General features: G+C 40.5%; 41 protein-coding genes and 1 tRNA gene (1 of these 42 running past the window's edge). 16 read left to right on the top strand and 26 right to left on the bottom strand.

What is annotated here, in order from left to right:
• From HWV58_RS22860 to HWV58_RS22800, 13 genes are all read right to left on the bottom strand, one after another.
• A protein-coding gene (locus HWV58_RS22860; RefSeq protein ID WP_175636327.1) for a glycoside hydrolase family 35 protein crosses the window boundary here: on the bottom strand, nt 1-1,322 show its 5' portion. It extends 520 nt beyond the left edge of the window; only the first 1,322 of its 1,842 coding nucleotides appear in the window; its start codon is at nt 1,320-1,322; the stop codon falls past the left edge of the window.
• A 110-nt stretch (nt 1,323-1,432) separates the two neighbouring features.
• Nucleotides 1,433-2,551, bottom strand: coding sequence for a glycoside hydrolase family 43 protein (locus tag HWV58_RS22855; protein WP_175636326.1), 1,119 nt, complete (start codon nt 2,549-2,551; stop codon nt 1,433-1,435).
• Nucleotides 2,552-2,645: 94 nt separating this feature from the next.
• A complete protein-coding gene (locus HWV58_RS22850; protein WP_175636325.1) occupies nt 2,646-3,893 on the bottom strand; it encodes a DUF2264 domain-containing protein in 1,248 nt (415 codons plus the stop codon).
• A gap of 12 nt (nt 3,894-3,905) precedes the next feature.
• Nucleotides 3,906-5,039, bottom strand: coding sequence for a glycoside hydrolase family 88/105 protein (locus HWV58_RS22845; protein ID WP_175636324.1), 1,134 nt, complete (start codon nt 5,037-5,039; stop codon nt 3,906-3,908).
• The gene (locus HWV58_RS22840; protein ID WP_175636323.1) at nt 5,039-7,207 is read right to left on the bottom strand and encodes a family 43 glycosylhydrolase; all 2,169 of its coding nucleotides are present in this window, start codon (nt 7,205-7,207) and stop codon (nt 5,039-5,041) included. Before HWV58_RS22840 ends, HWV58_RS22845 begins: the two co-directional genes overlap by 1 nt.
• A gap of 16 nt (nt 7,208-7,223) precedes the next feature.
• Nucleotides 7,224-8,465 (bottom strand): BNR repeat-containing protein, encoded by a 1,242-nt coding sequence (locus tag HWV58_RS22835; protein WP_235972804.1) that lies wholly within the window; start codon nt 8,463-8,465, stop codon nt 7,224-7,226.
• Nucleotides 8,466-8,687: 222 nt separating this feature from the next.
• Complete coding sequence (locus HWV58_RS22830) at nt 8,688-12,734, bottom strand: two-component regulator propeller domain-containing protein (RefSeq protein ID WP_175636321.1); 4,047 nt, start codon at nt 12,732-12,734, stop codon at nt 8,688-8,690.
• A 130-nt stretch (nt 12,735-12,864) separates the two neighbouring features.
• Complete coding sequence (locus tag HWV58_RS22825) at nt 12,865-14,517, bottom strand: arylsulfatase (RefSeq protein WP_175636320.1); 1,653 nt, start codon at nt 14,515-14,517, stop codon at nt 12,865-12,867.
• Nucleotides 14,518-14,687: 170 nt separating this feature from the next.
• A tRNA-Cys gene (locus tag HWV58_RS22820) sits at nt 14,688-14,758 on the bottom strand.
• A gap of 145 nt (nt 14,759-14,903) precedes the next feature.
• The gene (locus tag HWV58_RS22815) at nt 14,904-16,757 is read right to left on the bottom strand and encodes a tetratricopeptide repeat-containing sensor histidine kinase (RefSeq protein WP_175636319.1); all 1,854 of its coding nucleotides are present in this window, start codon (nt 16,755-16,757) and stop codon (nt 14,904-14,906) included.
• 111 nt (nt 16,758-16,868) lie between these two features.
• Nucleotides 16,869-17,150, bottom strand: coding sequence for a SelT/SelW/SelH family protein (locus tag HWV58_RS22810; RefSeq protein WP_175636318.1), 282 nt, complete (start codon nt 17,148-17,150; stop codon nt 16,869-16,871).
• Nucleotides 17,151-18,524: 1,374 nt separating this feature from the next.
• Nucleotides 18,525-19,628: a PepSY-associated TM helix domain-containing protein gene (locus HWV58_RS22805; protein ID WP_175636317.1), complete on the bottom strand. Its 1,104-nt coding sequence runs from the start codon at nt 19,626-19,628 to the stop codon at nt 18,525-18,527.
• Between the two features lie 3 nt (nt 19,629-19,631).
• Nucleotides 19,632-21,983 (bottom strand): TonB-dependent receptor, encoded by a 2,352-nt coding sequence (locus HWV58_RS22800; RefSeq protein ID WP_175636316.1) that lies wholly within the window; start codon nt 21,981-21,983, stop codon nt 19,632-19,634.
• 131 nt (nt 21,984-22,114) lie between these two features.
• Between HWV58_RS22800 and HWV58_RS22795 the strand changes: the two genes are divergently transcribed.
• From HWV58_RS22795 to HWV58_RS22780, 4 genes are all read left to right on the top strand, one after another.
• Nucleotides 22,115-22,906, top strand: a complete 792-nt coding sequence (locus HWV58_RS22795) for an SDR family NAD(P)-dependent oxidoreductase (protein WP_235972803.1) — start codon at nt 22,115-22,117, stop codon at nt 22,904-22,906.
• A gap of 604 nt (nt 22,907-23,510) precedes the next feature.
• Complete coding sequence (locus tag HWV58_RS22790; RefSeq protein WP_175636315.1) at nt 23,511-24,317, top strand: phytanoyl-CoA dioxygenase family protein; 807 nt, start codon at nt 23,511-23,513, stop codon at nt 24,315-24,317.
• Nucleotides 24,318-24,473: 156 nt separating this feature from the next.
• On the top strand, nt 24,474-25,169 hold the full coding sequence (locus HWV58_RS22785; protein WP_175636314.1) for a CDP-alcohol phosphatidyltransferase family protein: 696 nt from the start codon (nt 24,474-24,476) through the stop codon (nt 25,167-25,169).
• Nucleotides 25,166-25,609: a GtrA family protein gene (locus tag HWV58_RS22780; protein WP_175636313.1), complete on the top strand. Its 444-nt coding sequence runs from the start codon at nt 25,166-25,168 to the stop codon at nt 25,607-25,609. Before HWV58_RS22785 ends, HWV58_RS22780 begins: the two co-directional genes overlap by 4 nt.
• 178 nt (nt 25,610-25,787) lie before the next feature.
• Here the strand turns inward: HWV58_RS22780 and HWV58_RS22775 are convergent, their stop codons facing one another.
• From HWV58_RS22775 to HWV58_RS22765, 3 genes are all read right to left on the bottom strand, one after another.
• The gene (locus HWV58_RS22775; RefSeq protein ID WP_175636312.1) at nt 25,788-26,876 is read right to left on the bottom strand and encodes a phosphotransferase enzyme family protein; all 1,089 of its coding nucleotides are present in this window, start codon (nt 26,874-26,876) and stop codon (nt 25,788-25,790) included.
• A gap of 114 nt (nt 26,877-26,990) precedes the next feature.
• On the bottom strand, nt 26,991-28,340 hold the full coding sequence (locus tag HWV58_RS22770) for a Gfo/Idh/MocA family protein (protein WP_175636311.1): 1,350 nt from the start codon (nt 28,338-28,340) through the stop codon (nt 26,991-26,993).
• A gap of 134 nt (nt 28,341-28,474) precedes the next feature.
• Nucleotides 28,475-30,790, bottom strand: coding sequence for a beta-galactosidase (locus tag HWV58_RS22765; protein ID WP_175636310.1), 2,316 nt, complete (start codon nt 30,788-30,790; stop codon nt 28,475-28,477).
• A gap of 237 nt (nt 30,791-31,027) precedes the next feature.
• Between HWV58_RS22765 and HWV58_RS22760 the strand changes: the two genes are divergently transcribed.
• From HWV58_RS22760 to HWV58_RS22745, 4 genes are all read left to right on the top strand, one after another.
• Nucleotides 31,028-31,888, top strand: coding sequence for a chromate resistance protein ChrB domain-containing protein (locus HWV58_RS22760; protein WP_175636309.1), 861 nt, complete (start codon nt 31,028-31,030; stop codon nt 31,886-31,888).
• A 60-nt stretch (nt 31,889-31,948) separates the two neighbouring features.
• A complete protein-coding gene (locus HWV58_RS22755) occupies nt 31,949-33,130 on the top strand; it encodes a chromate transporter (protein ID WP_175636308.1) in 1,182 nt (393 codons plus the stop codon).
• Nucleotides 33,131-33,137: 7 nt separating this feature from the next.
• A complete protein-coding gene (locus HWV58_RS22750; RefSeq protein WP_235972802.1) occupies nt 33,138-33,671 on the top strand; it encodes a hypothetical protein in 534 nt (177 codons plus the stop codon).
• 350 nt (nt 33,672-34,021) lie between these two features.
• The gene (locus HWV58_RS22745) at nt 34,022-34,723 is read left to right on the top strand and encodes a hypothetical protein (RefSeq protein ID WP_175636307.1); all 702 of its coding nucleotides are present in this window, start codon (nt 34,022-34,024) and stop codon (nt 34,721-34,723) included.
• A 304-nt stretch (nt 34,724-35,027) separates the two neighbouring features.
• On the opposite strand, the gene HWV58_RS22740 is transcribed toward HWV58_RS22745, so the two are convergent.
• The 7 genes from HWV58_RS22740 to HWV58_RS22710 all read right to left on the bottom strand — a co-directional run bounded on the left by HWV58_RS22740 (nt 35,028) and on the right by HWV58_RS22710 (nt 44,165).
• Nucleotides 35,028-38,057, bottom strand: coding sequence for an efflux RND transporter permease subunit (locus tag HWV58_RS22740; RefSeq protein WP_175636306.1), 3,030 nt, complete (start codon nt 38,055-38,057; stop codon nt 35,028-35,030).
• Between the two features lie 2 nt (nt 38,058-38,059).
• Nucleotides 38,060-38,986 carry an efflux RND transporter periplasmic adaptor subunit gene (locus HWV58_RS22735; RefSeq protein ID WP_175636305.1) on the bottom strand — a complete coding sequence of 309 codons (927 nt, stop codon included), beginning with the start codon at nt 38,984-38,986 and terminating at the stop codon, nt 38,060-38,062.
• A 2-nt stretch (nt 38,987-38,988) separates the two neighbouring features.
• Entirely contained in the window at nt 38,989-40,236 is a 1,248-nt protein-coding gene (locus tag HWV58_RS22730; RefSeq protein WP_175636304.1) for a TolC family protein, read from the bottom strand.
• 142 nt (nt 40,237-40,378) lie between these two features.
• Entirely contained in the window at nt 40,379-41,170 is a 792-nt protein-coding gene (locus tag HWV58_RS22725; RefSeq protein WP_175636303.1) for a phosphatase PAP2 family protein, read from the bottom strand.
• A 5-nt stretch (nt 41,171-41,175) separates the two neighbouring features.
• The gene (locus HWV58_RS22720) at nt 41,176-41,580 is read right to left on the bottom strand and encodes a hypothetical protein (RefSeq protein WP_175636302.1); all 405 of its coding nucleotides are present in this window, start codon (nt 41,578-41,580) and stop codon (nt 41,176-41,178) included.
• A gap of 660 nt (nt 41,581-42,240) precedes the next feature.
• Nucleotides 42,241-43,491 carry a sensor histidine kinase gene (locus HWV58_RS22715; protein ID WP_175636301.1) on the bottom strand — a complete coding sequence of 417 codons (1,251 nt, stop codon included), beginning with the start codon at nt 43,489-43,491 and terminating at the stop codon, nt 42,241-42,243.
• A complete protein-coding gene (locus tag HWV58_RS22710; protein WP_175636300.1) occupies nt 43,488-44,165 on the bottom strand; it encodes a response regulator transcription factor in 678 nt (225 codons plus the stop codon). Before HWV58_RS22710 ends, HWV58_RS22715 begins: the two co-directional genes overlap by 4 nt.
• 208 nt (nt 44,166-44,373) lie before the next feature.
• On the opposite strand from HWV58_RS22710, the gene HWV58_RS22705 reads away from it, so the two are divergent.
• The 4 genes from HWV58_RS22705 to HWV58_RS22690 all read left to right on the top strand — a co-directional run bounded on the left by HWV58_RS22705 (nt 44,374) and on the right by HWV58_RS22690 (nt 50,129).
• The gene (locus HWV58_RS22705) at nt 44,374-46,797 is read left to right on the top strand and encodes an outer membrane beta-barrel family protein (protein WP_175636299.1); all 2,424 of its coding nucleotides are present in this window, start codon (nt 44,374-44,376) and stop codon (nt 46,795-46,797) included.
• A gap of 118 nt (nt 46,798-46,915) precedes the next feature.
• Entirely contained in the window at nt 46,916-47,626 is a 711-nt protein-coding gene (locus HWV58_RS22700; protein ID WP_175636298.1) for a hypothetical protein, read from the top strand.
• A gap of 171 nt (nt 47,627-47,797) precedes the next feature.
• Entirely contained in the window at nt 47,798-49,741 is a 1,944-nt protein-coding gene (locus HWV58_RS22695; protein ID WP_175636297.1) for an LTA synthase family protein, read from the top strand.
• Between the two features lie 22 nt (nt 49,742-49,763).
• Nucleotides 49,764-50,129, top strand: a complete 366-nt coding sequence (locus HWV58_RS22690; RefSeq protein ID WP_175636296.1) for a helix-turn-helix domain-containing protein — start codon at nt 49,764-49,766, stop codon at nt 50,127-50,129.
• A 65-nt stretch (nt 50,130-50,194) separates the two neighbouring features.
• On the opposite strand, the gene HWV58_RS22685 is transcribed toward HWV58_RS22690, so the two are convergent.
• Nucleotides 50,195-50,689, bottom strand: a complete 495-nt coding sequence (locus tag HWV58_RS22685) for an SRPBCC family protein (protein ID WP_175636295.1) — start codon at nt 50,687-50,689, stop codon at nt 50,195-50,197.
• A gap of 159 nt (nt 50,690-50,848) precedes the next feature.
• Here HWV58_RS22685 and HWV58_RS22680 point away from each other — a divergent pair, with 159 nt between their 5' ends.
• Nucleotides 50,849-51,829, top strand: a complete 981-nt coding sequence (locus HWV58_RS22680) for a GlxA family transcriptional regulator (protein WP_175636294.1) — start codon at nt 50,849-50,851, stop codon at nt 51,827-51,829.
• Here HWV58_RS22680 and HWV58_RS22675 read toward each other — a convergent pair.
• Entirely contained in the window at nt 51,826-53,001 is a 1,176-nt protein-coding gene (locus HWV58_RS22675; protein WP_175636293.1) for a glycoside hydrolase family 27 protein, read from the bottom strand. The genes HWV58_RS22680 and HWV58_RS22675 overlap by 4 nt on opposite strands.
• Before the next feature lie 147 nt (nt 53,002-53,148).
• On the opposite strand from HWV58_RS22675, the gene HWV58_RS22670 reads away from it, so the two are divergent.
• From HWV58_RS22670 to HWV58_RS22660, 3 genes are all read left to right on the top strand, one after another.
• The gene (locus HWV58_RS22670) at nt 53,149-54,537 is read left to right on the top strand and encodes a sulfatase (RefSeq protein ID WP_175636292.1); all 1,389 of its coding nucleotides are present in this window, start codon (nt 53,149-53,151) and stop codon (nt 54,535-54,537) included.
• Nucleotides 54,538-54,675: 138 nt separating this feature from the next.
• On the top strand, nt 54,676-55,122 hold the full coding sequence (locus HWV58_RS22665) for a VOC family protein (RefSeq protein WP_175636291.1): 447 nt from the start codon (nt 54,676-54,678) through the stop codon (nt 55,120-55,122).
• Between the two features lie 13 nt (nt 55,123-55,135).
• A complete protein-coding gene (locus HWV58_RS22660) occupies nt 55,136-55,612 on the top strand; it encodes a hypothetical protein (protein ID WP_175636290.1) in 477 nt (158 codons plus the stop codon).
• A 175-nt stretch (nt 55,613-55,787) separates the two neighbouring features.
• On the opposite strand, the gene HWV58_RS22655 is transcribed toward HWV58_RS22660, so the two are convergent.
• Entirely contained in the window at nt 55,788-56,912 is a 1,125-nt protein-coding gene (locus HWV58_RS22655) for a YncE family protein (protein WP_175636289.1), read from the bottom strand.
• Between the last annotated feature and the right edge of the window lie 759 nt (nt 56,913-57,671).

Below are 57,671 nucleotides of genomic sequence, written 5' to 3'. Positions count from 1 at the left end.
CGATCTAAAACCCCTGCCCTTTTCTGGTTAACAAACACAATGGCATAATCGCGTAATTGTTTCATCTCCAGTGCTCCTTTGCGTCCACCCTGAATGGTAGTACGATAAAGCACATAACCGTAATCTTGTTTCAGGTCTTCGAAAGTTAAGGGATTAACATTTTTAACCGCAGCTGGTAAGGCATCAAATAAAGCTACTGTTCCGCTTAATTTAAATGGTGCAATGGCCATAGCGGGTTTTGCTGCTGGCACTGCGGGTAAAGTCTGGCCTTTTGGCAAATGTTTCTCGATTACGCTTCTAAACTGCATAAACTTCTCCGTAGCGTTTCCTGCTTCGTTTAAAGGAGCATCGTAATCGTAGCTGCTGGTTTGAGGTTCGTAAGGCGAAATGTCTTTATAATTGGCTCCGTTCATGAAGTCACGTGTGGTGCCACCATGAAACATGTACATGTTAATGGATATGCCTGCCGCCAAAACCGAATCGAGCTTTTTGGTATATTGTGCTGCCGGTACCGTGTGGTGTGCTGTTCCCCACCAATCGAACCATGCCGGATACCATTCTGCAATAAAATAAGGCCCTTTTCCATCGTGGTTTTCATTTACCAGCTTTCTAATTTTTTCGGGATTGTCGATACCGTTTACTGCAGGCAATAAACCAGCTAAATGTCCGTCTTTTACATCTGGTGCAGGATCGCAGGTGTAGAGCAGACCATCAAACCCAGCATCTATAAACATTTTACGGTTGATATCCAGGTAATTTTTATCGGCTGCGTACGAACCGTATTCGTTTTCTACCTGAACCATAATGATATTACCTCCATGGTTAATCTGCAATGGAGCCAACTGCTTTCCTACTTGCTGGATATATTTCCGATACTCTTCCAGGTATTGTTTTTCGGTACTTCTTACCACCAGGCCTTTTTCGTTCTGCAACCAGTATGGATAGCCGCCAAATTCCCATTCGGCACATACGTAAGGGCTTGGCCTTAAAATTACCCAAAGTCCCTCCTGCTGCGCAATTTTTACAAATTCGGCGATGTTGTTGTTACCGCTAAAATCGAATTTATCTTTCTGCGGCTCGTGCAGGTTCCAGAATACATAGGTTCCGATGGTATTTAAGCCCATGGCTTTAGCCATTTTCATCCGTTCGCGCCAGGCTTCTTTGGGTACGCGGGGATAATGGAGTTCGCCTGATATAATCTGAAAGGGTTTTCCATCCAGCAAAAAGTCTGATTCGCCTAGTTTAAAGGTATGTTTTGCCTGCTGCGCCGAAGCAGAGAGGGAAAAACATATCGCCACCAGCCATAGTAATTTCTTTTTCATCTTGTACATTTTGTTTTTAAGTAATCGGATTTTTTGGGCATAAAAATCCCCTTTTGCGCATTTTCGCGCAATTCATCATCTGGATTCTATATTAAAAAATCGGTTTTTTGCTACTTTTTAAACACGCTCAAATCCCACTGATCGAGCCAGTTTATTGTGATTTTATCGTTTTCAAATCGAATTGGTAACCATAAATAACGGCCATCTATCGCATTTTTAGGTTCCCATTTATCGGCCATAAATATGAATTCGCCTTTTTTACCCGGTACAGGCAACACATGTGTGCTTTGACCTCCATAGGTAAGTTTAGCACCCTCGCCCTGGCATGGATTACCCATGTAGGTCCACGGCCCCCAGATTGAACTGGCTTTAAACCACCTTGCCGGGTTTGGTGCCCAGCCGGTACAGCCCGACCCAACCATGTAGTACACGCCATTTTTCTTAAACAAAGCAGGCGCTTCGGTTTGCTGACCTACGTAAATACGGATAAACTTGCCGGTATGGCCTAAATAATCGGGGGTTAATTCGGCTAAATGCAGCGTAAAGTTTTCTTCAGATGAGAAGATGTGATAAGCTTTTCCATCATCATCTACAAAAACAGTCATATCGCGGGCCATTTGTCCACCTGGTAAATCCCTGCAGAAAAAACCATCGCTTTTATTGGCAGGTGTTTCGCAGTTTACCTTATCTTTATCTGCAGTTCCTTCGGCATAGAAAGGCATCTTGCCCGGATTTGGGCGATAGCTTTTGATAAAAGTATATGGACCTGTAGGACGATCGGCCACAGCTACTCCTGATCTGGCCGCTGCGTAACCTTTACCCAAAAGCTCGAGGTGAAACCACATCACAAACTTTTTGGTTTTCTTATTGTACACTACTTTTGGTCTCTCCAAAATACAACCTTTGGCAATATCACTGGTTAAATCGTCGGAAACCGGTAGCGCAATACCTTCGTCTTTCCAGTTGTATAAATCTTTTGAAGAATAACAGTGCACACCTACCTGCGCGGTATTCCCTTTTTCTCCTTCAATTTTATGTTCTCCAAACCAGTAATAAACACCTTTATGTTCTACAATACCGCCACCGTGTGCGTTAATGTGCACGCCTTTATCGTCTTTCCAGATTTTACCCGGAGTAAAGGAAGTGTTGGTTTGCTGTGCCCAAACATAACTGTTCAGCATTAAGCCGAAAGCCATAAATCCGGCTATAAAATTGATTTTCTTACTCATAATTTTCACCAATATTTTTTTTAACGTTATAAAGACGGTAATTTACTTAACATCTGTTTGACTTCAATAGGTATCTACCAAATAATTTATTCACTTATTTTAAACTTGCGCTATGGTCGTTTTCGAAGTCCTCGCCACTCCATATTTTTTGCGCACTCCATTTGACGGCAGGTCCCGACCAAAACGGGTCGGTTTCGGGCAATCCCAGGGGCAAAAAGATATTGGATGCGATATAAGGGCTCCCCTGGTTGTTGTAAAAATCGCCCAGGTTAGGCTGATCGCCATAAAGACCAATGGTTAACCAGCCATTTTTATAGGTTGTAGGACTTTCTAAAGTTTTTTTGATTACCGCGGTTAAAGCGCAACGTACCTGCGCCGGACTTAATTGTTTAGGCAATACCTTTCTCCAGGCCATATCGGCCAAATGGTGAAATGCTGCACCACGGTAAACGATAGAGCGCCCGGTAGCAGGATAAGTACCATCTGCATTAATTAAACGCTCCTGAATAATGGCGTAACGTTCGTTGCGCTTTTTAATTTTTTCGAACATTTCTTTGTAAGCATTCGTTTTTGCACCAATAATATCAACCAGAGCGGCTAAATATGGATGAATTACATAGCTGTTGTAATAATCGAAGGCAAAAGAGGTACCATCTGTGTACATGCCATCGCCGGTGTACCATTGCTCCATTTGTTGCAGGGCATAATCTACACGCATGGGATCCCAACTGTAGCCAAATTTAGCTAAAAAGGCTTCGTTCATAGCCGAAAACAGCAACCAGTTAGAAAAAACAGGTTTAAAACGTCTGGTAGTGACGATGGATTTCATCATTAGCTCCTGGTTTTTCTTATCCAAGTTTTCCCATAACCATGGCGCACGTACCAGTGCAAAAGCTACATAAGAAGCATCAACCAGTTGCTGGCCGCCAATATCGAAATTCATGAAATCTTTAGCGTTCGAATCTAAAGCGTTTTTTAAACCCTGGATAGCCCATTCGCGGTATTGTTTACGGAGAGCCACTTCTGCAGCCGAACCTCCTTCCAATTGTAACCAGGGAGCAATACCACTCAAAGCTCGACCTAAAACCTCTACGTATTGTACTTTAATGCGATGCTCTTTGTTGTCAATGTGTACCGATGTAACTTTAGGCATGGCAATACGCAGGCTATCTTTAGCCAGATTGTACAGCACCGGACGCACCATTTTGTCCATTTGCTGCAACCAGAACTGCCTATCGGTTAATACTTCGGCTTTCGTATTTTTGGCTTTCTTTTGTGCCATAACCGGGGCAGCAAGTACGATAAGAAATGTAAAGGTTAATGCTATATTTCTGAATTTCATTGCTAATAAAACTTATTTGTGGTTTGATAAATAACGGTACATTTCGCAACCGGCCAATAAAAATGCCCCTACTCCAAAGTTGGCTGTAGAATTGACACCCACTACCTGCCCCGGAATGGCCTTTTCGCCAATGGGCTGTACATAGCCCAGCTTGCCGTCTTGTTGTAAAGCTGTTTTAGTAAGATAATCCCAGCCTTTTTTCACAGCCGGCATATAGGTCTTCTCTTTTAAATATCCATTGTTAATTCCCCAAAGCAAACCATAGGTAAAAAATGCGGTTCCACTGGTTTCAGGCCCCGGTGCATGGCTTGCATCGAGAATACTGCGGGTCCAATAACCGTCAGCCTGCTGGCTTTTGATAATGGCTTTGGCCATGTTTGTGTATTTCGTTAGATATTCGGCACGGTGCGGATCGTTAGCAGGCAGGTCTTTCAACACCTTGGCCAAACCGGCAAACACCCACCCATCGCCCCTGGCCCAGAAATCTTTTTTACCGTTTACACTTTTATGTTGCGGATAAACATATTTGGCATCGCGGTAGTAGAGTTTCTCCTCTTTATCGTACATAATGTTGTTGGCGTACATAAAATACTCGTAAAGCTTATCCGAATATTGCTTGTTGCCCGTAAGCTTGTATAACTTGGTCATTACCGGCATAACCATGTAAAGTCCGTCGGCCCACCACCAGTAGTCGTTATTGGGCGTGCTCATTTCGTAGTCCATTACTTCTTTGGCACGGGCTACTTTATGGGCTTCGGGTTTAATGTGGTACAAATCAATGTAGGTTTGGAAACAAATCTGCCAATCGCCAAAAAGCACATATTCATCTGTTTCGCCGTACTTATATTTCCATTTGGTTTTATCAGTCGATTTTGCGCCCATCCATTGGTTGTATTCTGCCCAATCTTCCGAATATTTCAAATAATTATTATCCTGAGTAAGTGCATAAAGTTCCATGTTGCCGGTATGGTAGGCTGCATGATCCCAAAAAGCGCGTACCTGTGGTTTATTGTTGGTTTGCCAGTACTGGTTGGCGAGGTTAATTTTAGCCAGCACATCTGCTTTGGTTTGTGCATAAGCACTTATCGAAAATAAGACGAGGCAAAGGGCAACAAAAATTGATCTGTATAATTTAAACGGGTTCATTATTTTACTGGTTTTATTCCTTTTAAAGTTGGTTCTACGGCTTTAATTGTTCCGTCGGTATTGAATTCCATTTTATCGATGCAAACCTCGCGGTTGTAACCGGCGGCATCGCCCATGGTAATTCCTTTTGGCCTGTTAAAACGGTGGTAAACCATGTACCACTCATCTTTACCCGGCACCTTGATTACGCTGTTGTGCCCGGTGCCGTAAATTCCTTTTTCGGGCCTTTTGGATAGGATCAGGTTATCGGTTGGGATAATCATTTTGCCTGTTAAAGAATCGGCATAGCCGTAACGCACACGGTAATTTTCGCTTCGGGTATCATCTTCCGACCACAGAAAATAATATTTCCCCTTGCGGTAAAATATCTCGGTTCCTTCTCGAAAACTGCTGTTTGGCGTAATTACCCTGATGGAAGTGGTATCTACAGAAACCATATCGTCGTTTAGTGGTGCTACAGCCATGTGGCCGTTACCCCAAAACAAATAACTTTTTCCGGTCTTTGGGTCGGTAAAAACATCAGGATCAATCTCTTGTCCGCCACGTGTACCTGCAGGTCTTTTCGAAATTAAAGCCTTTCCACTGTCTTTAAATGGTCCGGCGGGATCATCGGCTACCGCTACCCCTATTTTTTGTGCCGCCGTAAAATAATAGAAGTATTTATAGCTTCCATTTATCTTTTTCTCGGTAATGGTGGGTGCCCAGGCATTCTTTTTGGCCCATGAAACATCTTTTTCCAGATCGAGTATCACTCCTTCATCTTTCCAGTTCACTAAATCGGCTGATGAAAAAGTTTTAAAATAAGTGCCACTCCAGCCGGTAAAACCATCACTGGTAGGGTATAAATAGTATTTTTTGTTTTTATTGGAATAGATGATTTCCGGATCGGCATAATACCCGTTCAAAACCGGGTTGTGATCTGCTGATACACTAACCGCATAGGTTTCAGGAGCCTTATTTCCTACTTTAACCGTGTATTTCACAGCCCCTTTGCTAAAATCAGGACTACCCGCAGGCGAAATTGTAACCCCAAAAGCATTTGAAAACTGTGGATTGAAAGCCTTTAAACCAGTACCTGGCTGAACAGGTAAATAAACGGTTTTGGCAACCGAATCAACCACGATGTTATTTTGTTTAACAGCTTTGTTTCCGGCATGCTGTAATACGGCCGAAGCATTGTACCATTGCGTTAGCAGGCGATTGGCTTCTGATTGTGTAATGGGCAAAACCGTACCATGGCGGGGATGAAAGTCCATGCTGATATCCTGATCAACCACCTTAAAATGCTCCAGATCAGTACTTTTGGTAAACTGATAGCGGCCTTTCATATACACATCATACATCAAAATATATGCATCGCCCTGATTGAGTTTAAACACTCCGGCACCCTCAACCGCATCGGTAGTTTGCTGTAAATAGTTATCCTGAAGCTTATAACCTTCGGTTAACTGATCGGAAACTGCCTTTTTAATACCATTACCATTTCCTTCGGTTTTAAAGAAAAGATTGTACTTGCCTTTATCGTAAATAATGTCACCATCAATGCAAGAGCCATTTGTTGGACTGAAAAAAAGCTGTTTAGGCTCGGTTTCCAAATCCGTAAAAGCTGCATTGGCATAGGCATAATAAATTTTATCCGGGTCGTTACCATGCTTCATCGACCAGTATACCATGTATTTTTTCGCTTTGGTATCGTAAATGGTTTGTGGTGCCCATACGCGCAACAGGTTTTCGTTGTTGGGAAAACGTTGCTGAATATTCACAATACTGAAAGTCCAGTGGATCAGATCAGTTGATTTTAACAGCACCATCGCCCGGTTGGAATTCCATCCTTTCGCCGAAACCATATCGGTAGCCACCATATAAAAGGTTTTGTTATCGGCCCCGCGCAAAATATGCGGATCGCGCACGCCACCTGTGCTGCTGATTTTCTCGGAAGAAATTACAGGATTGTTATGGTTCAAAGCCCTGTAATGATAGCCATCGCTGCTAATGGCAAAACGAATGGCTTCTTCTGCTTTTGAATTGCCTGTGAAATAAGTAAACAGATAGGCGCTGTTTCCGGCCGCTGTGGCAGCACCATTTTTAGCTTGTGCATGTACCCCATTGGCCGAAACCAACAGCGCTATACCGGCCAGGGAAAGATATTTTAAGAGGGGATGTATCATATATGTGTTGAATTCGCTATTTGTTTTTGGGTTTCCAATCTAATACCTGTACGGCGGTTGGTGCCTGGTTGGCACGGCCCTCGCCATCAACCTGGGTTACCTGCTGTAAAAACAGGCTCAAAGTGCCTTTGCTTTTCCAAAGCTCCGTATCGTAAGTGGGTTCCCAATCGCCCACACTGGTTTCGGTGAGGTCTTTAATTGTCCAGTTGCCTGCGCCCAAATTGTTGTTTAAGGCAATTGAAGCTTTATTTCCACGTTCTGCATCTCTAAACAATAAACCTGCTGCATAATTTTTACCATTAGGCCAAACGATAATCTGTGGTCGCGAAATGGGAATCTTTTTGGTTCCGCCCCCACTTAAACTAAAGGGCGTTTTCCGGAAGTTGAGGTTGCTCACCTGCCAGTTTCCTGCTGTTTTAAAAACGAGATGGTATTGTGGAATGCTTTCATTCGCTTCGCGCCAGTAACCGGCAATAAACACTTTTCCCTGTGCATCTGCAAACATCGAGGTCTGGTTAATCAGCTCACTTTTCTGCGGAATTTTAAGTGCATATTCTGCATTGGTGGCCGTAATGGGGAGAGTATATTTTTCATGGGTAGATTTGAACCAGGTAAGGCCGCCATCGGTAGATTTGGCGTAAGCTAAATCGTGGTTACTGGCCACATCCGGACTTTCGCGCCACACCCACGATAAATGGATGGTACCAGCCTTGTCTACCGCAACCTGCCAGTAGGCATTACGCTGCCCTTCGCCATCAATCATTCCATCTTGTACACGTGTCCATTTTTGAGTCTTCAAACTGTAGCGGTTAATCATCAGGTTTCCATTGCCCGAGCCCCCATCGCGGTAAAAAAACAACAGGTCGCCATTGGCAAGCTTATAAAATTCAGGATAACTCACCTTATTCTCTTTTGCCGAAACCATAGGCATTTTATCACCCATAGCTAACGAACCTGCTGCTACAGATTTGGCATAGTTTAAATTGTTGTTGTGCTGCCCCCAGGCCAGGTGCAGGAAACCATCCCCATCAACCATAATACTAATGGATTTATGGGCATCGGTAGCATCTCCTTTGTAAACCGTTCTCTGTACTTCCCATTTTTGGGCACCTGATTTACGGCTGGCAAGTACTACATATTGTTCGTGATCGTAATAAGATGCATACTGCGTATTTTTAAAAGTAACGAGTGCGTTTTTGCGAAAAATAACCGTATTGACCGAATTATTGGCCCAGCCATTAGCAGCAATGGTGCTCAATTGTGTTTCTTGTGCAAAACAGGTAAAACTTACAAGGAAGCAAAAACAGGTAAAAATTATACTTTTAAAAGGCGCTTGGTACATATCAGAATTTAGGCTGCTCAGTTTTATTTGGTAATGCCGAAGTACCGCTTTTTTTACGCTATAAACAGGGGGCTAAATCATACTTTGAAGGGGGCGTTTTAAGAAAAACACCCTTTAAACCTCAAATTAGCGTAACTTTTATGTGGTAGCATTGATATTATAATATTTGTGAAAACTTTTGCGGTGCTTTTTAATAAACTCCGAAGGAGTTAATTTAAAGAGTTTCTGAAACTGTTCTCTAAAGTATTTGCTATCGTTTATGCCCACCCTGAATGCGGCTTCGTTAATATTCAAATTGGTATTAATAAGCAACTCTGCTGCCTTACGTAAACGGATAAAGCGAATAAAGCCATTGATACTTTGCCCCGAAGTAGTTTTAATCTTTTTGTAGAGGTTAGAATGACTCATCCCCAAATCAGAAGCCAGTGTTTTTACATTGAAACTGTCTTCCATTAAATTTTCTTCAATAATGGTAATGCATTTCTGTAAAAAGCCTTTATCCTCCTGCGATACTTTGTGGGTATCTGATTTCAGGGTGATCTCGTTATAAAAATACGATTGCAAATTGGTGTGGTTCTTAATGATACCGTTAATTTTTGCCGTAAACAACTCCTTATCAAAAGGTTTACTGATAAAATCATAAGCTCCAACCTCTATACCCTTCAGCTTAATTTCAGGGCTTGGATCGCCGGTTAACAAGATTACCGGGATGTGGCTCAATGCCGAATCATCTTTTATGGCCTTGCAAAGCTCAATACCATTAAGTCCATCCATGTTTACATCCGAAATCACAATATCGGGCAGGTATTCTTTGCACAAACGCAATCCATCGGTACCATTTTCGGCCTTGTACACTTTAAAGCTATCCTGAAAAATATGTTTGATATAATCTATAATCTCGGGATTATCGTCTATAATGAGGATAGAATGCAGGTCGGAAATCAATAATTCGAGGTTACCCACATTTTCGGCTTCGTTGTTTTCTATTTCTTCCTCTTGTGCAATCAGTTCGTTTACATAGGTAAGCTCATTCTGCAAAGCACTGCTATGTTGCGGCAAATGGGGTTCACCCACTGGAATATCGACTAAAAAGGTTGTCCCCATGCCCGGATTTGCACTGAAAGAGATTTTACCTTTGTGCAGCTCTACAAAGTTTTTAGCTAAATAAAGTCCGATACCAAAGCCCATTTTTAACGATTCGTTAGACATTACCTTGTAAAACTTATCAAAAAGCTTTTCGCCTACATCAGCAGGAATACCCGGACCGCTATCGCGCACCTCAATTTGCACACGTGCGCCATCGGTTTTAACACTAAATTTCACGTAACCGCCCTTAGGGGTAAATTTCAAAGCATTAGAAAGCAGGTTAAACAACACGATTTCAAGTTTATCTTTATCGGCGTAAATATCCTGCTCTTCCTCTTCGCACTCAAAAATATAATTGATGTGGTTGTTCTTGGCCAGGTAATTAAAGCAGAGAAAAATTTCGTTGGTAAACTTAAACAGGTTAATCCTAACGATTTTAAGGATATCATTTTCACTCTCGGTTTTCCTGAAAAGCAACAACTGATCTACCAAACTCAGCAAACGTCGCGAATTGCGGTAAACCACATTGAGGTCGTTCTTTTCCTGTCCGGCTTCTTTTTTATGCAGAATATCCTTAATTGGGTTAACAATCAAGGTTAAAGGTGTTCTAAGCTCGTGCGAAATATTGGTAAAGAAGTTAAGTTTCTTTTCGTTGAGGTCTTTTTCACGCTCCATTTTCAGGTTGGTAATTTCTACCTCGTGTTTTAGCCTTCTTTGGCGGTTACGGTAAGTTTGGAACAGGTAAAATAAAGACGAACCAATAACTAAATAAATGGTGTACGCCCACCAGGTACGGTACCAGGGTGGCAAAATGGTAATGATTACAACTTTTTCGTTGTTGCTCCAGGCACCTTCTGTATCGGTGCTTTTGATATGCAGCTTGTATTTACCTTCGTTTAACCGCGAATAATAGGCTGTACTCAATTTATTTACGTAATTCCAGTCTCTGTCCCAGCCCTCCAGGTAATACGCGTACGAAATCTGATCCTGAAAAGAAAACTCTACCGCAGCATAATCAACCGAAATTACGGCCGAGTTGAAAGGGATGGAAATACGCTCGAGATTAACTACCGAAACATCCCGGTAATTGGAATCCTGATCGAGCGGCACATTATTGATCCTGAAATCGGTAAGCACAATTTTCGGGATCCGTTTGTTCTTTTTAATGCTATCGGGCGAAAATAAATTGAAACCACCAATACCACCAAACAAAAGGTTTCCGTTCGATAATTTTAAGGCCGCGTTATAGTTAAATTGATTGCTTTGCAGCCCATCGGTAGCATAATAGTTTTTAAAGCTGTTGTTTTTAACATCAAATTTAGATAAACCATTATAGGTACTGCACCATAAATTGCCTTGCTTATCTTCAAGTATATTTAAGACCGAATTACCGGGAAGGCCATCGCTTTGGATATAGCGCTTTATTTTTTTGCTCTCCGGATCGAAAAGCAACAATCCACCTCCTTCGGTACCAACCCACAGCCGGTGGCTGGCATCTTCGTGAATGGCCCTTATAGCGAAATTAACCTTAAAGTACTCGTGTTTTTTATTTACCGGATCGATCTTAATCAGCTCGGCATAGTTGCCCCCCCAGAGCCTTCCCTTCGAATCCTGAAAAAGCGTATGAATGTCTTTAAGACGGTTATCGAAAAGGTCAAATTTATCGAGCGCTTTATTGTAACGATACAATGCCCCGCCCTTGGTAGTACCAGCCCACAGATTTTGCTGTTTATCCTGGTACAATTTCCAAAGGTTAACCTCATCTACACCCTTAACGGTATTGTAACAGTTGTAGTGAATGAATTTCCCTTTTGCTCGGTCATAGCGATCAATTCCGCCGCTAAAAGTGGCTACCCAGGTATTGTGGCTGGCATCGTTTAAAATACTGGTTACAAAATTACTGATTAACGATCCCGGATCGGCAGTTTTAGCATAATTGGTAAAGGTATTCTGTTTTTGGTTCCAAACGCTTAACCCCCCCCCATCGGTCCCAATCCAAATGTTCTTATTTTCATCTTCACTAAAAGAAAGTACGAAATTGTTAATGAGCGAATTGCTTTTTAAGGGATCGTGTTTTATGGTTTTAAACTGTTCGTTTTCCTGGTCGATAATATTTACCCCGCCACGCAGTGTAGCTATCCATTTTCTCGATTCGTGGTCTTCGTAAACCTGTGCAACCGAATTACTGCTCAATACATCTTTTTCTTTTCCGGCTGCCAGGTAGCTTATTTTCTGGCTCCGTGTATCGTAAATCGCTATTCCTCCCCCATCTGTCGATATCCAGAGCTTCTGCTGTTTATCTAGCACCAATCCCATAATATTCTCGTTGGGCAAATGCTGGCTAAACCGTGTTAAACCATTGCTGATAGGATTAAATTGAAAAAGACCTCGTTCTGTTCCCACCCACAAAGTTTGATTAGTGCCCGCGGTAATGCTGGTTACTGAGCGTAATACTGGGGTAACTAAGCGGATGGTATTTTTCCCTGCATCGTACCGGCATAAACCAACATCTTTAATAAAAAGCCACAGGGTTTCTTTATCATCAACATATAAAGCTTTTACGGTATAGTTCAAGTTCTTACCAAAGGGGATTTGTTCTGCCAGAGGGCTATCCTTTTTAAGTAAAAAAAGTCCTTTTTCATCAGTAGCCACATAAACAGCGGTGGCCTTACTTACCGCAATGGCATTAATAGAGAAACCTACCTCATTTCTTTTGCCCCGATCCTGATAAAATAACTGATGAAATTTTGAGTCGGCATAGTCGTAATAGGAGATCCCTTTTTGCGTACCCACCCAAACACGATTTTTCTGGTCGCCGTTAAGTACGGTAATGTGGTTATTAACCAGCGAATTTTCATCGCCCCAGCCATTTCTGAATACCTTAAAATGGTAGCCATCATAACGGTTTAGGCCGTCATAGGTGCCCATCCACATAAAACCAAAACCATCAAGGTATAAAGAGTTTACAACATTATTCGACAATCCGTTTTCTACCCCTAAATATTTAATGGTAAAGGCAGGTGTTTGTGAAAAGCAAACACTGATACTCAGCCATAAGCAAAATATGGTGCAAACAGTAGTTTTATGAATTGGGAACATAGAAAAATCAGTACCTGGATATACTTGACAGGAAACGAATATACATATTTTCCCAAAAAGCCCGGTGTCTGTCGCCGTTTTAAGCTGTATGTTAATCCATACACCAGTTACTTATAAATAGGCTTTATCATTAAATTCCCTCCTTCGGAGCCTTCTTCTTCCCCTCCCTGATTTTAATAATTTCGTTGTATGGAACAACCCCGGCGTATTTGGCCCAGTTTTGATAAGCTTCAGTGAGTTCTGCAACTTTTTGCGGCATAGCAGCGGCCAGATTTTTCAGTTCTGAGCGGTCTTTACTGATATCATACAACTCCCATTGGGTTGGCTTACCTGTGTGGTACTCACTTACAAGTTTCAGGTTACCCAACCTTACAGCGGCATTGCCTTCGTGTTCCCAAAAAACAGGCCCTGTATGAACGGGAGTTTCTTTTCCATAAATCAACGGCAACAAGCTTTTTCCCTGTAAAGGTGTAATGATATTACCTTTATACCTGGCAGGGTATTTTGCTTTGCTTACCTCAACAATCGTAGCCATAATATCGGGCAAAAAGCCGTACTGATCTGTAAATTTACCCAAACGGGCCTGAGGTATGCCCTTAGGCCAGTGTATAATCAATGGGGTGCTGATTCCACCTTCGTTAACCCAGTGCTTGAATTTTTTAAAAGGTGTATTGGATACATTGGCCCATGATTGACCGTAACTGAGCAAATAACCTAATTTTGTACCCAGATTTTGCGGCAAACCGCCACCAAGTAAGCCGCCTTCAGCACAGGCTCCGTTATCAGACAGGAAAAAGATAAGCGTATTATCCAGTTCGCCCGAAGCTTCAAGTTGTTTAATTACCCGGCCAATGTTCTGGTCCATCCGATCGATCTGAGCGGCATAAAGTGCCATACGGTGATCCATTTCGTCTTGTTTAGCCGGCGATAATTCGTCCCAATTTGCACCATCAGCGTCGCTAAGGCCAGCACTTTGATCGATTACACCTAATGCTTTCATCCTTTCGTAGCGGGCCTTACGAAGTACTTTCCATCCCTTTTTGTATTGACCACGGTATTTCTTTACATCGTCTGCTAACGCGTTTAAAGGCCAATGCGGACTGGTGTAAGCCAGGTACATAAAGAAAGGTGCCTTACTTTCCTTTTTATTTTCGTCCAGAAATTTAACGGCATAATCTGTAATGGCATCAGTAAGGTAAAAATGCTCACCTTCGGGTTGTATTTTTTCATTCATCAACATTAATCCGCGGCCGCCAGCAGGATTAAAATAGTTGGTTGCACCGGCTAATAAGCCATAATATTTGTCGAACCCTCTTTGCATGGGCCATTTCTGTTCGCCATGATAACCTACATGCCATTTACCACTCATTAAAGTTTGATAACCTTTTGTTTTCAGCACCTCCGCAATGGTTACACATTTATTGTTTAAACTGCCCTGATAGCCCGGCAGGTTGTAATTGAAGCTGGTACTATCTTCCGGATCGTTAGACATGTGCCCGATGCCTGCCTGATGCGGATAAACACCCGTAAGCAAAGATGCCCGAGTGGGACAACACCGGGCATTATTGTAAAACTGCCTGAAACGGATACCATTGGCAGCAAGCCGGTCTAAATTAGGTGTAGCCACCTCACTGCCGTAACATCCAATATCTGCAAAGCCCATATCATCGGCCATGATTAGCAAAATATTAGGTGCCTTTACTGGCAGCGGGAATTGAGGGTTTGTTCCACTAAAAAAGAGCAGGAAGGCAAAGCAGCTAAAAACGGGAATCAACTTATTCATAATCAAAGGTTAGAATTTAGCCGAAAAAGTATTTCTTCTGGCTCGGGCAATTGTTTTGAACCTAAATTTGAGGATTTATTTTTTAGCAATTCATAAAACTCTTGTTACTGAAACACTAGAAAACAAAAAGCCCAATAATACATTGAGCTTTTGTAAGTTTAAATAAACTGACGTCATGAACGGGTTCGAACCGCTGTAAAAGGTTTTGCAGACCTCTGCCTAACCACTCGGCCACATGACTATTTATGGTTGAAATCAGTAAAATAATAACAACAACACAAATGTATATAAAATCCATAGAATTAATATACTTTTATCGGATTTTTTTTTATTTACCTGAATTGATGTATCGAAAAGGGGAAATTTTATTGGTATTTTGAAGGACGTTAAAGTGGTAATTCGACAATAAAAACAGTTCCTTTAACTGCTTTCCTTTCGAACCAGATTTTTCCACCATGGGCCTCTACAATTTGTTTTGAGATGGCCAGTCCGAGGCCAAAAGGTTGTTCTCCGGCTGTTCCATGACGTTTTGCATCGGTAAACATCTCGAAAATTTTATCTTCAATTTCCGCTGGGATACCTATGCCTTCGTCGTCAACCTCAATTTTAACCAGCCCCTTGCCTTCTTCCATTTTCACTCCGATTGTAGCACCATTCGGACTAAATTTTATGGCGTTGGCAATGAGGTTACTTATTACCCGCCAAAGCTTCTCTCCACTGGCAGAAATGATAAGCGGCTTTGCATCCAGCTCAATACGCTGTTCTTTTGCAGCGGCACTATCCTTCAATATAGCAACACAGTAGCGGAGCATTTCGTCGAGCTCAATTGGTGTTTTATGAAGCGAACCAGTTGTGACTTGTGCTTGCAACAAATCTTTCACGAGTTCAAGCGAATTCTTACTCAAATTTTTAATCAGCGAAAGCATGTCCAGGTCATCCTGCGAGCGTTCTATATCACTAGTCATCAAATCTGAAGCAGTATAAATAGCTGCTATAGGGCTACGAAGATCATGTGCAACAATTTTTAACAGATTGGTGTTATCGGCTTGACTTTGTTCTAATGCCCTAAGCGTCTCTCCCATCTGTTTATTTTTATTAATTACTTTCAGGTTTAATTTTTTAGTTTGTTTTAAACTCCGCCTGATTACATTCAGCATAGCAATTGCCAATAAACAAGCAACCGTAATGGCTACCAGCAAAACAACCTGATATCTTGATCGCTCCTGCAAAGTAACTACCTGCTGTTCCTTAAGCCCATAATCGAGGTAATCAACACTGGATGAATTGTTTATTTTATCCTGCTCTTCCTGAAGTAAAATCATTTTTCGACTATACACTGAAGCAGATCCGGCACTACCATTTAGCAAATAATAATCGAACAGTTTTCTCGAAAAGATTTTACTGTAGATCAGAAAACCATTTTTATCGGCCAACGCAAGTCCTTTTTTGTAATAGTCCGAGGCCATTGCCGTATCGCTGGCCATGAGCTGATCGCCCATATCAACCATCATATCCATTGATACATAGAACAGTTTTCTGTTAATCGCTCGGTTAATGGTACGATGGAGAAGTTGCAGCCCCTCTTTTAATTTTCCGTTTGCAATCAGTTCATCAGCGATCAACTGATCAATGGCAAGCAAGGTACGTTCATCCTTATACTTTAAAGCGATATCTCTAGCTTTCGAAATGTATCTTTTCTTATCCCCTGCTTTATATTTATCCGGATAAATTAAAAGATAATTATAAATCACCAGCGACAAGATAGAATCCTTCTTCAACTCATTGCCTTTTTTAACGGCCCTGTTAAACCACTGAATAGCACGCTGATCCTTATCCAGTTCTTTGTAAACCATGGCAATGTTCATGATGGTTTGAACAATGTTAACAGAATCTTTTACCTTGCTGTAACCGGTGTTTGCTTCGTTATAATACCGTAATGCGAGCTGCAGATTTCCTTTGATATCGAAAAATGTACCCAGATTATTTAAAGCATCTGCTTTACCTTTTGCATAATTAAGGCGATTAGCGGTTTCACGGGCTATGCGGGTATAATAAAAAGTGCTATCGGCATTTTTTTCATACATTAGAAAAGCGAGCCTGTTTAATGCATCTACATATTTAAAGCTATCGGTAATGCCCTTGATTGATTCTTTTAACTTTTCGGTTTCTGAAGATTGAGCAAAGCCAGAAAAGCCTAAAAGCAGCAGTAAAAAGAAAAATATCGAGCCTTTCTTTATCATACCTGAGTGAAGTGAGCGTTTAATTTAAAATAAGTATAAGCATATTTTGAATGCTATTTAATGTTCAACTGAAAAAACAACTGTATGCTCTGGCTATTAATTTAATCTAAACTACTTAATATCAGAATGGCCAAGGTTTTTATCCGGGCTTACTTCATCGCGGATCAGCTGTTTCAGCTCTTTAATTTCTGGGAAACGCTGCATCTGCTTTCTATCAAAGATTAGTTTTTCGCCTATATATACGGTGAAAACGCCTGATGTTTCGGCAGGCATTAATGCTACTCCTTTAACTTCGTCGACAAAAGTGGTTAAAATTTCCTGTGCCATATAAGCCGAGCGTAACATCCATCCGCATTTAGGGCAATAAGTTATGCTTATCAGTGGTTTATCCATTGTTTTTTCTACAAGGGTACAAAAAATATGGAAAATGGAAAAAGGATAACGGACTGGAAACTGCTTAAATCTGCAAAAAAGCTTAGCTACCAGCTTGTAAAAAGATTCAGGAAAATAGATACTAAAAGTATTTAGCATCACTTTAAAGCATGCTTTGAATACACTACTTATTCCTGCAAAAATTTTGAGTTTTAAAGAAAGAAAATTAAGAAAATATACGCTCCGCTGAAGATAAAACTGGTTTAGCTGCTTAATTAACCCAGTCACCGACCAAAATTAACTACCTTTTCTTTTCACGATCTGGTTTAAAAATAAAATAAAAAACTACCACACCTGCCAACAAAAATACAACGCCTAAAATAAAGTTCAACCGATCATCCATGCCTAAACAACAGCATGCACACCAAATAGTTGTTTAAAAAACTACAACCTGTGCAACTATGAGAAGTTGATACTGAACAAAATGAACTAAACAAATCAATCTCTCATTACGTTCATTAAATAAGAAAAGGATAACTACATCCATAGCTATCCCTTTCCAATTACTCCCGTGTTAGAGGAATTAGTATTACAATATTGAAACGCTTTTTGTTTGCGAAGTCTTGATTATCATACAAGAAAATCACTTAAAAAGACTGGTTAGTCAGAAGTCCGGTGTCTGATGATTATATGAACTAACGCGTTTTGCGGTTAAAATAGTCAGAAGTCCGGGGTCCGAGGTCGGAAGCCAATACGAACAAAGCTTTTCTGCGGTCATCAGCGTAATTCGCGGGAAACAAGTTGCGCCCTGCTTTGTGCCCTTTGCGCATTTCTCTGCACGCTCTGCGGTTAAAAGTCGGAAGTCAGGTGTCCGATGATAATTTGAACAAAACCTTTCGGCGAAGATTAGCGTAAAACCTGCGCCCTGCTCTGTGCCCTTCGTGCCTTTTCTCTGCGTTCTCTGCGGTTAAAAGTCGGAAGTCCGGTGTCCGATGATAATTTGAACAAAACCTTTCGGCGAAGATTAGCGTAAAACCTGCGCCTTGCTCTGTGCCCTTCGTGCCTTTTCTCTGCGGTTAAAAGTCGGGAGTCCGGTGTCCGAGGTCGGAAGCCAATACGAACAAAGCTTTTCTGCGTCATCAGGGTAATCCGCGGGAAACAAGTTGCGCCCTGCTCTGTGCCCTTCGTGCTTTTTCTCTGCGTGCTCTGCGGTTAAAATAGTCGAGGTGTCCGAAGCAAATACGAACAAACTAGTTCTGCGGTTATCTGTGTAATCCGCGGGAAACAAATTGCGTCCTGCTCTGTGCCCTTTGCGTATTCCTCTGCGTGCTCTGCGGTTAAAAGAAGAGATTCCGAAGCAAGTTCAGAACAACGATACCCTACACCGATTCGAGCCTAAGCAACACGCACTATCTGTTTAGGCTTTTTCTTCCTCTTTTTCCACCAGATAATACAACCCGTAACTGGCAAACTTGCCGCAATTAAACTGGCCAAAAACGACACAATCTTATGCGGTAAACCAAACAGTCTGCCCGTATGCAGATCGTAGTTCGTAGCTTCAATCAAATCAGCACCGTTAAAATCTGCGTATAGTTTCGACCTTAGCATCGCCCCTGTAGCTTCATCATAGAAAAAGGTATTCTGATTGCGAGCCCAGCGATAAGGATAAATCATCCGCAGGCGCAGTTCGCCTTTGCCACGCACCGATAAACTGCTTGAAACAGCTCCCGGATATTGTGTTTTCGCTGCAGTATATATTTTATTATAACGCACAGCTAAAGGATCGACAAGGGTAGACTTTGCTGCCACCACTGCTTTGCCCTGGGTTAGTTTGCTTCCGGTAAAGAAACTGGCAGCATTTTTAACGCCCTTAAAAGCAAAATACAAACCACTTAACGCCGTTACCAGCAGTACAAGCGATGCATAAAAACCCAAAACATTGTGCAAATCGTAATTTAAGCGCTTAAAAGAAGCTTTCCGCTTAATGGTAAGCGATTGCTTTAATAAGCGCATTTGTCCCGGAAACCAAAGCACTAAGCCTGTAATGAGCATGATTACGAAGATCACTACCGACCATTGCATGATAAATTCGCCGGTTTTACCCAACAGCAGCGATGTATGAATATGCTCTACCACTGCCAACCAATCTTCTTTTCCTTTCTTTACCAAAGCTGCATTGTAAGGATTAAAGTAATAAGCGGCTCCTTTTTTGGTTGTAATTTCGACTGTTGCATTCGGGAAAGCTTCTTCCATACGGATGAGCCTCAGGGGATCTTTAGGCGACAGTTTTTCAAAAGCAGTAATTACACTGTCTAAACCCACAAAGGGCTTCTGTTGAAGCCCTACGTAGCGAAAATCTTTCTGCGTAAATTCCCTGATCTCTTCCTCAAATACGTAAATAGATCCGGTAATACTGATTATAAATACCACCAGGCCAGTTACCAGGCCAAGCCATAAGTGTATGTTCCTGATGGTATTTTTGAAATTCTTTTTTCTCATCAATTAAAATGCATAACCAGCTGACAGGTTAAACCTGCGTCCATTTCCCCTCACATAATTTATGTTACTTCCATAAAACTGAGATATAGCGGGGTAATATACTTTGTTTAACAGGTTTTCTACACCAAGCGATAGTCTTAATGGTTGGCTAACCTGATAAGCTGCTGCTAAGTTAAATAAGTTAAACGCTTTTACCGGGCCTTCGCCGATTAAATATTTGCCTGCAGCATTGGTTTTAAAGCGATCCCTGTTACCCACACGCATCCAGTTTACATCTAATGTCAGGTTTTTAACCCCCGAGTATTTTAGGTAGACTGTAGTTTTAGAAGGTGGGATCCGGGTGGTGTTCAGGTACACATCTTTATCACCATTAAAATTACCGTCGTTATCTACATCGCCTTTTCCTTCTACCTGTGCATAGTTACCGCCAATGCTCAAATCGCGCAGAATCTGATAATCAGCCTGTAGCTCGAAACCGTAAACACGTTCCGGAATGCGTTGCGAAATATAAGTACCGTTTACTTCTAACAGGTTGGCACCAAGTTTAGAGGTGCTGTAATAATAAGCTGCACTGAAGTTTAATTTACCTACAGTACTGCTAAAACCAGCTTCGTAATTGTTTACAATGATGGGTTTGGTTTCTAATTGCGATAAAGTATTGCTTTTAGCTGCTCTTAACACCCTACCCAGTTCGAAAACCGAAAACGATTGTGCGTAACTGATAAAAGGATTAAAAAATTTGAATTTAGAATACCTTGCACCTGCATTAAAAACAAATGCATTATAGTTTAATTTCCCGCCTTGTACGGCAATACTACCTGCACCGTTTGCACCAGTAGCCAGGGTGTTAAAATCATCAACATCTATATTGATATTTTCGGCCCTTAAACCACCTTTAATGGTTAAATCGTTAAAGAGCGTGGTTGATGCCTGCAAGTATGGAGCAAAGTTAACCATGTTCATGTTAGGCACCCATAAACGCCCATCAGTTAAGCTCTGGGCTGTTTTATCGTTCATTAAATCTAAACCGTAGTTTAAGGTTACCGGCACATTTGCTGTAAGGTTGAAAGGTGTGTTTAAATTTACCCTTGCTCCTTTTTTAGTAGAAGTAATGGCCGATTGACCTCCACCGAAAAACGAAGCAGAGTTAGAATAAATGGTATAGAAATCCTGATAATATAAATTGGCTGTTAAATCGGTTTTACCAAAAATCTGCTGACTGGTATACTGCAAATTGGCATTGTGGTTAAAGCGTGTACCTTCATCAACACCTAAGCGCGTACCATAAACCCCAATGGCTGGAGATTGCCCAAATACACCTTCTTTTGTGGTATAAAGCGAATGCTGGCGCGAGCTGAAATAATTGTACATCAATTGCAGGCGTTGTTTTGCGGTGAAATTATAACCCAATTTTACAAAACCATTGTAAGATTTGGTTTCGCCAAGACCATATTCGGGTGAGATAACCAGGCCTTCCGCATCGCGGTAAACACCCGTTTTTTCGTACATCCCGCTTACCAGATAATCGAATTTAGCTACCTTACCATAAAACTGCTGCGAAAAACGATAGCCTATGGTACTGTCGCCTTTCAGGTTTCCGGTTAAGCCGGCTTGTGTATAACCACCAAAAGCTTTTCCTTTATCACCATTTTTAGTAATGTAATTGATTAAACCACCTTCGGCACCATTACCATAAATGGCTGTTGCACCTTTAATAACTTCTACACGCTCTACAACAGAAGGATCGATACTGCGGATATCCCTTCCACCTGCCCTTAGTGGCGTAGATTGTGGTATCCCATCAATTAATACCAGCACGTTACGGCCACGTAAGGTTTGTCCGGAGTTTCCAGTCTGGTTAGTAGAAAAACCTAAACCTGGTACACTATAAGAAAGTATATTGGCTAAATTGGGACTAATGGTTGATTGTGTAGCCAGTTCTTTGGCAGCAAGCACGGTTACCGACGATGGTGTTTGTGATAAAGACTCGGGTCTTCTGCTGGCCGAAACAATCACATCATTTAAATCTGATTGCTGCTCTTTTAAGGTAAAGGTAACCGTAGTGGTATCATTTGCCTTAACCAGTACACTTTGTTCTAATTGATTATAACCGGTAATCGAAACCCTGATTTGCTGATTCCCTGCAGGCACAGCTATTAATTTAAATGTACCAAGTTTATCGGAAGTAGTTTTAAGGTTTTGTTTTTTAACCACAATGTTGGCAAATGGAATATTGTTGCCTAACGAATCAACTACCTTACCCCTGATTGCACCCTTATCGGTTTGTGCAAAAAGTGGCAATGCTGATAAAATAGAGAGTGTTAGCGCGATTAATCGGAGGTAAGTGTGTTTCATTAAAATTAAATTTCGGCAAAGCTAACATTATTTAGACTTGTTAAAAATAATAAAATAAAAAAAGATACTATTCCCAAATTTCCTTTGTTCGCGAGTATTATTGATATTAGCCAAAAAACTACCAGCTGTAAATGATGTCTGAAACAAACCCAACTTATGCCCTCATTACCGGAGCAAGTAAAGGAATAGGAAAAGCAATGGCCATTGCCCTGGCCAAAAGAAAAATTAACCTGTTGCTTGTTGCCCGTTCTGTTACTGCACTTGATGAATTGCAACGGGAGATTCAGGCCAGCTATGCCGTAAAGGTGCATAGTTTAGCGATCGATTTGACTGAACCCAATGCAGCTCCCGATCTCTATCAATGGGTTTTAAAGAAAGAGGTAAATATTTCGATACTCATTAACAATGCAGGTTATGGCCTGTGGGGCAATTTCGGAGCGCTTAGCCTGCCCGAACAATTGGAAATGTGCCAGTTAAACATGAACATGGTTACCTCACTTTGCCATTATTTCCTACCGATGCTACAAAAAGAAAAGCAGGCTTATATCCTGAATGTTTGCAGCACCGCAGCATATCAGGCCGTGCCTACCCTTGCGATTTATTCGGCTACCAAAGCTTTTGTGTTGTCGTTTACAAGGGCTTTAAGGTTCGAACTTAAATCGGGACCTGTTTCGGTTACCTGTTTAAGTCCCGGGCCTGTTGATACGGGCTTTGCCGAACGCGCCGGTTTAGATGCCTTTAGCAAAATGGCCGAAAAATTTAACATGAAACCCGATGATGTAGCTGAAATTGCCATTAAAGGCATGTTTGCCAAAAAATCTGAAATCATTCCGGGTTTTACCAATATCATCAGCGTTTATGCCAACAGGATTTTACCTAAAGCTTTTATCGAGAAAATGGCAGCCGGGATTTATAAAACCTAGTATTTGAGTGTTTTCAGGTAGCGGTTTTCAGTTAGCAGTTTGTAGTACTAATGAACCAATAATCAGTTTGCAGTTAGCAGTTGGTGGTTTGCAGTACTAATGACCAATGAACCAGTTTACAGTTAGCAGTTTGCAGTATTAATGAACCAATGACCGATGAACCAATAATCAGTTTGCAGTTGGCAGTTGGTGGTTTGCAGTACTAATGAACAATAACCAGTTTGCAGTTGGCAGTTTGCAGTACTGATGAACTAATGACCAATGAACCAATGACTAATGAACCAATTTTCAGTTAGCAGTTAGTAATCCTCCCCTACGACGAGTCTTTTTTAATCAACTGTACCAGGCCCTTTCTTCCGGCCGAACCGTATTAGATTCTGAATCAGCACAAAAAAAATAAAAAAATGAAATAAAATTCTTTGGAATGTTAAAAATATATTACGTTTGTATTAAATACTACTAAATCTATAGATTATGTCGGATAAAACATTTTTGTTTTATTTTCTACCAGTACCGAACCACTCGCCCATGCGAATGTGCTGTTGTTGCGCATAATACTAAATCCAATTTATCTTTTTCTTAAACTTTTAATTTTTTTTGACACATGGCAACATCGTATCCAACCTTTACCTTATCTGATCAATTAACTGCACAACAGCTCGATTTTTTTAATACACACGGATTTATCCATTTTAAAAACTTCATTAAACCTGAAACAGTTTCAGCCATTGTTGAGGCTTCTAAACAGGTAGAACAAAAATGGCTTCAGCAAGATATTAAGAAAATTAACGGGGTGCCTATTAAATACGGGAAAGACCTTGATGGTTCAGCCATTGTACAGCGCTTTGCCTTTATTAACCAGCACCACCAAACTTTAAGTGGCTTGCTCCTTGATCCACGCTTTAATGCATTGCTTCAACTGGCAGGCGAAGGTGCACGTTTAGGAACTGAAGAAAAAGACGGCATGGTATTTAACCATTACATTAACGGACCTGAAAGTAAGTTTAGCAAAATGGGCTGGCATACAGATGGTTTGAGGGATATTTTTTACGGTACCAAACTAAACCCTATGCTTAATGTAGGCATACATTTAAGTACTTTAAAACCAGAAAATGGTGGTTTAAAGATCATTCCAGGCACGCATAAGCAGAATATCTATCAAATGCTTTTCCGCAAAAAATACTTTTTAGATAACAAGCCCGATGCGCAAGAGGTATCCATTTTGCCACAGGCAGGCGATTTAACCATTCACGATGGCAGACTTTGGCACCGCGTAGCTGAATCGGCCATTAGAGGTGAAGAAAGCAGACGCCGTGTTATTTATGTGCCTATTATTGCCGGAAAATATGCGCCTAAGCACGAAAATAGTCCTACGGTATTTTATCAACGCTTTGCCGGAATCGTAAAATAAATTATGCTGTTTGTTTTACTTTTCAGTTACCTGGTCAGATCAGGGAAGCTAAAGCGCGCGGGTACTTTTGTTAAGGCTGCGCCCAAAAAAATTGGTTTAAAATTTTATCGTCCCGAAACGGCCATCATATTCGGGTTTATTGTAGCTGGAGCTTAAATGGAGTGTAATATAAAAAGAGAAAAAGTGGCTGTTGCAAACCCCAAATTATTTGCCGACAGAGAAAGAACGAACATTTTACGTGGCGGCGAGCAACAACTCATACTTTTTCTACTTAAAAAACTCCCCGGATGGGTATCACCTAATTTCATGACAGGTGTTGGCATGTTCGGTTCGATACTTGTTTTTGCAGCATTTATATTGGCGCACTTTTATGGCAGTATTTGGTTACTGATTGGAATTTTGGGCCTGCTGATTAACTGGCTTGGCGATTCGCTTGACGGCAGGCTCGCCTATTACCGTAACATTCCGCGAAAGTGGTATGGCTTTACCCTCGATATTGTTATGGATTGGTTAAGTATCGTTTTAATCGGCCTGGGTTATTATTTTTATGCCGATAACGTAAAACAAATACTGGCCTTTTTGTTTGTGGTGCTCTATGGCTGGTCGATGATTATTGCCTTGCTGAGGTATAAAATTACCGGTGCTTACCAGATCGATACGGGTCGCTTAGGGCCAACCGAACTCCGGGTAATCATAGCGCTAATTCTCCTCTCCGAAACCGTTATTACCGGTACTATTGGCTATTTCGGTATGGCCATTTGTGCATTGCTTTTGATTATCAATATTACTGATACACTAAAACTGCTTAAAGACGGCGATGCCAGAGACAAAGCAGATAAAGGAAGCCGATGACCTGGGAATCGATTAAACTATTCTTAAAAGCGCAGGTATCAGCATTTTCGGGCGGGCTTACCGATTATGGCCTAATGATCCTATTAACCGAATTACTGCACATTCATTTTACCATATCCATTATCATTTCGGGTACAGTAGGTGGAATTGTAAACTTTTGTATTAACCGTTTCTGGGCCTTTAAAAGTAGCGGTGGCTACCATAGTTCGGCTAATAGCCAGTTTATCTGTTTTTTTATGGTGGTGTTGGGCAGTATTTCTTTAAAATCAGCGGGAACATATCTGCTCCACAGCAGTTTAAATATAGATTATAAAATTGGCCGGTTATTGATTGACAGTGTAGTATCTTATGGATTTAACTATCCGTTAATGAAATACTGGGTGTTTAAGGCAAACAACCTCAACTGTCAGCTTGTTGAAGAACGGAAAACGCTCACTTAACAGAAAAATGCCTGTATAAATTGATTATTAAGGGTTTAAAACCAATAAACAGCTTAAAAAACTACTTATTTACCGTAAATAACAAACGTTTGCGCTGAAATTGCAACAATAAAGGTAAAAAGTGATGTCCAGCTCAAACGATGAAGCATAAAAAACTGAACACCTTACCTTTACCTTATTAGTTTAATATCCTGGGTTCATTCACCCTATCAGCATTAATCTGCTTAACAATTTCTTCAAATTTGGCTTCTTTAGCCATGTATTTATTTAATAAATCGAGTTGATTTAATCCCCTAACGAGGTTGTGTTCAGGGTAATTCGTTTTATAATAAACATCGCCATTTAAAAAGTCGGTAATGAACCTAACGGCCTGCATATAAATCATAAACTTACCGGCATAAATAAAGAATTGTTTTTCGGCAAAGCTTAAAACCGAATCCATTTCTTCCATATAGCCTTTGTGTATAGCAGCAAAAACATCTTCCCTGATTGCTATTTTATTAAAATCGCGTTCCTCTTCGTTCGCTTCAGAAAGATAGGTACGCATCATATCGCCAACATCGCTAATGAAATAGCCTGGCATCACCGTATCCAAATCAATTACGCAAAGCCCTACACCTGTTTCTACCTGCAACAACACATTACTTATTTTAGTATCGTGGTGTATCACACGGAGGTTAAGCGCACCGCTATCTACCATGTGTACATATTGTTCTTCAATTTCGAAAAGCCTGATAATTTCTTCTATAGGCAGTTTTGCTTCCGCAATCCTTACATCGCTTGCATTTTCTAAAGCCACTTTAAACTGCTCAACCCGAAGGGGCAGATTGTGAAAATCTTCGATTGTAGACTTTAACTTATTTACATTGAAAGCGCCCAGCATTCTGGTAAATTTACCAAACTGCTTGGCAGCATGATAAGCCTGCTCTGGTTCCTGCACAAAATCAACTGAGCAAGAGTTTTCTACAAAAGGGAAAATACGGTAAAAATGATCGTCGATCACTACAAAATCATCGCCACTTGTGGCGGTAATTGGTGCAACAAACAAATATTTGGGAGCGGTTTGATCCAGATATTTTTTTATCGCCTCAATATTCCGGGCTATGTTTAGGGGCTCCCTAAAAACTTCGGTATTTACCTCTTGCAAAATATAGGCAACACCATCGCCATACACTTTCCAGGTATGGTTAATCAGGCCAGAGCCGAAAGGTTCTGTTTTTAATTTTTCTACGTTAAGTCCATAAGCACCTAAGACTTCTTGAAACATAAGATGGTAATAATATATATAAATGTGTCGGGCAGGTTATTAAAGCCCATCCCGAATAAAGTTCTGGTTAAAAATATGTGGGTAATACCTTGCAGTACTACCCATAAAAAAGGACTAAAATCCGCTATCGTCTAAAGCGAAAGTATTTTTACGGTCTTTCCATTTACCTTTGGTAAAATCAGGGAATTTTTGTGGCATATTTCCTTCTTTTAACGATTTGGTAGAAAGTGGTGTAATAACACTCATGGTTACCGAGTCATAAACATCAATTGGGGTTTGTTTTTTCTGTTTTACCGCCTGGATAAATCCATTAAACACAAACCAGTCCATACCACCGTGACCAGCGCCTACAGCTTCTGCTTCGTATTTTTTCCAAAGCGGGTGATCGTATTTAGCAAACCATTCGTCAGCTTTATCCCAGGCATGATCTTTCGATTTATGCTCGATGTGTACCGATTTGTTTACATCCATCCAAAGTCCGTTTGTACCCTGAACCCTGAAACCGATAGAGTAAGGACGAGGCAAGTGTGTATCGTGACTTAACATTACCGTTTCGCCGTTTGCACAGTTAATTAAGGTAGTGGTTACATCACCATTTTTATAGTTGATTTTTGCATTTGGGTGACCTGGAGAAAGTTCTTCTACATAAGCAGCCAATCCTCTTGCTTTCGAACTGAAAGATACCAGATTGGTAAAGCTGTTACCTCTGTTGATATTGGCATATTGCATGATCGGGCCTACACCGTGGGTTGGATATAAATCACCATCCTGATCGATGTTGAACTGCGTACGCCATTGTGCCTCGCTTAAAGCTTTTGGTCCGTATTCTACACCACCTCCATAATAATCTTTACCGTTATTAAATAATACGTTTCTTAAATTGTGCTGGTAACCACCTTCTAAGTGAACCAACTCACCAAATAAACCCTGGCGCACCATGTTTAAGGCTGCCATTACGTCTCTACGGTAACAAACGTTCTCTAAAGTCATGTAAGGCATTCCGGTTTTCTCAGAAGTATTTACAATATCCCAGTGATCCTGAACAGTTAATCCTGCAATAACTTCACAACCTACATATTTACCAGCTTTCATGGCATCAACTGCCTGATCGCGGTGAAACTGCCATGGTGTAGAAATAATTACGGCATCGATATCTTTACGCTCGATAAGTTTTTTATAAGCATCTACCCCACCGGTATATTCGGTAGCTGCAGGTCTTCCTTTTTTAGCGATGAAATTACGGCAAACTTTAAGCGAGCTTTCCTGAGTATCGCAAATAGCTACAATTTCAACATCGTCTCTTAATGCACCTTCAGAAATATGGCTCATGCCACGTGCACCTACACCAATATAACCTACTCTTACTTTGGCACTGTCTGATGATGCGAATAAACTTCCTGTTGGCAGGATGGTTAAACCCGCCGCTGTGACTGCACCACTTTTGATAAAATCTCTACGTTCCATTTGTGTTTTTTATGTTTATTATTTAAGTTTAATTGATCGTAATTGCTACTGAACAAACGTTTTACTTGCTGTTATTTAGCTGTTTTTAAATTCACATCTGCTTAACTTTCAGTAGTTCATCCCTATGCATCTACTTATAAATTTTTAAATGGTTTCTGGTTAAAATATAATCTGTAATCTTTAATTCTGCCATTGGCATTATCTTGTCTTGGCAACAGTTTCAATGCCTTAATGCTGTAATTTTTGCCCAGGTCTATTACAATCTGGTGCGGTGGCTTTGGCGATTTGTTTTCCCATTCCGTATGCCAGATACTGGTAAACTGCAAATCAAAAACGTTTGCTGCATTTCCATCATCACTGCCTAGTTCCTCGCTATCTGCATAAACAACTTTCCAGTCGCTACGCGGTATTTCATTGCCTTTATCATCAAGCAGCACAATTTCTGCTACCGAGGTATAAGGTTGTCCTTTTTGTTCTGATAATGCTTCAAGACAAAAATATCTGGCATTAACAGGTTTAAAATTCACTGTCTGCCATTTGTTATCGTTTGCAAAAGTGCCCTCTGCATAAGGTTGCTGTGCATCTGCAAGCCATTTCTGGCCGGCTTTACGGTGCAGCTGAGGTTGCTTTTCGTTTACAACATCCAAAATTGGTTTATCCAAAAAGCTTAATGCCGGGTTTAGGGTACCAAATAAATCGAAAACCACCACTTCGTTGCTTCCCTTTTTTAACCAGCTGCCTGGCACGAGCATGGTTTGCGTTGGGCCGATATTCCAGTATCTGCCCAAGCACATTCCATTTAACCAAACTAATCCTTTATTCCATTTCCCGATATCGAGGTAGGTATCTTCTAATTTATCGGCAGTGAAACTCCCTTTATAAAAAGCAGCACTTGCCGGCTGGTGGTTAAGTTTTTCGTAACGGAGCGGGATATTTACATCTCCCAGTCTGATCGGATAATTTTTCCAGCCTTTTAACTCCCGCTGTTTTCCGTTTTCGCTAAGGTAAACTGCACCATGTATTCCTTTCCAATCGTGCATCTGGTAACCATAGTTTACCCTACCGGTTGCCTCTACCAATACTTTTAATACGCTTTTGCTTAATCTGGCCGGTATTTCTATGCTAAATTTCCCTTTTCTTCTATCCAGCTCCCCAATCTTTTTACCATCAATATATACCAAAGCATAATCGTGTATATCTTTAAAAATAAGGTTAGCTTTTTTACCTGCACTTAAACTGGTTTCGTACAGCACACAACCAAAATCCTGGTTCAAATCTTCCATTAACAGTGCAGTATCAGCCAAAGTTGCTTTGGGCATGTTTTTATTTAACACTGCTATAGCTGAAAAGGTAACAGGTTGCAATTTTTGAATCTTATTTGCTGGTGGAACATCAGGCAAAACCTCTCCTTCCTGCAGATAATTGGCAAATAGATTACGGATAGCATAAAACTTCTCAGTGGTGTTTCCTGCTTCATCAATAGGTGCATCGTAATCGTAACTGCTGGTTTGAGGCAGGTATGGAGGTGCATTGGCTCCACTGTAGGTACCAAAGCTTGTGCCACCATGGGCCATATAAATACTGAAAGAGGCTTTATGATCGAGCATGTACTTCAGCTCAGTAATAATTCTCTGGGTATCGCCTTTATGGTGTGGCCTGCCCCAGCTATCGAACCAGCCCGGGTAATATTCGCCACACATTAATGGCCCTGTAGGTTGTATAGCCCTTAAAGCTTTAAAATTGGCTTCGGGGTTGCTCCCAAAATTTACAACGGCAAACAATCCTTCAGGGTGGTCGTTCTTTAACTGTGAAGGTCCGTCGCAATGGAATAAAGGAACATTAAAGCCAGCTTCCTGTAGATTGGCTTTAATGATGTTCATATAATCTTTATCATTACCATAGCTGCCGTATTCGTTCTCTACCTGCACCATGATAATGTTGCCACCTTTTGTTATTTGTAGCGGAGCAAGCTGTTTACCTACTTCGAGGAGGTATTTTTTCGACCGGGCTAAATAATATGGATTTTGTGTGCGCAAACGGATGTTTTTATCTTTAAGCAGCCACCAGGGGAAGCCACCAAACTCCCATTCGGCACAAGAATATGGTCCGGGTCTTAATATTACGTATAAACCAACCTCTTTTGCCAGTTTACAAAATTCGGCAGCATCACTTTGCGCTGTCCAGGTAAACTGATCGGGTTGTTTTTCGTGCATGTTCCAAAAAAGGTAAGCACAAACGGTATTTAAACCCATAGCTTTCGCCATTTGCAAACGCTGTTTCCACTCTGCTTTCGGAATACGCGCAAAATGCATTTCGCCACAACGGATCACATAAGGTTTACCATTAAGCTCAAAAGATTCGGCACCTATAGTAAAGGTTTCTGCTTTTTGAGCCCGGCTACCAGCTGATATGCTGATTAACAGTGCTAACGTAAATATTTTTTTAAGCAAGGAGACGTGCATTCGTTAAGGTTCTGTTCGGTTTTGTTGATTTGTATTTTTAAAAATAGAACAAGCAAGCGAGCAAAACAACATAAATGTCAGCGCAAACGATTGTCTAATTTTTGCATTACCTGTTTTAACCGATGTAAACTAAACCATACCTTATATAGCATCAAGCTGAATTAAACGAGCCTCAATATATTAATCCGTATCCAATGTATATCTTTATAACCTTATACTTGAATAATGAAATGGATTACGCGTGAACACCCCAAAATAGACCGAATTGCTTGTCCATGGTTAATTAAGCGCTTTATTGATGCCGATGCAGAAATTATCTATGTTCCGGCCGGTGAGGTACTGGATAAGGCTGCAGAACTGGGTGCTACTCCTTTTGATATGCCCGATGTAGAATATACACATTACGACGATCAATGCACTTTCGATTATTTCATTAAAAAACATCAGTTAAAAGATGCCGCGCTTGACAGGTTAGCTGCCATTGTGCGCGGGGCAGATACCGACCGCCACGACTTTGCGCCGCAAGCTGCAGGCCTCGAAGCCATATTCTCGGGCCTGGCCTACCACAGTACAAACGACCATGAATTACTGGCTTTTGGTATGCGGATATACGATGGCCTCTATAGCTGGGCAAAACATCTTTATAACAAAAAACACACACAGGCAGGTCCTGTTGAACAAATGCTGCTGAATATCTTTACCCAATACCTGCAACAAACCAAAGGGAAAAAAGCACCGGTTTGGGCTAAAGCACTTAAAGAAATGATACAGGACCAAATGGACACCAACATGAATTTAAGTCTGCAGCAGGTATCAGATGAGCTGGAGATTAATCCAACTTACCTTTCAAGAGAATTTTCCAAATATTTCGACAACTTGTCTTTTGGAGATTATATCCGGAAAATGCGCATTGAAAAAGCAGTAGTACTGATTGAAACAACAGCCTATTCATTAACAGAGATTGCTTACCTCACCGGGTTTTCTGACCAAAGCCATTTTAACCGGATTTTTAAAAAACAAACCGGCGAAAATCCTTCTTTCTATAGAAAAAGGATACAAAAAGGTAAAAAGGATACAAATAGTTAAATCCGTACAATTATAGCATTTACCTAATGCGCAATATTGTAGTGAAATACAATTTGCCTGATGGATAAACAGCCTGATCACCCTAAACCACGCTACTCGCTTGCCGCAATCACAACCTATTTTTTAAAACTGGGCACCTGGGGTTTTGGCGGCCCTGTTGCGCTTGTGGGCTATATGCAACGCGATTTGGTAGAACAGAAAGGATGGCTAAGCGAAGAAGAATATAAAGAAGGGCTCGCACTGGCACAACTGGCACCCGGCCCGCTGGCAGCACAACTTGGCATATACATTGGTTTTGTACATTATGGTTTGCTGGGCGCTACGCTTACAGGCCTGGCTTTTGTCCTTCCATCATTTATCATGGTGGTATTATTGGGTATGGCTTACCAGCAGTATGGTGGTTTAGCCTGGATGCAAGCCGTATTTTATGGGGTTGGCGCTGCTGTTATTGGCATTATTGTAATGAGTGCTTACAAACTAACCATTAAATCCATCAGCAGGTTTGAACTTGCCGCCATGAAAGCTAAATGGCTGTTGTGGCTGTTTTATATTGCCGGTATCGTAATTACGGTGATTACCGAAAGAGAAGAAATTTTACTTTTTCTGGGTTGCGGCATCTTATATATGCTGATAAAAGCCCCGCCCAAATGGGCAAAAAAACCGGCTACACTCCCTGCTGTGTTGTTGATAAATACAGGGTTCTGGACTTATGAAGGAAAAACCCTGCAACAAATTGGCTGGTTCTTTGCCAAAGCCGGTGCATTTGTATTTGGCAGCGGACTTGCTATTGTACCTTTTTTACATGGTGGTGTGGTAAAAGAATTTGGCTGGCTTACCGAAGCACAGTTTGTAGATTCGGTAGCGGTTGCCATGATTACCCCCGGCCCTGTAGTAATTACAGTAGGCTTTATTGGTTATTTGGTTGCGGGCTTTCCGGGTGCCTGTATTGCAGCTTTGGCAACCTTTTTGCCATGCTACCTCTTTACCGTTGCACTTGCACCATTCTTTAAAAAAATTGCAAAAAACACCAGTATCAAAGCATTTGTTGATGGCATTACAGCCGCTGTTATTGGTGCCCTGGTGGGCTCGGTAATTGTAATCGGCATGCGCTCCATTAAAGATATTCCTACCACACTAATAGCCGTAGCGGCAGTACTGGCACTCATTTACATTAAGAAATTGCAGGAGCCCTATCTAATTGGCATTGCTGCAATTATTGGCTTACTCATCAAATTTGTTTAATAAAATTATGCTTACATCTTTTACCAGACCATTTATCCGTTTTACAGCCATTGCCTTTATATGTACTTTATCTTTTAAAGTAAAAGCACAAAGCAGCCCAACTGTTAATGTTTATCCAAAAATAACCGGCTATTTCAGTTTATTCCATCCTATCGGTACGTTTAATAAAGACGGTTTTCACAACAACTTTTCAAATGTTTATACTTTGGTGTTCCCCTTCGGAATCAACCTCCTAAAAAGCGACAAATTTGGTATCAGCTTCGAAATTGCACCAGCGATCCGCACCGAGCATAACATTTCAAAAGTGAGTTCGGTACTCTTTCATCCGGGTGCCATGTTTCGTTTTAAACATGGTTTTACCTTTATTGGTCGTGCAGCGTTCGAAACCAATGGCCGTTATGGTTTTACACCCGTTTTTAATCAGGTTATTAAGAAAGGGAAAAATACCAGTCTGTATATGGCTTTGCCACTACCAGTTAGATTTGGTAATGATCAACCCGCTTCTTTAACCACAGGTGTACAGGTTGGGGTAGCTTTTTAGCTAAGCCGCTAAAATTTATGATGTTAATGGGCACAGTCAAATACTTATCCCGACGGATAGTGTAGAAATATTTTCCCAATTCCACATAGCGTGGAAAAACAACCCCATTTAATGCTGCTTTATTTTAGGTTCCTCATCATGCCTTTATTTTTTTACGTAACAAGCAAATCAGCTTAAATAAGGCATTAATGATGCAAAAACCGCATATCACAAATAACCCATTAGCCAAAATTCCCATACCTGTACCTTAAAAGAAAAAATTGGTTTAGCTTTTGTCTTAGGCATTTATAACAGCATCAAATGATCAGTTCATTATGCTTTATGTTTTATTTACCTAACCAAACAAATCGATGTCAACAACCGAAAGCGGCTTCACAAAAAATGCAGCCAACCTAAAAGATTTAATTATTCGTTTAAAAACCCTGGGTGCGGCATATCAGCCTCCTAAGCAAGCCTTTCAGATAGAGGCTTTAGAACTCCTCTCAAAAAATGCTGACGAGTCTACCCGGATACTCAGCCAGGTACTTCCGATATACAGTAAAGCTGTAGATGAGCAGGAACTTATTTTTAAGGCTTTAAGCAATTTAATTACCAGGAGTTATAATTACCTGAAAGCAGCTATAGATAATCCTGCCGAACTGCAAACAGCTAAAACACTGGCCGATAACCTAAGGGGCATATCATCAAAAACAACAAAGGCTGATGGTACCAGTACCCAGCCCCATGTGCGCGTATCTTACGATACTAAAGTGGAAAACCTTAAACAATACATTGATGTGCTCATTATTAGCAAAATATATTCACCTGCCGAAGCCGATATCAGTATTGAAGCCTTACAAACGCTACTGATCAGTATGGAAAGCAATATTACTGCGGTTGCAATTGCCAAAACACCGGTTGATGATGCCCGTAGAAATCGGTTTAATGCATTTTACGATAAACAAAGCGGCTTAGTTATAATAGTAAAAGGGGTTAAAAACTATATAAAGGCCTCTCTAAAAAGCGATCACCCGCAACTTAAACACATTTTAGCTTTAACATTTAGCAAATAAATTAATCGTCATGCGGGTGGTCATCCCCGCATGACTTTTTTACAAACGATGTACAACAATCTCCAGACGATCTTTTCATTTATTTTACGCTGCATAACCTATTGTTAAATATATAGGACAATCCATTTAAATAATTGTGAGTCCATTCTACAATATGGTATCCCAATTTAACAATATTGCATTCCGATTTCCCAATAACCTGTTCCAATTCTCAAATACCGCATCCCAATTCTCTAATAACGCATCTCTGTTTATTAATACCAGAAAATCATTCATCTATACTTTATCATATTGTTTAAATATGCTACTCGTGGTATAACTTTCTAATCAGGCTTGGCAAAGCCACGAGCAGTAAAGGCAAGGCTACAATAAAACCACCAATTACAGCTATGGCCAGCGGCTGATGAAGTTGTGCTCCTGCCCCGATACCTAAAGCCAAAGGCATTAATGCAATAATTGCCCCCAGGGCAGTCATTAATTTTGGTCGTAAACGGGTAGAAATAGCAAAGGTAATGGCATCATCAACACTTAGTTTTTCCAGCGATTCTTTAAACTGCAGAAAGGTGAATATGGCATTCTCGCCAATAATACCCACAATCATAATCAAGCCTGTATAACTGCCCACATTTAAAGGGGTATGTGTTAAAAACAAAGCCAGATAACTGCCCGAAATCCCCAGTACTGAGATAACCAGAATAAGAAAGGCAGTTTTAAAATCTTTAAACAGGAACAGGATTACGCTAAACACCAGTAAGCTCGAAGCAATAAGAATGATTAACAATTCGGTGAAGGATTGTTGCTGCTCTTTATAGGCACCACCGTATTCGATGTGATAACCCGAAGGCAGGTTTATATTTTTATTTACAGCTTTCTGCAAATCTTTCATTACGCTGCCCAGATCCCGGTTATCCAGTCGTGCGGTAACTACCCCAATGCTTTGCAGATTTTCTCTTTCTACTTCTGCATTTCCGGATTTTAACGTTACCACAGCCATTTGCCGAATAGGAACAGCAGTTCCATCAGGCAGAAAAATTTTAAGTTTAATTATATCAGCCACACTAAAAGTCCTGCTGCCAGGGTACACCATACGAATAGGCGACAGCTGTTGTTTATCATACAAATCGCCGATTAAAGTACCTTGCATCGCCGTTTGAAGCTGCGATTGAAAAGCGGCCGGACTTACTCCATATTGCGCCAGCACAGCAAAGTTGGGCTCAATGTTTGCCGTTGGACCCGAGCGTACAATACCATCAAAAACGTCGGCTGTACCACTTACATGTGCAACAATACCTGCAACCTTTTTAGATAGACCTTGCAGTTTCTCCTGATCGTTACCAAAAATCTTTACTTCTATCGGCTGCGTAGAACTCATTAAATCGCCCAGCATATCACCAATTACCTGCCCAAAATCGATAACCAGTGCAGGCTGGGTATTTTCTATATGTGTACGGATTTCAGAAATTACCTCATCAGTGGTTTTTGTTCTGTTTGGTTTAAGCTGGATCAGATAATCGCCGGTATTGGGTTCGGTGATAAAGAAACCCATTTGTGTTCCTGTTCTACGCGAGTATGCCTGCACATCGGGGATTTTAACAATTTCCTTTTTTTCTACTTCCTTAAGCATCCTGTCGGTTTCTTCGAGCGATGTACCCGGAGGCGAAGCATAATCCAAAACAATACTGCCTTCATCCATTTCGGGCAGAAAGCCGGTTTCTAAACGCGGAAAAACAAGTGCTATCGATGCAAGCAGTACCAGCAAAAATAGAATGGAAATAGCAGGACGCGTAATAAAATAACGCACCCAGTTTTGCGGTTTAACCTCATGTACAACCACCTTTTTACCTGAAGCGGCATGGCTGCCACCTTTGCGGGTAAGCAAAAGATAAATTACGGGTAAGCCAATCCAGGTAACAAAGAAAGAACAAACCAGCGTAATAATCATGGTATTGGTCATTACCTGAAAATAAGCGCCTGCAACACCGGTCATCAATACAAAGGGTACAAAAATTACGATGGTACTAATAGAAGAACCCAGCATAGCCGGAAAAAGATAGCCAACAGCTTTGCTCAGTAATCGCATGGTAAGCTCTTCGGGATGTTCTTCGTGTGTACGGTGAATTTGTTCTACCACTACAATGGCATCATCTATAATTAAACCAATGGCCGCAGCAATGGCACCAAGTGTCATGATATTGAGCGAATAACCGATAAAATAAAGTACAATTACCGTTAAACAAAGTGTAACCGGGATGGTAATTAATATAGTAGCACTCGCTTTTAATGAGCGTAGAAAGATAATGGCTACCACAATAGCCAGCACCAAACCAATTAGCAAACTATCGCGTACACTTTTTACCGATTCGTTTACGAAATCGGCCTGTACATAATAAGGTTTAATGCTTACCCCTGCTGGTAAAATACGCTTCAATTGGGCTACCTTGCTATGCATCTCGTTAGAGAGATCGATCAGGTTGGCGTTGGGCTGTTTAATTACCGCAATCAGGATTCCATCTTTCCCATTGGCATTGATCCTGGTATATTCTACACTTTGCTGAATGTTTACCCGCGCAATATCCATCATCTTAATAATCCGGTTGCCTTTTCTGCTCAGTACCAGATTTTCTAAATCGCTTTTATTTTTAACTGTAGCATCGGTTACCGACAGATATAAATAATTGTGATCAGCCAGGTAACCGTTAGATTTTATAAAATTGGTTTGACTGAGTACATTGCTGATCTGATCGGGAGTGATGCCCAGCGCCTGCATTTTCTGTACATCAAGTTCAAGCCAATATTCTTTGCTTTTACCACCAATAACACGAATCTCTGAAACCCCGTCTACCTGCGAAAGAAATGGCTTTACCGTATAGGTTGCAATTTTTTTCAGTTCGGCGGGCGAATAATTGTGACTTTCTAAGCTATATCCGCTTACCGGAAGGATAGATGGATTCATCTTCTCGACCGAAATATTAACTCCAGCCGGCAATGAAGCACTTATTTTGGCAATCTGCGATTCTATCCGCTGCTGACTCAGATCGATATCAGCACCCGGATTCAAAAATGCCGAAAGTTCGCAACTACCACGGCTGGTGGTACTCCTCACCAACTGAAGATCGGGCACTTGTTTTACTGCATTTTCTAAGGGCCGCGTTACCGTAACTACCATTTTATCAACCGGCTGCAATTCAGCATCGGCAATAATCTTAATCTTTGGAAAGGTAATTTCGGGGAAAAGACCGGTTTTTAGCTGACTAAAAGAATAAACCCCTCCCACTATAATGATGAGCAGTACTGCCAGAATTGGGTTTTTATGGGAAACGAAAAACTTGTTCATGGCTATTGCTGAATTTTAACTTTGGCCGTATCGGCTATCCCATAATTCCCTGAAGTAATGATGCGGTCTTTTTTAGAAAACCTGGGCTCAAGTACTTCAATGCTATGCTCATTTTCGATTCCCCTTTTCACCTTTACCTTTACTGCGGTCGAATCGTTAATGAGTTTCATTACCCAAAACTCATCTTCTGTTTCGTTAGCCAATACTGCCGGTTTGGGCAATACCTGCGCCCCCGCATGACTCACTTTGGTTAACCGTACTTTGGCAATCAACCCTTCGGGAATATTTTTGCCTGCTGCAACTTTAAGGATATAACGCTGGGTTTGCGCAGCCGAATCAACCGAAGGCATAGTACCCGAAACTGTTCCGGTCATTTTTGTTCCATCGGGTAACAGAACCGCTAATGTTTTATTCTGGTTTATCAATTGGTTATACTCGTAAGGCAAATCGAGCAAAAAAACAAGGCTATTGCGGTTGCTGATGGTTGCCAAAGCTTCTCCATCCTGCACATAGTCTCCTTTCTGGTGATTTACCGCAACCAGGGTGCCCGCCTGATCGGCCCTGATGTTGGAAATACCCGAAAATTTAAAACCTGCATCAAGTTTATTTACACTATTGCCAATGGATCTTGCCTCTTTAGTGATTAAACTAAATAACAGCTGATGACTACTTACCTGCATACCCGTTACGGCTTGTGCATTTTCGATGTAACCATTGATATTGGCTTTTACAAAACTCTTTTCGAGATAGGCCGAAACTGCCGAAAGCTCAACAAATTCGGCCAGCGAACTATCTTTTACCGTAGTAACCTGAACAGGCGTAACTGGTGAAGGTTCATCAACCGTATCTGCCGATTCTGAATGCCTACAGCCCGAAAAGATAAACAGTACGGCAATGCAGCCGCATATAAATTTTAGATCGCTACTCATGGTTATCGGTTCCAGTAATTAAATTGATTAATCAGTTTTAAACGGTTAATATTGGTTTGGCGCAAGAGGTTTTGGGCGGCCAGGTAATTGTTAATGGCAATTACAAAATCGGCTACCTTTAAATCGCCGGTATGCATCAGTTTACGGTCTACATCAATTAAACCTTTGCTGAAACGGATCTGTTCGTTAATTTTAGGGAAAAGCGCATCGGTTTGATTCAGCTGTTGCCTGATCAGGTTTAACTGCTGCTGTTGCTGACGGATAAAAAAATTACGGTAACCGGCTATTGTTTTAGCAGAAAGGCTAAGCTTCTGGTACTGCATCTTCTTTTGATGGCCATCATAAATTGGTACAGAAAAGGTAAAACCAACACTTGTTCCCAGGTTCTTATAAGGCTGTAAAATAAATGAAGAATTATATCCTCCATTGGCATACACCCCAAGTTTGGGTTTATAGCTAAGATCAATTGCGCTTTTTTGATTGTTGTTTTTTAAGCTGTCGATATCAAAACGTTTACCAAAAAAACTTTGGTCAATAGTAGTGGTACCCGTTTGTAATTTTGGATCGGCCAGCATAACCTGTGTAGTATCGGTTATGCCTGCCAGATAATTTAAGGAGGCATAATCGTTTCTAAACTGTAACTCTGCCTGTTTTACCAGCAATTGCTGCTGTTGCAGTGTTACCAGAAAGGTTAAATACTCCGATTGTTTGTAAATATTACTTCTGGTTAATTTCTTTAATATTGCTTCTTCCTGCTGCAGTAACATAATTACCTCACGGTTAAAATCAACCTGCTGCTGACTGGCATAAGCCACAATGTATTGATCGGCAATAGATCTTTGCAAATCAAACAGCGACAGCTGGCCTGCATATTGAATAGAATCGCTTTGAATCTTAATCCCCTCTAGCTGATTATTGATCCGCTTTTTGTTCAGGAGATCGTAGTTTACATTAAGCAGGGCTTCTAAAGCTTGTCCGTTGGTAAGTACCTCATCGTAGCCATAACCCTGTATTACGGGGGCATAAATCCCGGCAGCGCTTGCCGTAACCTGTGGCCCTCCGGTAGCACGAATAATTAAGCTATCTACCCCTGTAGCACGTTGCTGGTTCTTAAAATCTTTAAGTAAGGGACTGTTTGCTTCGGCTTCTTTTAAATAATAACCGAGATTTTTTGATGGTACCTGAGCCAATACCCTTCTTGCTGAAAAGGTAAACAGACAAAGCACCAGGCAGGTTAATTTTAGCTTCATTTTACAAATTAATTCACCTCAATTATTTCATTTTCTCACAGCATTCTACAGTTAAGAGACTCCAAATTACTAATGAATTATGAAGAAAGTCTGTAGCTGACATTTTGCCCACTAACAAAGTAATTGCACACGCATTTTAAGATTAAAACCTGCCCGAAAGCATTAAGCCTGTACTTCCCTCCTGGTGAAAAGGCATTAAAGTAAAATTCCCGTCTTTCTTTGTGGTAAAAAGACTTTTAATGTATGGATACACCAGATAAGATATTTTTGTAGAAGCAATTCCGAATCCTGCACCTGCAACCACATCACTAAACCAATGTTTATTGTTGTACATGCGTAATGTTCCGGTAGCAGTGGCTACAAAATAACCGGCATAACCGATCCATGGATTAACATCCTTATACTCCTGGTGTAAAAACTCTGCCGCCATAAATGCCGAAGCCGTATGTCCGGATGGAAAAGAGTTTTCGCCATTGCCATTTGGCCGTTCCCTGCCCATACCCTGTTTTACAAAGTGAGTAGAAACACCCATAATAGCTGCCGAAGTTACATACAACATGGAAGCATCGAACAGGTTATGTTTACCTTTTACGCCAGAGAGATTAAGCGCATAAACCGCAGCGGCAGGCGCAAACTGGAGATAATCATCAACATGCGCAGCAAATAAAGGATGGTCTTCCTGTAATTCTGCCTTGGTACTCAAATCAAGCTGTTTTAATGCGCCATGATCATAAACCGCAGCAAAACCATAACCTGCCAATACCACAGGAGCAATAAAAGTGGCAGCCTTAAATCTTCTTTTTGGAACCGGATTGCCGGTATACCATCTTCCTAATGAATCGGCAGCAATATTTTTAACTGAATCGATACTTTGAGCGCTACACGAAAAGCCAACGGAAACGAAAAGGATTGTGCAATGAAAGAAATTACGCATGATTACTATTTTACAGGATTTCCGTTCGAATCGAATAAAAGATCTTTCCCTTTCACTTCTGCTTCATAATATATGCTTCCGTCTGCTTTGGTAATTTTAGCAGCTTCGGCAATTTTTACGCCCTTTAATTTAGCCAGAACAGCAGCAGGCAATTCGGTAGATTTAATTTCTACTTCTGTTTCTAAAAGCAATCCCTTAGCCGAATAAACCTCCGAAGTTTCTTTACCATTCCAGGTAAAGCCAGCTTCATAATTTTGTTTTTCCATTTCCCACGAAACTTTCGTTCCGGCATGAAGTTTTGTAAACGCAGCTTTAACCTCAGCAGGTACTTTAGCTGCATTAAGTTTTTGTGCCTGAGCCATGCTAACCGTGCCTGTGGCGAGCAATAAAATTCCAAAAAATGTTTTCATAGTTTTAAATTTTAATCAAAACTATATTTCAATTATGTAGAAATTCTGTAGTTAGCTGCTTCCAGCACATTCATTTTTTTTTGACTAATGCCCCTGATTTAAAAAGAAAAAGTATTTTAATATTTGAGGAGGATACCTGAAAATTCGCGGAAGTCTTCTTAAATCTGCGGGAAAATATTATATCCAAAATCTCCCGCTGATAGCGCAGATTTACGCAGAAGGAACTTTTATTTTATTAATAATGTTTTATGCATCTGCTTGGCTAAAATTGTATATCAAAATTCGCGGAAGTCTTCTTAAATCTGCAGGAAATATTATATCCAAAATCTCCCGCTGATAGAGCAGATTTACGCAGAAGGAACTTTTATTTTATTAATAATGTTTTATGCATCTGCTTGACTAAAAACTGTACATCAAAATTCGCGGAAGTCTTCTTAAATCTGCGGGCAAATATTATGTCTAAAATCTCCCGCTGATAGCAGATTTACGCAGAAGGAACTTTTATTTTATTAATAATGTTTTATGCATATGCTTGGCTAAAAACTGTACATCAAAATTCGCGGAAATCTTCTTAAATCTGCGGGAAAATATTATATCCAAAATCTCCGCTGATAGCGCAGATTTACGCAGAAGAAACACGACGGCATGCTTAAACACTGATTAAACAAAATAAACAACAAAAACATGCTCTCCGTTTTCTTCCTCATAATCGATTCGAAACCCATAAAGATTGCAGATCTGCTTAGTTATAGCTAAACCCAATCCCATGCCTTCAGAGTCTACTGATTTGGAAAAACGATCGAAGATTTTGGTTTGCAGGTGACGGGCTTTCCCCGAATTGGAAATGGTTAATGCTTGCTGATCCAGTTGAATATTGATGTAGCCGCCAGTAACATTGTGCCGCACTGCATTGCTAAAAAGATTGTTGAGCAGAATATCGGCCAGGTAGCGGCTCATTTTAATTTCTACAGGCATCAGGTTTTCAGTGAGTACCAGACCATCTTTTTCTAACAATTCCTGAAACTGGCGGCCCTTTGCTTCTACCATTTCTTTGAGATCGATATTTTGATAATCGGGTATCAGGTTATTTTCAATTTTAGCAAGCAGCAATAAAGACTGGTGTAACCTCGAAAGTCTGCCGGTTGCGTGGTAAATATCTTCCAGCAAAGCGCCCTGCTGTGCAGTAAATGATTCTGTTTGCAGTAAAGAATCTAATTTAGAATTAATTACGGCCAGAGGGGTCATCATTTCATGCGAAGCATTATCGGTAAAACTTTTAAGTTCTTTATAATCCTGCCGCACCCTTTCGGCCATGGCATTTACAGACTTATTTAACTCATTAAACTCATCAATTTTAGTTGGTTCGTGCGCTATATTATCCATCCGGGTAACCTCGAATGCTTTCATCCGGTTCAAAATAGAATAAAAGGGTCGCCAAAGTCTGTTGAGTAAAAACCTGTTAATTAGCAGGAGCGATATGAGCAAAACAACGGTAATACCTACGGTGATTAGTAAAATAATCCTTACCAGATCTTCCGATTCAACCCGCGATTTCGTTATTCTTACCACTATGGCTTTACCATCCAGGTGAACAACAGTAATTAAACTTCTTCCGGGTTCATTTTCCTGCTCTTTCGGGTTATAGTAAGTGGTATACAGAAATTCCCGTTCTGGCAAAGGCCCTTTAGGAGTTTGATAAGCAATCTGCTGATCGATATAATTTGCAGGTAAGGGAAGTTTATGAAAAGTATCTACGTACTGGTTAATTTCGTTCTCTTCTACCGCCAAATCCCGGTCGAGTTTTTCGGTTAAGATAAAGTGGATGACTACATAATAAATAATTCCGGTAATGATTAAAACCACAAGGGAGGTTAAAATATTTACCTGGTTGTAGCGGTTTGCCAGTTTCATACATCACCAAATTTATAGCCTATCCCATAAACAGAACGCAGATAATCGGATGCTCCGGCTTCGAGCAATTTTTTACGGAGATTTTTAACATGCGTGTAAATAAAATCGAAATCATCCGACAGGTCCATTTCATCGCCCCAAAGGTGCTCGGCCATTGCATTTTTTGTGACTACTTTGTTGCGGTTAGACAGAAAATAAACCAAAAGATCGAACTCCTTCTTAGTTAAAACAACCGGATGATTGTTGATGGTTACTTTCATGGCAGAAACGTCAACAGTTATTTCATTAAAGACAATCACATTATTGCCATCGAAATTCTTTCGACGGATAATGGCACTTACCCTGGCTTTCAGTTCAGATAAATGAAATGGTTTAACCAGATAATCATCGGCACCCAGATCGAGTCCGGCAAGTTTATCATCCAGAGAATGTCTGGCTGAGATAATCAGTACGCCATCTCTTTTTTTCAGTTGTTTAAGCCGGGTTAACAACTCCAATCCTTCACCATCCGGCAATCCTAAATCCAGAAGTATGCAATCGTAATTATAGAGCGATATTTTTTCATTGGCAGCAGCAAAATCTGAAGCATGCTCACAAATATTACCTTCACCAGTAAAATAGGCCAAAATACTTTCCAATAAAGCCTGTTCATCTTCTATAACTAAAATTTTCATTGGTATAATTTATTATTTAAACCGACATAAAGTAACCATTAAAACCGGGATTTGAAAGTTCGATACGTTTTAAACTTATGTAAATCGTTGTATTAATTTGCATAGATACACTTCAAATCTGTCGGAAATTTGAAGATGAATAAAAAATCAGCGGTTCAGTTTCTCTACAGAATTGCTTTCTAATTTGCCGGCGGAAAACTTATCAATTATGAAAAACTACAAACGAATATTAAAGCTATTTTGCTTTTCTATATTCTTGCTGGCCGATGATATTTGCGCGCAGGAAAAATCCATAACTGTTTCAGGACAGGTTAAAGAGGCGAAAAATAAAAGCAGGCTTCCTTATGCCAACATCGTTTTAAAAAAACCTAACGATGAAAAAGCGCTTTTAGGTACCATTAGCGATAATGAAGGGAGATTTGCAATAAAAGATATCCCTTCAGGTAATTACAATCTGCTCATTAGCATGATGGGTTATCAAACCATTAAAAAAGAAATTACTATTGGTACACTTAGTCCATTTCTCGATCTGGGTATTTTTGAACTGGCAGAAGATGCACAAACCCTTCAAACCGTTAATATTCAAGGTACATCAAACGAAGGCTTGAGTAATAAACTGGATAAAAAAACTTACGATCTTGCTAAAAACACCAGTCAGCTGGGTGGTTCGGTACTGCAGGCCATGCAAAACCTTCCGGGCATTACCATTCAGGATGGAAAAGTACAATTGCGCGGAAACGATAAAATTGCAGTGCTGATTGATGGTAAGCAAAATGCAATTACGGGTTTTGGCAGTCAAACCGGTTTGGATAATATTCCGGCTTCGGCTATTGAACGTATTGAGATCATCAACAACCCTTCTTCAAAATACGATGCCAATGGTAATGCGGGAATCATCAATATTATATACAAAAAGAATAAACAGGAAGGCTTTAACGGTAAACTGGGAGTGAGTACCGGTTTAGGCGCATTGTGGCAGCGCAAAGATAACCTGCCCGGAATAAGCGCTCCGTATCAGGCCACGCCGAAGTTTAATCCTTCTTTATCATTAAATTACCGCAAGAATAAATTCAATACCTTTTTACAGGCCGATTATCTGTATACCCAAACCCTGAATAAGAATGAATTTTCTCAACGTGTGTATGATGATGGAACAATAATTAACCAACAGGTTAAACGCAACCGTACCACAACATTTACCACGGTAAAGAGTGGTTTCGATTATAACCCCGACGAACGCAATAGCTTTACCCTATCTGGCTTTTTTAACCGCGAAAAAATTGGTGATCTTGGCGATATCCCTTATTTCAACAGTGATTTTACGGTTAGAAACCGACTTTGGCAATTTGTAGAAGATGAAGTGAAATATACCGCTACTGGTGCTGCACTTTACCAGCATAAGTTTGCACAACCCGGCCATACGCTAAGCGCAGGCTTTAACTATACCTGGCACCGGGAGGATGAAAAGTATTTCTTCACCAATATCATGCCCACCTTTACTGGTATGGATGCTTTTAAACTGCTTTCTGACGAGCATGTTGCCGATTTTAATCTCGATTATATCCGTCCGCTGAAACATGGGCGAATAGAAGCCGGCGTTAAATACCGAAACCGTTTTATCCCGACCAATATGCAGTTTTTCCAAGGGCTAAATTCGCCAATCGATATCAATGCAGGTGGCTGGGCCGATTACAGCGAAAACATACCGGCAGTATATGGCAACTATGTTTACGAAAGCAATAAAATTGAACTGGAGGCTGGCCTTAGAATGGAGTATGTAAGCGTAAATTATAAAGTAAACCCAAACCACGATACTTATAAGAGCGATGGCTATGAGTATTTCAGGCCTTTCCCTAACGTACGTTTTGCTTATAAAATAAACGAGACAAACAAATTAAGTGCTTTTTATAACCAACGGGTAGACCGTCCGAATGAGGTCGACATCCGGATCTTCCCGAAATATGATGAGCCCGAACTGCTGAAAGTGGGCAACCCTACCCTTCGCCCACAATTTACGCATGCCATAGAGTTAGGCTATAAAAACACCTTGAATAAAGGTTATTTTTATGCTTCAGCCTTTCATAAAACTGTTAACGGAACCATAACCCGTATTGCAACCATTGTTCCGGGCAATACCATTATTTACAACATCTTCCAAAATGCCGGCAAAAGCTTTAATTCGGGTGGCGAATTACTTTTACAGCAGGAACTTGTACCCTGGTTTTCATTTAATCTGAGCACCACAGTATATCAAAATAAAATTGATGCCTTTACCGTCGCCAATCAGTATCCGGTGCCAACCATATATAGTATGCCGAAGCAGTCTATCGTATCAGGCAATGCTAAATTTAACGGACAGTTTAAATTAGCCCAAAAAACAGATATCCAGCTTTCTATGGTTTATTTAGCTCCGGATATTATTCCACAGGGAAAAATCGGGAGCCGCTTTTCAACCGATCTGGGAATTAAAAAACAGATTCAAAATGGAAAGGGTGAACTCTTTTTAAACGGAAACGACATTTTCAACACTTTAAAAATCAAGAAAAACATTACTGGTAATGGTTTTAGTTTTAGCAGCACTGATTTTTATGAAACGCAGGTTTTTAGAATGGGCTACAGTTATAAGTTCTAAATAATGGGTTTAAGGGATAAAAAAGGGACTTCGTTACCCCAACTTCAGAATTGCTACAGAATTGAAACTTACATTTAAGACCAATGATTAACCAAATCTGATATCCTTAAAATCAATTATGATGACAAAACTTTACCACATTACAAGCGCACTGCTGGTAGTAGTGCTTTTTATGGGCTGTACCAAAAAAGAGGTAGCGGCAGATACTAAATTGAGCTACAGTTTTAGCGCCAGCAATTTAAATGCATCGTTAAGTAGTAATGCGAGTGCCAGCGGTGCGGTGGTAGCCGCAGGTACCAACGGAAGCATAAACTGGGCAACAGCAAGTATTAATATAGCTAAAATCGAATTCAGTGCAACTAAATCAGGTAGCGGGGCAATAAATCTCGAAACTAAAAACCTGTATCTGGTAAATGCTTTAAAACCCGATTCTTTATCTGGCAAGGTGGCTATCGCATCGGGTGTTTATGAAAAAAATCAATTTAGCCTAACCTTAACCAGTTCGGTAACCAATCCGCCCCTGCTGCTAACTGGAACATATATAGAAGCTTCGGGAACAAAAATCCCGGTAAGGTTTGAAATGAACCAGTCGCAGCTAATTAAACTCGAAGCCCAAAGAGTAGAAGTTACTTCGGGAACCTACCTGGCCAGAGTTACCGTACAACTTAATGCCCTGGTAACCGGTTTAACAGCAAGTGATTTTGGACAAACCACACGTACTGGCAGCAATAACATGATTATTATTTCGAATACCATTAATAAAGCGTTATACGAGAAATTAACTGCACGTTTTACTTCGACACTGAGTGTTAATTTTTCGAAGCAGTAGCAAAGCATGGGCGTTAATTAAGTATTAATGGATTGTTAAATTAAATCCATAACCTTATTTTCGCCCACGCTAACCAAACATTCAGAATTCCTTCAGAATTGAAACTTACTTTCGCCCTTTGCAAAAACAAAGTCGGGCAGGTAAGCTCAAGACTTTGGAATGTCCCCTATTATGAGCATTAAAGAAAAAACAAGTAAACTGCTGGAAAACAGGTTTGGCCCTGTTTTATTGGCCACCCTGTTATTATGCAGCATTTCGTTATTAACCCGCATTAGCCTGTTAATTTACAGCGCAACATCTTTTGAGTGGTCTATCTTAAACCTGTTAAAAGTTTTTGTAATCGGTTTATTTTACGATCTGGCTGCAGCATCTTTTGCCATTATACCTTTGGTTATTTATTTATGGCTTTTCCCGGCAAAAGGTTATACCGGCAAAACCAGCAGAGTATTACTGTTTGTTTATTTTTTCGTTGTTATTTTAACGCTTATTTTCAATGCCATTTCTGAGTGGTTTTTTTGGGAAGAATTTTCGGTAAGGTATAATTTTATAGCGGTCGATTATCTGGTGTACACCACAGAGGTGATTGGAAATATTCGTCAGTCGTACCCCATTAATACCATTTTAACCGTACTGGTTATTTTAACAGCGGTTATTGTTTACCTGTTAAGGCGCATCATTACAGTATCTACCCACCAGCAAACACGCTTTGGCAAAAGAACCAAAACGGCACTCCTTTTACTTTGCCTGCCTGTTTTTACCTATTTCTGTGTAAGCCACAAGTGGAAAAGCAACAGCAGCAACCAGTATGTAAACGAACTTTCGGGTAATGGGATGTATGATTTCGGTTTTGCTTTCTGGCATAATCAGCTCGATTACGATACCTTTTATAAAACACTTCCGGTTAAAAGTGCAACCAACATTATTCAGCAATTGCTCCAGCCAGGCGCAGCTGCAAGAACCGATATCAGTACTTCGCGCGGAGTAAATAACAGCGGAACTGAAAACAGAATGAATGTGGTACTGATTAGTGTAGAGAGTTTAAGTGCCGAATTTTTAGGCACATTTGGCAATACACAGCACATTACACCGCAACTCGATTCGCTGGCCAAAGAAGGCCTGCTTTTCAATAATTTATACGCATCGGGCACCAGAACCGTACGTGGATTAGAAGCACTTTCACTTTGTATCCCTCCCACTCCGGGCCAATCGATTGTAAAACGCCCGGATAACAAAAACCTTTTCACTTTGGGCAATGTATTCCGCTCAAAAGGCTACAACAGCAGGTTTATTTATGGCGGTTATGGCTACTTCGATAACATGAATGAGTTCTTTTCCAATAATGGCTACGAGGTAACCGATAGAAGTGCCTTAAAGGATTCGGAAATCCATTATTCGAACATCTGGGGTGTGGCTGATGAGGATCTTTTTACCTTATCATTAAGAGAACTGGATAAAGATTATAAAAACAACAAGCCATTTTTTGCGCAAATCATGACGGTTTCTAATCACCGCCCTTATACTTATCCCGAAGGTAGAATAGATATCCCATCGCACACAGGAAGAGAAGGTGCGGTAAAATATACCGATTATGCCATTGGTAAGTTTATACGCGAAGCCAAACAAAAACCCTGGTTTGCAAATACCTTATTTATTATTGTAGCCGATCATTGCGCTTCAAGCGCCGGTAAAGTAGAACTACCGGTCGATAAATACCACATTCCTATGATTTTTTATAGCCCGGGGCACATTGCGCCAGGAAAATTCGAAAAACTTACTGCACAGATCGATATTGGCCCAACCATTTTAGGCTATTTAAATTTCAGCTACGATAGTAAATTTTTCGGTCAGGATGTATTTAAAATGAAAGATACAGATGAACGCGCATTTATCAGTACCTATCAAAGTTTGGGCTACATTAAAAACCAGAAGCTGGTTGTGCTCGATCCAAACAAAAAAGCAAATACTTATCAGCCCGATTTTAAGACAGGAAATGCCGAAAAAATCCCTGCAGATCAAAAGCTGATTAATGAGGCTATTGCCAACTATCAAATGGCCTCTTACCTGTATCAAAACGGATTATACGGTTTTGATGTGAAAAGGAAGCCGGCGAAATAACAGTTAACAAAAAAAACAAACCATGGGTATTAATATTGGATTACTAATCTGGAAAGAGATGAAAGTTAAGTCGATGAGCCGCGAGCAGCTTGCCGAAAAAGTGCAGCTTAGTAAGCACCGTGTGGGTACAATACTGAAATCGACTTCGATAGATACGGATATACTCACCCGCATCTCAATAGCCCTTGATGTTAACTTTTTCGAGTACTTCCGCAAAGACGAAGATCTGGCGAAGATAGAAATGGGCTCAGGCCCAAAGCACAACCAGGAAATTGCCGATTTGAAACGCCTAAACAGCGATAAGAATAGGCTGCTGGAGCTTTACGAGGAAACGATTAAAAGCCAGAAAAAAATTATTGCTTCGTTAGAAAACCTTGCGAAACCTTAGTGATAAGGAGCAATCGCAAGGTTATAATTCTGGTTAAATGGGGATGTTTAAACTAAATCTTTTAATCAGGCTTCGAGCTTCCATTTTTTAGCCAGTTCGGTATTATAACCATCCTCTTCTTTAGGGTTTGGTTGTCCTTTACCGGTTGTAATGAGCTGAAATAAACTTCCTTTAATATAATTGGTCCAGGCTTCGCGGCAAATTTCGAAACATTCGTATTGCGGTACCAAACCTTCATGCGTAAAAGTTACCAGGGTTTTGTTGTCTGCCGCCGAAATATCGAAAGTTAGTTTCGTGCCTATCCATTCACTTTTATCTTCGGTAAACTTAAAATAGTTATCGAGTACGAGCCATACTACTTTTTTACCGGGAACGAGTTCTACCAGTTTTGCCTTGCAATAGTGAACATCGCGATAGTGGTAAATAAACTCGGCATTAAGTTCGTTGGTATTACCCGTTACATCTTCCGACCACCATCCGCGTATATTGGTAATGGCATTAAATGCTTCATTTGGGCTTTGATCTACCTCAATGGTAGCCGTAAAATTTTCTTTTTCCATGGTATTGATGTGGTTTAATTTTTAAATATGGATTAGTATATACCAAAGTTAACCCAATTAACACTTTGGTGTAGGGTGTAAAACAGACATTGTAACGGGTTGATTTGGACAAGCTTAAACCCTATCTTTATATCAGACTCTACACCTCACAATACGAGAATGAAACACATCACCATATTGGTTCCCGATGGGCCTAACAACCTGAGCAGCATTGTTGGTTCTTTTAAAATACTGAGCAGGGCTAATGCATACTGGCAGGAGACTGGCCATGAAGCGTTGTTTAAAATCGAACTGGCTGGCATTTCGGATGAAGTAAGCTATTACGATGGTTTGTTTAGCGTTAAACCGCACCGGCATATATCGGCCATTAGCCACACCAATCTGGTGATTATTCCCTCATTAAACCACAATTACGAAAAAGCCATTGAAGGAAACCAGGTGCTTACCAATTGGATAGCCAGGCAATACCAGCAGGGAGCAGAAATTGCCAGCATGTGCACAGGGGCTTTCCTACTGGCTGCTACCGGTTTGTTAGATGGCAAGAGTTGCTCTACCCATTGGGTGGTTGCCGATAATTTCAGGAACAGATTTCCGAAAGTACATTTAAAAACCGACCAGTTAATTACTGATGAAAACGGCATATATACCAATGGTGGGGCTTATTCTTTTCTAAACCTGTTGTTATACCTTATTGAGAAGAATTTCGACCGGCAAACGGCTATCTATTGTGCCAAAGTTTTCCAGATTGAAATGGACAGGCATAGCCAGTCGTCGTTTATTATTTTTAAGGGGCAAAAGCTACATAGCGATGAAATGGTAAAAGAAGCGCAAAACTACCTGGAGGACCATCTGCATCAAAAAATCGCTGTAGAAGATTTATCTGCCCGCTTTTCTGTAGGCAGAAGAAATTTCGACAGGAGATTTATCAAAGCCACAGGCAACACACCTATCGAATACTTACAAAGGGCTAAAATAGAATCGGCTAAAAGAGCCTTCGAAACCAGCCGAAAAACCATTAACGAAGTAATGTACGAGGTAGGCTACGCGGATGCAAAAGCTTTCCGCGAGGTATTCAGAAAAATAACAGGCATTTCGCCATTGGAATACAGAAACAGGTACAATAAAGATTTACTGAGTTAAGACTTTACTTTAAGTACCACTACGCCATGCCCGGGAACAGCAAATGTTTTTTTGTTTTTTATCGTCCCCAAATCGGCATGCAGCCAAAGATCTCTTAACCGGCTGCTGTTCTTGATACCCAAACTTTTGGCATCGAGGTTAAATGCTGTGGTTTTGGTACCGCGGTTCATAATGGCAATGGCTTTATCTCCTGTAGCCAACGGTTTTAGCCATAGCTCCATATCGCCATCTTTTAAAATCCTGGTGGCCTGCTTAAAGCCTTTGTCCTGATTTAGCGCTATTATCTCCTTATTAGTTAGTATCTCTATCGTTTGTTTTGACATCGAGCGCAAATCGTTTCCGGCCAGTAAAGGCGAATTAAGCATACACCACATCGAAAAATGTGTTTTATCTTCTTCGTAAGTCATGCCTCTGCCTACCTGGAGCATATCCATATCGTTGTAATGACCAGCTGAGGCATATTTGTATAAGTCGGCATTGAGGTCGATAATTTTAAGGATTGAAGCGAAACTTGCACTAATATCGCCCGATATACGCCACGAATCGGCTTCGGTAATGGCCCATTTTCCGGGGAACTGCCAGCGGCAAACATTAAAAACGATATTTTTATCTATCGCTTTAACGGCGCGGATAATTTTGGTGTACTCGGTTTGCTCATCCAGTTTCATTTTCTCGCCTCCGCACCAGTCTACCTTTAAAAAATTGAAGTTCCATTCTTTAAAAAACAGGTTGCAATCTTCATCAAGATGTGAATAAATACCCACTCCTATTCCTTTTTGATCGTTATCCCAGATAGATCCGCAGGTATTTAAACCAGCATCGGTATAAATACCTGCTTTGAGTTTTTTACTGTGAATATAATCGGTTAGCGATCTCATCCCGGAAGGAAATTTTTGCTGGTCTACAAAAAGTTTTCCGGCGGCATCTCTCCCGCCAAAAAAGCCATCGTCTATATTAATAAAACGGTAGCCGGCATCATACAATCCCGATGATATCATCGCATCAGCCTGCTCCCTGATCATCTTTTCATCTATTTTAACCCTAAAGTTGTTCCAGCTACTCCAGCCCATAATTGGCGCTTTGGCTTCCTGCGCATGCAAAGCAGGATAAAAACCCAATAAAAGTGCAATTAGCAAAAAACTTATCTTTTTAAGTGCAGGATTAAAATTCATATTGAAATGTTGAGGTTAGCATCTCAAAGATATAAATACTGTATGATCCGTCAAGCCTGCATCTTATTGTTTTATTTACTTTATTTGCAATCTGCCAACAGCCAAAAAAATGGTGTTGGAAAATTTAACCATCTATAAACATCCTAAATGAAAAAGCGTTTAATTGCAATACTCTATTTTTTTTTAATTATCCCCTGCTTAACAATAGCCCAGCAAAAACCTAACATTGTATTTATTAATATGGATGATATGGGATGGCGGGATGCAGGCTTTATGGGTTCGAAATTTTACGAACCCCCAGTAATGGATAAATTGGCCGCACAAGGAATGATTTTTACCAATGGCTATGCTTCGGCATCTAATTGTGCGCCCAGCAGAGCCAGCATGCTTAGCGGTTTATGGCAAACCCGCCACGGCATTTATACTGTAGGTACTTCTGAACGTGGCGATAGCAAAAACCGTAAGCTGGTACCTGTAAAAAATACAGAGGTGCTTAACGCCGGTTTTAAAATTTTCCCGCAGCTGTTAAAAGAAAACGGATATAACACCTGTATAGCCGGCAAATGGCACATGAGCGACAATCCCCTAAGCTACGGTTTCGATGTAAACATTGGCGGATCGCATGCCGGAAGTCCGAAAAGCTATTATCCGCCTTACGGCAATGTAAAAATTGAGGGACCAAATAACCAATACCTTACCGATTTAATTACCGATAAAGCCATCGATTACATTAAAAGCCAAAAAACAAGCAAGCCCTTCTTTTTGTATTATTCATCATATGGTGTGCATAGCCCCATTCAAAAGGTAGATAGTTTAATGCATAAATTTAAAGGCAAACCAGCCGATGATGGCCAACGTAACCAGGCCTATGCCACCATGCTGAACAACGAAGACCGTAATATTGGCCGGTTAATCCAAACGCTCGAAGCGCAGGGACTGATGCAAAATACACTTATTATTTTCACCTCAGATAATGGCGGTTTTAACCAGGTTACCTGGCAGCATCCTTTAAGGGCTGGTAAAGGCAGCTATTTTGAAGGTGGTACGCGTGTTCCGCTGGTGTTTGTATGGAAGGGTAAAATTAAAGCCGGTACTACCAGCGATATTCCGGTAACCAACCTTGATTTTTACCCAACGCTGATGCAGGTGGCCGGTATAAAAGCATACCCTAAAGTAGATGGCAATAGCATTTACAATTATCTGCTGACGCAAAAAACGGAACAAACACTTACCGATCGGCCGTTATACTGGTATTTCCCCATTTATTTAGAGGGGGGAAATGCTGAAACTAACGATAATATATTCAGAACCCGACCGGGCGAAACGATACGTAAAGGCGATTGGAAACTGCACCATTATTTTGAAGATGACACGGTACAGCTTTACAACCTGAAAAACGATATCGGCGAAAAAAACAATGTGGCCAAACAAAATCCCAAAATAACGGAAGCATTGCTTGCCCTGTTAAAAACCTGGGCACAAAAGGTGCAGGCACCAGCTGTAACTACATTAAACAAAGATTATGCGCCCATTTAACGCAAAACAAAATAAATAAAAGCCAAAACCTTCATACTTTAAAACAAGATTTGATGCAGTATAAACCATCTTAAACAGATGTTACCTGCTTTCTGATATTTCAGTTCAATTGCTATATTTAGTAAAAAAACAAAGCACATGGAAGAGCAACAAAAACAAGCAGAAAACCCACTTACACCCAAAGTAACCGGCATTGGCGGCATTTTCTTTTTTTCAGATAATCCCAAAGATACTAAAGCCTGGTATGCCAAAAACCTGGGCTTCGATGTTAATGAATGGGGATCGGTAAGTTTTGATTCGAGAAATGTGAACAGGCCCGAAGAAATTAACTCATTGCAATGGAGTCCGTTCAAAAATGGAGATGAATACTTTGCCCCTTCCAAAAAAGATTTCATGATCAATTACCTGGTTCAGAACATCGAAGGACTGGTAGCGCAACTGAAAGAAAACGGTGTAACAGTACTGGATGATATTGCAACCTACGATTTCGGAAAGTTTGTACACATTATGGATGCCGAAGGCAATAAGATTGAACTTTGGGAACCGGCTGATAATAGCCCGCAAGCGGATGAAATTAAAGGATAATAATCAGTACTTAATGAAAATATTCCCAGGCAAAAGAGTTGAATTCAGGTTGATTGATAGTTATCATGAAACATTGAACCGGCTCGACCGCAGAACCGAGAAATCGGAAAATCTAATCTCTAAATATACCGAGAAATCTTTTCGGGGAACCTTAAATGGTAATCATTTTAAACTGGTCTCATCTGCAATTGGAAAGGGTTCATTTTGCGTAATGACCGGAGCGATAGAAATCGATAAGGGTTACGTAGAAGTTGAAATAAACAAAATATTCAGGGTTTTACTCAGCATCTTACTAGTCTTCCCTATTGTGGGATTTATCGTAATCATGATTAGCGATTTGAATAAGTTTTCGCTAGCAATGGTATTGATAACAGTTGTACAGATTTTAATATTAAGATTTGTTTTAATCGGAATAGCATTCAATTTCCTATCGAAAGAAAGCCTGAATAGACTACGTGATGTTTTAGACCTCGAGTGGATTACGGATTAAGACCATTAGGCAGAAGGTAAAACTAATACTGATGCAAATCTTGCTCAATCATCAAAACACCAATGCCCAATAGCATTTAAAATTACTCCCGAAGACTAATTCGCTCTTCGGGAATACTAAGGTCGCTCCGACCGGGAATGAATGCATTCGACTTAAATCTTAAACACCAAAATGTTTACTCTCCATATACGCTGATAACACTAACTGTATTGGCGGTATAGTTTGATACAAAAGCATATTTACCATCAGGGCTCATTAATATCGCTCCCGGAGACTGTCCGACATTAATGGTGGTCGGAACCAACAAATTGGTAGCTAAATCAATAATATTTACGGTTCCTTGCCCGGCAGTTAAACCGGTATAATTTGGCGCTCCTGAGCTATATAATGTATTGTAGTTCGAAACAAATCCGTAAAGTCCGTCTGGCGTAATATCAAATCCAGATGGCTGGATCCCCAGTTCAATCAAAGCAGACTGTGTTTTTTGTTCAAGATCTATTACGCAAACTGTTGTACCGTAAGGGGCAAAATTATTACTTCCAAAATTGGTAAGGTAGGCGAACTTACCAGAAGCATCAATCTTTATCGCAAACATACCAAATAGAAAAGGGCTGCTGGCTAAAAAAGGAGCTCCTCCAATGGTATCAACTACAGTATTCGTACTGGTTGAAATCTTCGAAATTGTACCTTGCCATGGCTCTCCGTTTGTATAATTTGCGGTGTAAACAAAATCACCTTTCGGGCTAATGGCAATTGCAGCTGGTGCGGCAGCTTGTGTATATTCACTTAAAGTAATTTCTTCAATAATTTTTCCGCCAATCAAGTCTACTACACTAACCGTATTACCAGATCCTGATGGAATTGCTGTACTTGCACCATAATTGTTAACATAGGCTTTAGTCCCGTCAGGGGTAATTACCATGCCCGATGGCCCGTTAAATCCATCAATTGTTCCGGTAACCTGATTGGTCGCGGTATCGATAATGCTAATTGTCGACGCATCTGAATTGGTAACGTAAGCCTTGGTTTCATCTTTGGATAATGTTACGGTGTAGGGTTGGTTAAATGTTCCACTTGATATGGTTAAGATGGGCATAAAGGTTTTTAGGTCAATCAAGCTCACCGTATCACTTCCGGCGATACCGTAGTTATTTCCGTTTGCCACATATAATTTAGTGGAATCGGATGTTATGGCCATTGCAGTAGGATTCACCCCTACATTTACGGTGGCAATTAATTTACTGTTTAAAATGTTTTTTGGCTGATTTTCAGTAGCGTTAATATTAGTTTCTGACATCATAATTTAATTTAACTTCCCTACTCGTATGGCTTTTCGGTTTGGCCCCGTTTTTTGAAGTGGTCTCTGGTCTCCACTTATGGGATTCATTTTTTTTTAATCGTAAAAATTTATCTTTTTCAGATCTCCTGATTTCGCTGTTTCCTCTTTTTTAAATTTAACGCGTCAGCCTGCATACAGCCAGTACTATATACCAGTGGCTCTATGGAGAATTCATTTGCTGCCAATTACTCAGAAGTTTATACAGCCTTTCCTGATAAGCGCACAGCTGATTGATTCAATTTTAAAATAAAAGGGTAAGGCGATATAAGTAGTTTAAATGCACCGGTTGGGTAAAATTTTACCGGCAGGAAGAAACATCGGGAGTTTCTGAAGTAAGATCCTTTTTGTGATGGGAAATTTCATTTTGATGGAGTTGATTAATTTGAAGCAAATTAAGAAATAAATAGAAAATTTGTAAAGCAAATACTATTTTTTCGATTACAGCTTTTGTTTTTTTGGCAGGGATGCACAGTCTGACTAAAGTTTTTAAAACACTTAATCAGGCATTTCTTTTTTTGCTGATGTTGCTTGTAGAACCAAAAGGTATCGCGGAAAGAGAACGAATATGCAACCCGGCAAAATGAATAGGGGCAATCGAGTAAGAAGCAGGGGATTAGTTTCCCTGCTGTCTCCTCACACCACCGTACGTACCGTTCGGTATACGGCGGTTTGTCAGAATAACTTCGTTTGGTGTGTCGTTTTCCAATAGTAATAATTACC

It is taken from the genome of Pedobacter ghigonis (assembly GCF_903166585.1).
GTDB lineage: Bacteria > Bacteroidota > Bacteroidia > Sphingobacteriales > Sphingobacteriaceae > Pedobacter > Pedobacter ghigonis.
This window is presented reverse-complemented; position numbering and strand designations above follow the sequence as displayed.

Coding starts and splice junctions, on each gene's coding strand:
- HWV58_RS22815 (WP_175636319.1), bottom strand. CDS start 16,757: ATGATAAAGAAAGGCTCGATATTTTTCTTTTTACTGCTGCTTTTAGGC.
- HWV58_RS22695 (WP_175636297.1), top strand. CDS start 47,798: ATGAGCATTAAAGAAAAAACAAGTAAACTGCTGGAAAACAGGTTTGGC.
- HWV58_RS22845 (WP_175636324.1), bottom strand. CDS start 5,039: ATGAACCCGTTTAAATTATACAGATCAATTTTTGTTGCCCTTTGCCTC.
- HWV58_RS22685 (WP_175636295.1), bottom strand. CDS start 50,689: ATGGAAAAAGAAAATTTTACGGCTACCATTGAGGTAGATCAAAGCCCA.
- HWV58_RS22855 (WP_175636326.1), bottom strand. CDS start 2,551: ATGAGTAAGAAAATCAATTTTATAGCCGGATTTATGGCTTTCGGCTTA.
- HWV58_RS22655 (WP_175636289.1), bottom strand. CDS start 56,912: ATGATGTCAGAAACTAATATTAACGCTACTGAAAATCAGCCAAAAAAC.
- HWV58_RS22675 (WP_175636293.1), bottom strand. CDS start 53,001: ATGAATTTTAATCCTGCACTTAAAAAGATAAGTTTTTTGCTAATTGCA.
- HWV58_RS22785 (WP_175636314.1), top strand. CDS start 24,474: ATGGAGTGTAATATAAAAAGAGAAAAAGTGGCTGTTGCAAACCCCAAA.
- HWV58_RS22680 (WP_175636294.1), top strand. CDS start 50,849: ATGAAACACATCACCATATTGGTTCCCGATGGGCCTAACAACCTGAGC.
- HWV58_RS22810 (WP_175636318.1), bottom strand. CDS start 17,150: ATGGATAAACCACTGATAAGCATAACTTATTGCCCTAAATGCGGATGG.
- HWV58_RS22665 (WP_175636291.1), top strand. CDS start 54,676: ATGGAAGAGCAACAAAAACAAGCAGAAAACCCACTTACACCCAAAGTA.
- HWV58_RS22710 (WP_175636300.1), bottom strand. CDS start 44,165: ATGAAAATTTTAGTTATAGAAGATGAACAGGCTTTATTGGAAAGTATT.
- HWV58_RS22715 (WP_175636301.1), bottom strand. CDS start 43,491: ATGAAACTGGCAAACCGCTACAACCAGGTAAATATTTTAACCTCCCTT.
- HWV58_RS22850 (WP_175636325.1), bottom strand. CDS start 3,893: ATGAAATTCAGAAATATAGCATTAACCTTTACATTTCTTATCGTACTT.
- HWV58_RS22825 (WP_175636320.1), bottom strand. CDS start 14,517: ATGAATAAGTTGATTCCCGTTTTTAGCTGCTTTGCCTTCCTGCTCTTT.
- HWV58_RS22745 (WP_175636307.1), top strand. CDS start 34,022: ATGTCAACAACCGAAAGCGGCTTCACAAAAAATGCAGCCAACCTAAAA.
- HWV58_RS22730 (WP_175636304.1), bottom strand. CDS start 40,236: ATGAAGCTAAAATTAACCTGCCTGGTGCTTTGTCTGTTTACCTTTTCA.
- HWV58_RS22740 (WP_175636306.1), bottom strand. CDS start 38,057: ATGAACAAGTTTTTCGTTTCCCATAAAAACCCAATTCTGGCAGTACTG.
- HWV58_RS22670 (WP_175636292.1), top strand. CDS start 53,149: ATGAAAAAGCGTTTAATTGCAATACTCTATTTTTTTTTAATTATCCCC.
- HWV58_RS22705 (WP_175636299.1), top strand. CDS start 44,374: ATGAAAAACTACAAACGAATATTAAAGCTATTTTGCTTTTCTATATTC.
- HWV58_RS22690 (WP_175636296.1), top strand. CDS start 49,764: ATGGGTATTAATATTGGATTACTAATCTGGAAAGAGATGAAAGTTAAG.
- HWV58_RS22720 (WP_175636302.1), bottom strand. CDS start 41,580: ATGAAAACATTTTTTGGAATTTTATTGCTCGCCACAGGCACGGTTAGC.
- HWV58_RS22770 (WP_175636311.1), bottom strand. CDS start 28,340: ATGGAACGTAGAGATTTTATCAAAAGTGGTGCAGTCACAGCGGCGGGT.
- HWV58_RS22840 (WP_175636323.1), bottom strand. CDS start 7,207: ATGATACATCCCCTCTTAAAATATCTTTCCCTGGCCGGTATAGCGCTG.
- HWV58_RS22795 (WP_235972803.1), top strand. CDS start 22,115: ATGATGTCTGAAACAAACCCAACTTATGCCCTCATTACCGGAGCAAGT.
- HWV58_RS22725 (WP_175636303.1), bottom strand. CDS start 41,170: ATGCGTAATTTCTTTCATTGCACAATCCTTTTCGTTTCCGTTGGCTTT.
- HWV58_RS22750 (WP_235972802.1), top strand. CDS start 33,138: ATGCTTACATCTTTTACCAGACCATTTATCCGTTTTACAGCCATTGCC.
- HWV58_RS22660 (WP_175636290.1), top strand. CDS start 55,136: ATGAAAATATTCCCAGGCAAAAGAGTTGAATTCAGGTTGATTGATAGT.
- HWV58_RS22760 (WP_175636309.1), top strand. CDS start 31,028: ATGAAATGGATTACGCGTGAACACCCCAAAATAGACCGAATTGCTTGT.
- HWV58_RS22805 (WP_175636317.1), bottom strand. CDS start 19,628: ATGAGAAAAAAGAATTTCAAAAATACCATCAGGAACATACACTTATGG.
- HWV58_RS22735 (WP_175636305.1), bottom strand. CDS start 38,986: ATGAGTAGCGATCTAAAATTTATATGCGGCTGCATTGCCGTACTGTTT.
- HWV58_RS22830 (WP_175636321.1), bottom strand. CDS start 12,734: ATGTTCCCAATTCATAAAACTACTGTTTGCACCATATTTTGCTTATGG.
- HWV58_RS22800 (WP_175636316.1), bottom strand. CDS start 21,983: ATGAAACACACTTACCTCCGATTAATCGCGCTAACACTCTCTATTTTA.
- HWV58_RS22755 (WP_175636308.1), top strand. CDS start 31,949: ATGGATAAACAGCCTGATCACCCTAAACCACGCTACTCGCTTGCCGCA.
- HWV58_RS22790 (WP_175636315.1), top strand. CDS start 23,511: ATGGCAACATCGTATCCAACCTTTACCTTATCTGATCAATTAACTGCA.
- HWV58_RS22780 (WP_175636313.1), top strand. CDS start 25,166: ATGACCTGGGAATCGATTAAACTATTCTTAAAAGCGCAGGTATCAGCA.
- HWV58_RS22700 (WP_175636298.1), top strand. CDS start 46,916: ATGATGACAAAACTTTACCACATTACAAGCGCACTGCTGGTAGTAGTG.
- HWV58_RS22775 (WP_175636312.1), bottom strand. CDS start 26,876: ATGTTTCAAGAAGTCTTAGGTGCTTATGGACTTAACGTAGAAAAATTA.